The sequence below is a fragment of the Acetomicrobium sp. genome (genome assembly GCF_059026225.1).
In genome coordinates, this window is sequence record NZ_JBWQOQ010000005.1 from 1 (window position 1) to 43,094 (window position 43,094).

At 47.2% G+C, this 43,094-nt stretch carries 36 protein-coding genes and 1 pseudogene; 28 read left to right on the top strand and 9 right to left on the bottom strand.

The genetic code is table 11. From position 1 onward, the window contains the following. From AC5SXE_RS03735 to pheA, 13 genes and pseudogenes are all read left to right on the top strand, one after another. Nucleotides 1-511 (top strand): annotated as a pseudogene (locus tag AC5SXE_RS03735) (pilin); the annotation flags it as partial. Then, nucleotides 511-1,137: a hypothetical protein gene (locus AC5SXE_RS03740; RefSeq protein ID WP_493916520.1), complete on the top strand. Its 627-nt coding sequence runs from the start codon at nucleotides 511-513 to the stop codon at nucleotides 1,135-1,137. The pseudogene AC5SXE_RS03735 and the gene AC5SXE_RS03740, both read left to right, overlap by 1 nt. A 24-nt stretch (nucleotides 1,138-1,161) precedes the next feature. Next, entirely contained in the window at nucleotides 1,162-4,464 is a 3,303-nt protein-coding gene (locus AC5SXE_RS03745; protein ID WP_493916662.1) for a pilus assembly protein, read from the top strand. Further along, on the top strand, nucleotides 4,461-4,778 hold the full coding sequence (locus AC5SXE_RS03750) for a hypothetical protein (RefSeq protein ID WP_310848188.1): 318 nt from the start codon (nucleotides 4,461-4,463) through the stop codon (nucleotides 4,776-4,778). Before AC5SXE_RS03745 ends, AC5SXE_RS03750 begins: the two co-directional genes overlap by 4 nt. Nucleotides 4,779-4,790: 12 nt before the next feature. Next, a complete protein-coding gene (pilM, locus tag AC5SXE_RS03755; RefSeq protein WP_323721359.1) occupies nucleotides 4,791-5,729 on the top strand; it encodes a type IV pilus biogenesis protein PilM in 939 nt (312 codons plus the stop codon). Continuing rightward, on the top strand, nucleotides 5,726-6,340 hold the full coding sequence (locus AC5SXE_RS03760) for a PilN domain-containing protein (RefSeq protein ID WP_310848181.1): 615 nt from the start codon (nucleotides 5,726-5,728) through the stop codon (nucleotides 6,338-6,340). The genes pilM and AC5SXE_RS03760 overlap by 4 nt, the downstream gene beginning before the upstream one ends. Beyond that, nucleotides 6,324-6,830 (top strand): hypothetical protein, encoded by a 507-nt coding sequence (locus AC5SXE_RS03765; RefSeq protein WP_493916663.1) that lies wholly within the window; start codon nucleotides 6,324-6,326, stop codon nucleotides 6,828-6,830. The genes AC5SXE_RS03760 and AC5SXE_RS03765 overlap by 17 nt, the downstream gene beginning before the upstream one ends. Before the next feature lie 7 nt (nucleotides 6,831-6,837). Beyond that, nucleotides 6,838-7,449, top strand: coding sequence for a hypothetical protein (locus tag AC5SXE_RS03770; RefSeq protein ID WP_310848178.1), 612 nt, complete (start codon nucleotides 6,838-6,840; stop codon nucleotides 7,447-7,449). Next, nucleotides 7,407-9,224, top strand: a complete 1,818-nt coding sequence (locus tag AC5SXE_RS03775; RefSeq protein WP_493916664.1) for a secretin GspD/PilQ domain-containing protein — start codon at nucleotides 7,407-7,409, stop codon at nucleotides 9,222-9,224. The genes AC5SXE_RS03770 and AC5SXE_RS03775 overlap by 43 nt, the downstream gene beginning before the upstream one ends. A 442-nt stretch (nucleotides 9,225-9,666) precedes the next feature. After that, nucleotides 9,667-10,554 (top strand): Mrp/NBP35 family ATP-binding protein, encoded by an 888-nt coding sequence (locus AC5SXE_RS03780; protein ID WP_493916665.1) that lies wholly within the window; start codon nucleotides 9,667-9,669, stop codon nucleotides 10,552-10,554. A 6-nt stretch (nucleotides 10,555-10,560) separates the two neighbouring features. Beyond that, nucleotides 10,561-10,935, top strand: coding sequence for a hypothetical protein (locus AC5SXE_RS03785; RefSeq protein ID WP_493916666.1), 375 nt, complete (start codon nucleotides 10,561-10,563; stop codon nucleotides 10,933-10,935). 1,366 nt (nucleotides 10,936-12,301) lie between these two features. Beyond that, nucleotides 12,302-13,738, top strand: a complete 1,437-nt coding sequence (locus tag AC5SXE_RS03790) for a class-III pyridoxal-phosphate-dependent aminotransferase (protein WP_310848167.1) — start codon at nucleotides 12,302-12,304, stop codon at nucleotides 13,736-13,738. 738 nt (nucleotides 13,739-14,476) lie between these two features. Beyond that, a complete protein-coding gene (pheA, locus tag AC5SXE_RS03795) occupies nucleotides 14,477-15,595 on the top strand; it encodes a prephenate dehydratase (protein WP_493916667.1) in 1,119 nt (372 codons plus the stop codon). Between the two features lie 15 nt (nucleotides 15,596-15,610). On the opposite strand, the gene aroB is transcribed toward pheA, so the two are convergent. The 7 genes from aroB to AC5SXE_RS03830 all read right to left on the bottom strand — a co-directional run bounded on the left by aroB (nucleotide 15,611) and on the right by AC5SXE_RS03830 (nucleotide 23,219). Next, nucleotides 15,611-17,254: a 3-dehydroquinate synthase gene (gene aroB / locus AC5SXE_RS03800; RefSeq protein WP_493916668.1), complete on the bottom strand. Its 1,644-nt coding sequence runs from the start codon at nucleotides 17,252-17,254 to the stop codon at nucleotides 15,611-15,613. Next, nucleotides 17,247-18,392: a chorismate synthase gene (aroC, locus tag AC5SXE_RS03805; protein ID WP_493916669.1), complete on the bottom strand. Its 1,146-nt coding sequence runs from the start codon at nucleotides 18,390-18,392 to the stop codon at nucleotides 17,247-17,249. Before aroC ends, aroB begins: the two co-directional genes overlap by 8 nt. Then, entirely contained in the window at nucleotides 18,389-19,762 is a 1,374-nt protein-coding gene (gene aroA / locus AC5SXE_RS03810) for a 3-phosphoshikimate 1-carboxyvinyltransferase (protein ID WP_493916670.1), read from the bottom strand. The genes aroC and aroA overlap by 4 nt, the downstream gene beginning before the upstream one ends. Next, nucleotides 19,759-20,619 (bottom strand): prephenate dehydrogenase, encoded by an 861-nt coding sequence (locus AC5SXE_RS03815; protein ID WP_493916671.1) that lies wholly within the window; start codon nucleotides 20,617-20,619, stop codon nucleotides 19,759-19,761. The genes aroA and AC5SXE_RS03815 overlap by 4 nt, the downstream gene beginning before the upstream one ends. Further along, nucleotides 20,601-21,644, bottom strand: coding sequence for a 3-deoxy-7-phosphoheptulonate synthase (aroF, locus tag AC5SXE_RS03820; protein ID WP_493916672.1), 1,044 nt, complete (start codon nucleotides 21,642-21,644; stop codon nucleotides 20,601-20,603). Before aroF ends, AC5SXE_RS03815 begins: the two co-directional genes overlap by 19 nt. A gap of 82 nt (nucleotides 21,645-21,726) precedes the next feature. Next, nucleotides 21,727-21,912 carry a hypothetical protein gene (locus tag AC5SXE_RS03825; protein WP_493916673.1) on the bottom strand — a complete coding sequence of 62 codons (186 nt, stop codon included), beginning with the start codon at nucleotides 21,910-21,912 and terminating at the stop codon, nucleotides 21,727-21,729. A gap of 92 nt (nucleotides 21,913-22,004) precedes the next feature. Then, nucleotides 22,005-23,219: an ISL3 family transposase gene (locus AC5SXE_RS03830; protein WP_310846065.1), complete on the bottom strand. Its 1,215-nt coding sequence runs from the start codon at nucleotides 23,217-23,219 to the stop codon at nucleotides 22,005-22,007. Between the two features lie 341 nt (nucleotides 23,220-23,560). On the opposite strand from AC5SXE_RS03830, the gene AC5SXE_RS03835 reads away from it, so the two are divergent. The 5 genes from AC5SXE_RS03835 to AC5SXE_RS03855 all read left to right on the top strand — a co-directional run bounded on the left by AC5SXE_RS03835 (nucleotide 23,561) and on the right by AC5SXE_RS03855 (nucleotide 29,035). Continuing rightward, entirely contained in the window at nucleotides 23,561-24,520 is a 960-nt protein-coding gene (locus tag AC5SXE_RS03835; RefSeq protein WP_493916674.1) for an ABC transporter ATP-binding protein, read from the top strand. A gap of 20 nt (nucleotides 24,521-24,540) precedes the next feature. Further along, nucleotides 24,541-25,506: an ABC transporter ATP-binding protein gene (locus AC5SXE_RS03840; RefSeq protein ID WP_493916675.1), complete on the top strand. Its 966-nt coding sequence runs from the start codon at nucleotides 24,541-24,543 to the stop codon at nucleotides 25,504-25,506. A 25-nt stretch (nucleotides 25,507-25,531) separates the two neighbouring features. Next, entirely contained in the window at nucleotides 25,532-27,118 is a 1,587-nt protein-coding gene (locus tag AC5SXE_RS03845) for an ABC transporter substrate-binding protein (protein ID WP_493916676.1), read from the top strand. An 88-nt stretch (nucleotides 27,119-27,206) separates the two neighbouring features. After that, a complete protein-coding gene (locus AC5SXE_RS03850; RefSeq protein ID WP_310848144.1) occupies nucleotides 27,207-28,127 on the top strand; it encodes an ABC transporter permease in 921 nt (306 codons plus the stop codon). A gap of 29 nt (nucleotides 28,128-28,156) precedes the next feature. Continuing rightward, nucleotides 28,157-29,035, top strand: a complete 879-nt coding sequence (locus AC5SXE_RS03855; RefSeq protein ID WP_332636777.1) for an ABC transporter permease — start codon at nucleotides 28,157-28,159, stop codon at nucleotides 29,033-29,035. On the opposite strand, the gene AC5SXE_RS03860 is transcribed toward AC5SXE_RS03855, so the two are convergent. Beyond that, nucleotides 29,032-30,357: a B12-binding domain-containing radical SAM protein gene (locus AC5SXE_RS03860; RefSeq protein WP_493916677.1), complete on the bottom strand. Its 1,326-nt coding sequence runs from the start codon at nucleotides 30,355-30,357 to the stop codon at nucleotides 29,032-29,034. The genes AC5SXE_RS03855 and AC5SXE_RS03860 overlap by 4 nt on opposite strands. Nucleotides 30,358-30,550: 193 nt before the next feature. Here AC5SXE_RS03860 and AC5SXE_RS03865 point away from each other — a divergent pair, with 193 nt between their 5' ends. The 9 genes from AC5SXE_RS03865 (at nucleotide 30,551) to AC5SXE_RS03905 (ending at nucleotide 40,961) form a co-directional block, all read left to right on the top strand. After that, on the top strand, nucleotides 30,551-32,113 hold the full coding sequence (locus tag AC5SXE_RS03865) for an FGGY-family carbohydrate kinase (protein WP_493916678.1): 1,563 nt from the start codon (nucleotides 30,551-30,553) through the stop codon (nucleotides 32,111-32,113). A 31-nt stretch (nucleotides 32,114-32,144) separates the two neighbouring features. Beyond that, the gene (locus AC5SXE_RS03870) at nucleotides 32,145-33,215 is read left to right on the top strand and encodes a galactitol-1-phosphate 5-dehydrogenase (protein WP_310847258.1); all 1,071 of its coding nucleotides are present in this window, start codon (nucleotides 32,145-32,147) and stop codon (nucleotides 33,213-33,215) included. 108 nt (nucleotides 33,216-33,323) lie between these two features. After that, a complete protein-coding gene (deoC, locus tag AC5SXE_RS03875; RefSeq protein WP_310847260.1) occupies nucleotides 33,324-33,983 on the top strand; it encodes a deoxyribose-phosphate aldolase in 660 nt (219 codons plus the stop codon). Nucleotides 33,984-34,019: 36 nt separating this feature from the next. Continuing rightward, a complete protein-coding gene (locus AC5SXE_RS03880) occupies nucleotides 34,020-35,549 on the top strand; it encodes an FGGY-family carbohydrate kinase (RefSeq protein WP_310847263.1) in 1,530 nt (509 codons plus the stop codon). Nucleotides 35,550-35,580: 31 nt separating this feature from the next. Continuing rightward, nucleotides 35,581-36,621, top strand: a complete 1,041-nt coding sequence (locus tag AC5SXE_RS03885) for an alcohol dehydrogenase catalytic domain-containing protein (RefSeq protein WP_310847266.1) — start codon at nucleotides 35,581-35,583, stop codon at nucleotides 36,619-36,621. A 26-nt stretch (nucleotides 36,622-36,647) separates the two neighbouring features. Continuing rightward, entirely contained in the window at nucleotides 36,648-37,406 is a 759-nt protein-coding gene (locus AC5SXE_RS03890) for an SDR family NAD(P)-dependent oxidoreductase (RefSeq protein ID WP_310847268.1), read from the top strand. 27 nt (nucleotides 37,407-37,433) lie between these two features. Then, nucleotides 37,434-38,288 (top strand): class II fructose-bisphosphate aldolase, encoded by an 855-nt coding sequence (locus tag AC5SXE_RS03895; RefSeq protein ID WP_310847270.1) that lies wholly within the window; start codon nucleotides 37,434-37,436, stop codon nucleotides 38,286-38,288. A gap of 81 nt (nucleotides 38,289-38,369) precedes the next feature. After that, on the top strand, nucleotides 38,370-39,434 hold the full coding sequence (locus AC5SXE_RS03900; protein ID WP_310847272.1) for a 2-hydroxyacid dehydrogenase: 1,065 nt from the start codon (nucleotides 38,370-38,372) through the stop codon (nucleotides 39,432-39,434). 21 nt (nucleotides 39,435-39,455) lie between these two features. Next, nucleotides 39,456-40,961, top strand: coding sequence for an FGGY-family carbohydrate kinase (locus AC5SXE_RS03905; RefSeq protein WP_310847274.1), 1,506 nt, complete (start codon nucleotides 39,456-39,458; stop codon nucleotides 40,959-40,961). A gap of 87 nt (nucleotides 40,962-41,048) precedes the next feature. Here AC5SXE_RS03905 and AC5SXE_RS03910 read toward each other — a convergent pair whose 3' ends face one another. Next, nucleotides 41,049-41,945, bottom strand: coding sequence for a radical SAM protein (locus AC5SXE_RS03910; RefSeq protein ID WP_310847276.1), 897 nt, complete (start codon nucleotides 41,943-41,945; stop codon nucleotides 41,049-41,051). 386 nt (nucleotides 41,946-42,331) lie between these two features. On the opposite strand from AC5SXE_RS03910, the gene AC5SXE_RS03915 reads away from it, so the two are divergent. Continuing rightward, nucleotides 42,332-43,042 (top strand): SagB/ThcOx family dehydrogenase, encoded by a 711-nt coding sequence (locus AC5SXE_RS03915; protein ID WP_310847279.1) that lies wholly within the window; start codon nucleotides 42,332-42,334, stop codon nucleotides 43,040-43,042. Nucleotides 43,043-43,094 lie beyond the last annotated feature (52 nt).

Consider the following 43,094-nt stretch of genomic DNA (forward strand, 5'->3'; position numbering starts at 1 on the left):
TAGCGAGGCCGTCCTGAAATTGTCGGAGGCTTGTCCGTCGGGCTGGATAGCACAGACTTCGACCGGCAGGAGGACCGACGGCTGGGTGACATTTTCGGGGTGTCAGACTCCTTTTGCAGTAACTGGCATTAATAATACAGCTGACCCGCCAACGCTGGCCGTAAAGTCGTCGCGTGTTGACCTCATTCCCTTTTTTGCCGAGCTTCAGTACGTGCGGGCTTTATGCGCCTACGTCGAATCTCCTGGCGGTACGTCACCGCACTTTTATGTGGAGGACGTGACGCGAAGTCCTGCACAGCCCGTATCCGAAGGCGTATCTCAGGTGCTTTTTTCCTTCGATGACGATAGCAATGTTTTGACGGTCCATTTGTTAGTGCGGGGAAACCGCAAGTTTCCCGGAGAGGTCACCTCGGGCGATGTGCCGGGCTGGCCGCTTACGGGCACGGTTACAAGCGAGGACAGGCATTACAGGCTCGTTGCCATGTCAGCCTCCTGGAGGGTGAGGAACTGATGAGAAAAAAAAGAAAGGCCATAGCACTGCCTCTGGTGTTGGTGATAGTGCTCGTTGGAGGTGCTCTCGTGGCGGCGGCCTTTTATATAACGGAAAATTACTATTCCAGCGCCAAGCAGACCGTGACCGGCACCCGCCTTTACAACGCCGCCGTGAGCGGCATCGAGGAAGGCAAGGGGTGGATTTATAAGAACATGAAGCTGGGACATATCCCGCGCTGGACGGATATAGACGGCGACGGCATGCTTTCGTCTGCGGACAAGCCTGACGGCGCTACATACACTTACGAGGCTCTCATTGCAAGGGTCAGCTCGACCGACAAAGGGGTTTTTGATATTACCACCGAAGACGGGATCAAATTGCACGTTGTGGTTTACGACCTGGCCTACGAGCCGCATCCCGATCTGATGGACGATTACAAAAAGGGCTTTCCTCCTGCCATTCGTCCCCAGCTTGAAGAGGGAAGCTCTGTAGTAAGGCCAAGCTACGCAGTCGTTGGCAGGGGCGGAGGTTCCACGGGCGAGGGCGCACCGGGCAGCGATATAGGCGTTTATCTCATACGATGCACCGCCACTTACAAAGACAGGACGAGCACCGCCGAACAGGCGGTCGCCATGCGGTTTTAGAAACCGCAAACGGGGGTGTAACCCATGAAAAAGTTTTTATCAAATATTGGTGTTTTAAAACGCGCCTTTGTACTGGTGGCGGTGGCCTTTGCCGTCATTGTCGCCGGCCAACTTGGGATTTTGCCTCAAGCTGCTGCCGAGCCGCCGGTCCTGCCCAGCTGCAATAAACCTCTGCCTGAGGGTTATGCTCAATCCGTCCAGCCAAACGTCCTTCTTCTTTTGGACACGAGCGGGTCGATGACGTTTAGGAGCGACAAGAACATATCGACTTACGGGGACGGCAGTAAGCCTTATAAGTACGGTAATAATGTTTACAGGTACTTCGGGTGCGATTTGGATAGTTCAAATAACGATCCCACTAAACCCTTTAACTACCATCCTAACCTTGTATATATTGATGGCGCAGATTTACCAGATGAACATCAATATTTTGATCAATACGACGATGGACGATACCTTTATCCGAACGACAGCCGCATGTATAAATTAAAATTGGTCCTGTGGGAGATCTTAAACGATCCCGGACTGGTTTCAGGATTGCGAATTGGGTTGGCCACGTACTTTCAACAAGAATATAATAATGTTCCTTCGGTGACTTCAGGTTCATGGTACAGGTGGAGTCCTACCTCAAATGGAACATTACAAGCTATTTCTTGGAAAGGTAGCACTACTGGAGATAAAGATCGTATGAAAAGAGCTTTGCTTAGAAGGTTTTTTAGATCCACTGACGAGCCAGGAAGTATAGAAGAGATAACACAGTGGATAGATGGTGTTGAAAGTTCGAATAACCCCGAACTGCGTGCCCATGGTGACACGCCGCTTGCAGCGTCCATTTACGGGGCGGACAAGTCTCAAACCAATAATGCACCTTATTATGGCGATACCAAGGATTTTTTCCTTCTTAAAAATATTAAAAATCCCTTCGATGATTCTAGTGATGATTCTAGTGATAAGAAGATAAGTGCCATAAACGCCTGGTGCCAGCAAAACTGGCTGATTGTGCTTACAGATGGGGAGGATACTTTAGGGGGTGATCCTGTAAAGGCTGTACAAGATCTTTACAATGAATACAACAAAAACGATTGGCCTGTTTTTAAAGACAGCAAAGGAAAGGAACACAAGGCCCAGCCGGTCAAGACCATGGTAATTGGTCTTATAGACCCCGAGGACATGTCGAGCTTAGCGAAGACTTTGAACCGCATGGCCGACATGGGAGACGACGGCATCGAAAACAACGACGAAACCGAGAACAAGAACCCAAGCTATGCCTATTTTGCCACCAATGTGGAGGAACTCATGAAGGCCTTCAAGGACATATTTAAGAAAATTCAGAGCTTCAATTCGACCGGGAACGCTCCACTCGTGAGCCCGCCCATAGGAGGCCAGGAAGGCGGGGTTTACGTGCCTAACTTCGTGCCTCGTGTGGAAAGACAATGGGCCGGCCATCTGTATAAATATACACTCGATACGAATGGAGCCATGTCCGAATCTTACGAATGGGATGCCGCAGACAAGCTAAATGCCAAACCCTACAGCGCTCGAAACGTTTTTACCGTGAACTGGAAGGACGGAAATTGGAAGCTTGACTTCAAGGAAGGCAATGCTTCGACTTTGGCCCCGATGCTCGGGCTTACCCAACAAGATCAGGCTTCTAAGTTCATAAAATGGGTCCTGGGCAGCGACGAGTGGGACGAAGTCCCAGGATCTGAGAGATCTGAGAGATACAAGCTCGGAGACATATACCACAGCGGTATAGCGGAAATAGGACCCCCGAGGGGAAGCAACCCTCACGAGCTTTACATGCAGTTTAAGGCGGACAACGCCAACAGGGAAAAGCTGGTCTATGTTCAGGCGAACGACGGAATGCTTCATGCCTTTAGCGCCGACACTGGAGAGGAAAAGTGGGCCTTCATTCCTCCAAACGTGCTGGCAGAGGGGCGAATGGCGGGCATGAAGCAGGACATTTCACAAGACGGGACAGTAACGTGGTTGAATAAGGAAAAATCAAACCCGCGGTATCTGCTCGACGGCACGATGACGGCAGAAGACGTCTTGCTTAGCGATGGCGACTACCACACTGTCTTGCTTGGGCTTTTGGGCTACGCCGGGCCGGGCCTTTATGCCCTGGACGTCACCGACCCCGATAAACCTGAGTTTATGTGGGCTGTGGAAAACGCCATATACAATCGCAAGGGAGACGAAGTGCTTCCGAGCGCAGATAAAAATTTCTTTGTTTCCTATTGGGCGAGAAGCGGTGATGCCGTTACACGCACGAATACTCAACGCGAGAATATAGAAGATTCAAGCGACTTGAACTACAAAAGCCTGCGCTTTACCCAGAGCACGCCCGCAATTGGTTATGTACCGGTCCCGAATGGAACACTGCCAAATACGTGGGTGGCAATCATGGGAAACGGCTCCCAGATGCGCATCAACGAGGGCTTTTCCATTGCAAGCGTTTACGTCATAAACGTAGAAAATGGCAAATTGCTCAGGGTCTTTGAAAAAGAGGGTTCTATGAAGCAAATGATCACACCTGCTGCAATAATCTGGACCGGTTCTACCCGCCTGGCCAAGTATTTTTACATCGGAGACGATAACGGCATCATATACGAAGGAAATTTGACGAGTTCGACCCCTAGTGACTGGTTGTTGGAGCCGGTCTTCGATTTAGAGGGCTCCGTAGGACCCTCCTACATACTGGATACTGCTTATATTGACCGCAATAAGTGGATTTTCATCCTCACCGGTGATTATGAAAATCTGATGAAGGACGATCCCGAAAAAAAGGCCGACTACATGGTAGCTGCCAACATTTCTTCGGGTGCAAGTGAAGAGAACAAGCTTATGAAAATGAACGAGCTTATGAAATTGGACCCTGAAGATGTAAAAAGTGTCAGCACAAGCGCCAAAGGGTGGTATACGGAGATACCCAAAGGAGAAGGTGCTACGACACCCCCGGTTTACTACAACGGCCACATCTTCTTTTCCACCTATATACCATCCAAGGATCCCTGCAGCGTTGGAACAAGCCGAATTTACGTCTTAAACGCCACTACCGGCAAAGGTGCCTGGTCTGGAGGTAAAAAATACGTGGAGCTGGAGGGCGTCAAGGTCTCGGGCATAGTTATTTCCGAAGGGCGCGTTTACGCAGGCGTCACGGATTATCCACAGGTTGATGCTGAACTTCCAGAGGAATTGGGCGAAGGGGTTGAGATCCAGAGTGGATTATTGGCCTTTGACGTTCCGCCCGAGGTTGCAAGCTGGGATTCTGCATACCCAAGCGGCGTCATGGTGCCCTCTTACTGGAGGAGGTGGATACCATGAAGATAATTAAGCTCTTTATGATCTTTTCTGTCCTCTTTCTTTTTATCGCTGTCCCCATTGCAAATGCCGGTCCTTCCGAACCGGACGTTTACTACGGCATGCTGTCAAAGCTTCAATTGGACCCGCCATACCTTTTCTTATCCACCGTGGAAGGGCTTAAAAAATTTATATGGGTGGTTGACGAGACGCTTTTCATTGGAGCAGACGACCAAGAGATGACGCCCAGACAGTTTGCCCAGGCTTACCAGGGGGAAAGCGTAGAAGTTACAGCAGAAGGCTCTAAAGTTAAATTCGTAAAACGGGTTTTTTTCTAAGGAGGGGGTGTGATGTTTGGAAGAAAACGGCACTACGCTGGTCTTTCCATAGAGGGAGGGGCGATCAGGTATCTTGAGCTTAGGCCCTCGTCACGTGGGTTTAGGATCGCAAGAAGCGCGAAGGTTTCGGTGGAAGAGGGCACGATAGCACAGGACAGGATCGTGAACATGGATCGTCTTTCGACGGCGCTCGGCAGTTTGAGGACCAAGCTGGGCGGCAAGTTTGCGCCCTCGGTGGTGGTGGGATTGCCGCCGCAGGACGCCATCATCAGGGTGGTCGAGATGCCCAAGATGAACATGGAGGATGCCAGAAGCGCTTTTGGGTGGGATTTTGAACATTACTTCTCTTTTCCTTTAAAGGATGCCTCCTTCGACATTGTGCCCGTTGATGTCCCTTCGCCGCTTTCCGACGAAAATATGAGCGTCATGATTGTCGCATCGCGTCTTACCGTTGTAAACGGAATATTGGATATGGTGGCAAAGGAGGACGCGAGGGTCACGGCGATTGAGCCTGCAGGCATCGCGATCGTTAGAGGGGTTGTGGGTTCTCGTGGCGAAAGCTCGAGCGGCAGTTTGATTTTATCTGTCGGCGACAGAAGCTCGCAGATCATTTTGGAGTACAAGGGCAACGGCTTGGTCTATAGGACGGTCTATGTTGGGGCACGCAGCGAGTTTCAAGGAGGAGCGTCTGTGTATGAGGTGTTGATGCAAGAGGTAAGAAATTCCATTGTTTTCGGAAGCTCCCAATTTAGGGGGTGGAACGTGAAGGAAATTATTCTTTGCGGTGAATACGGTGGTGATGAGGGTCTTCAAGCTGAGATACAGGCGGCCTCCGACGCGTACATGTGTCATGTGGCCGATCCCTGGATGGCGTGGTCCATCGAGGGAGAATTGCCTGAAGAATACGGGTGGGAAGCCGCAATAGGGCTGGCTGTGAGGGATAAATCATGACTGTCAAAATAGATTTAAGGCCACTGGGTGTAAAGATAGCCGAGAGGAAAAAGGTCGACCTTCCGAGAGTGATCGCCATAGCGCTCATCCTTGTCTTTATTGTAGCGTCATGTTTTACTTCCGCTTACGGTATATTCGTTTTAAGGGAACTTACGGCTAGAAGACAGGCTTTAGAGGCGAGCGTGGAAAAATTGACGCTTGAGGGCAAAAGGCTCGATGGTTACATCGCACAGAACAAGGAGAAACTTGACCTGTACGAAAAAGTGCTGTCTTTGCTGAGGGAAGACATCCCTTCGGTCGAGTTTTTTTCTGCCGTTATGGCATCCCTGCCCAACGAAGTCTGGCTTTCCCAAGTTCGGCTGGTCCCGGGCAGAGCTGACGTCGAAGGTTATGCCTTCGCGGAAAACGATGTCGCCGCCTTTGCTTTAAAACTGCTTAACGCCAGCGTCACTAGCTCCATTAGCCCTTTGGTGACGTCTAAAGAAACCAAAAAGGGCAAAGATGAATATGAAAGAACCCTTGTGAAGTTCAGCTTCACCTGCGACATTAAAGACTTCCTGGGGACCTTTGAAGTGGCCAAAGGAGCTGAAAAGGATGAAGTTGAGCGTTAAGAAAGCACTCATAATTTTTTGTTTTTGCCTTGTGATGGGGGGATTTCTGTGGTTTCAGCACGCCTTGAGCGCAAGCATCTTGCAGGAAAGGGATGCCATAGAGGGCCTTGCCAAACAGGAGGTGAGCTTGAAGGGCGCCATTGCGCAAAAGTATGCGTTGCTCGAAGTTTACCGCGATGCCTTGAGCAAAATGGAGCAATCTCGCGTTGAATTTCCGGCGGACAACGTGGCGTTTTTCGCGGCCATAGAAAAGGTCATGGCGGGGAATAAACTTAAGATCAACAAGGTTAATCCTGTCAAATCGACTACCCCGGACAGGACGGCCGTGTCGGTGTCTTGTGAAGGCGATTACCTCAATTTCCTTTCGGCCATCTCCGATATGCGGGGCAATAAACCGGCCGTGCGCTTATTTTCCTTGACAGTTAAAGGGCAAGAAAAAGGGCTGGTAAGTGCCGATATGTCGATAGAGACCATCATGAAAGGGGAGTGATTTGGGCGTGGGTGAAACGTGGAAAGATGCTTTTGCTTCATTGTGGAATGGCCTTCTTTACGGAAGGGGCTCCCTACGGTTTTTGCGCATACTGCTAGCCCTGTTGCTCGTCTTGAGCATTGGATGGTCGATCTATCTTTACAGACAGATAATAGCCTTATCGCAAATAACTCCGTTAGAAACTCCTCCGATAAAGCGGGGCGTGGAAGAGGAGAAGAAATTTGCCGAGATGGCCAAGGGGTTTGAGGAAATCGTTCAGGCGAGGTCAACCAGCGGGGAGTTTGTCTACATCGCCTCTACATTGGACAGGTACCCCTTTAACGAACCTCCCATGCCTGTGGTGTTGGCTGAATTAGCCAAGACTGCGGCAAGAGAAGGGGAAGTTTCTCCGGCATACGAAGAAGTATATCTGCCGCCCTATATGGAGGTCCGTGCCGTCATGATATTGGACGGGAAGCCCATGGCGCTAATGTACATCGAGGGAGAAGGCGACGGACTGATCGTTTCTCCGGGATATAAATTCGACAACGGAAAAGGCAAGGTGGTCAGCATTACCCCGACGAAGGTGGTGGTATTATGGGCAGGAACGAAAATGGAATTGGGGATGGATGTGCTATGAGAAGCACAAAGAGAATGGCAGGTTTTATGTTGGTCATTGTGTTTTTATGCTTTGTCTTTGGCGTTTATTCGTGCGAAAAAGCACTGGCTCAAACGAGCGTCAGTACGACTGCCGGAGAAGTAGTACAGGATATGCCTATATTTGGAGGAGTATTGGTACACCAGGCCGGTTCGTCCCTTTTGCTGGTGGAGGTAAAGGGCACAAAATTGCCCAGTCCCAAACTTTTGCATTCCGATCCCGGAAATATGGTCTTCTTTTTTGCCGGGACCTCAATGCCGGCTCAACAGTGGTCCAGAAGCTACAGCTTTCCCCTTTTGAGGGGGATCGAAGTGGTAAACGTCGAAGGCGGCCTTGAGCTGCGCCTTTTTACGAATGAGCTCCTTGAAGTTAAGGAAATAAAGGGAACGGAACCGGCGCCGGTTTACAGGCTGCACCTTGGGCCCGTCGTTTCTAAGCCTGTCGAAGAACCCGCGAAAAAGCCTGAGGAGCGCTTGCCCTTATCGCTTAAAACGGGGCCTAAAGACCCGATGTCTGTCGCTTCGCCGGTTACACTTGAGCTCAGAGACACAGAGCTAAAGGACGTCTTGAGGATGCTTGCCAAGTTCATGGGCATAAACGTCATAGTGGATCCTTCGGTGCCTCCAACCACTATAACATTAAGCGTAAAGGACGCACCCTTGAGGGAAGTTTTGGCCTATATAATGCGGATGAACAACTTAAACTATGCCATGATGGGAAACACCATACTGTTTGGCACTCCGGAAAGCCTCGCTAAATCCCTTGGGATGGAACAGACGAAGTCCTTCAAGATAGCTTACGCCGATCCCAAACAAATTCCCGCCATCCTTCAAAGCCTTGTGGGGGTAACTACTGTGGCTGTGGACGAGAGGCTTCGGACGGTTTACGTGACGGGAAGGCCCGACAATTTGCATGACGTGGAACAACTTCTTCAAAGGATCGACCACCCGGGACGTCAGGTTATGCTTCAGGCGCGCCTCATCGAAGTGAGGGACACGGGCAGGAAGGAGCTTGAAAGTATTGTAGATGCCGTCTACAAACACTGGTGGTTTTCCTACGGAGCCGGCGGCGGTTCTATAGGTTACGTGCATTCCAGCGAGCCGGAAACTTTTGACCCTGACGATGACAGGCCTACCTCGCCCCTCGATGTGGATCTCGTAGACATCACCAACGGGACGCTTCGAATGCTCGATGTGGGCATAAGAAACTTGGTCGAATCCAACAAGGCAGATATCCTGGCCAGCCCGTCGGTCGTCACGGTGGACGGACAAAAGGCGTCGATCGCCCTGACCACGAACATCAAGTACATCTCCGAACGTGACGAAGCGGGAAATCCCGTATATACGGAGGAACGGATCGGACCGACACTGGAATTTACGCCCATTGTAGGCAGGGATAACACCGTCACCATAAACGTAGCGATTTCGACGGGTGAAGTCGTCGAATGGAGGGCCGGAGGTATGGGAGAAGAAGTTCCCGTCACCAGCTCCCGAGACGTCAGCACCATGGTCCGAGTCAGAAATGGCGAACCCTTCGTCATAGGCGGACTTTTTGACAGGAGAAAGACCGATACCGTTTCCAAAGTTCCGGTGTTGGCCGATATTCCTTTGTTGGGCGAGATCTTTAAAACCCGCACGAAGCGCGAAGAGGAGTCCGAAGTTGTCACCGTGGTCGTGCCTTACATTTTGGATGTTCCCGATACCTCCATAGAGGTGAGCGAACTCGGGACTTTAAACACAAATGTGACCGCTAAATGACAACGGCTAATTTAAGATATCGGTAGGTTGATCTTCATAAAAGGCCCCCGCCCACATGGGAGGGCCTTTTTTGCATGTATCTTACTGCGTGCCCGATTTTTTCTTCTTATAAAGGATTATACCTTTCTTTGATTGTTTATCCTGTTTACCTCAATGTAAATCAATGCTAGAATCAATGAACAGAAATTACTTTTTATACCTTTTCTAAGTTCTGAGGGGATCGGAGAAAGGCGAGCTTCATGATCTTTTTTCGCAGGACGAGAAAACCGCTTTAGGTTACGTTAGGCCTCGATCGTAAAGGCAATGGTTGATGCAACTTATTCCCGCGACGGTTAATTTGTACTTTGTCTTGGTTGATATTTGTCCCTATTCTGACGTCCCTGTTGTTGTCGATCAGGGAATAAAGTGACTTATTTAACGTAAAGGGTGGGGTGGAAAGTCCATGGATGCCGATATCGATTGCGAACAATTTGAGGAGATGAAGTCAAAAATTAGGGAAGAGGCGTTGATGACCAAGGGTCCCCTGGCCTTAGCTCTCAAGGATGTCCGCCATAAGATCGCTATTTTAAGCGGCAAAGGCGGTGTTGGAAAGACGGTCGTTACCGTCAACCTGGCCGCGGCGTTGAAAAAGAGAGGTTACGAAGTTTGTATTTTCGATGCTGACATCCACGGTCCTGCCGTTCCCAGGTCGTTGGGTTTGTCCGGCAGGATGGACGTGGTAAACGAACATGACCACCCTGGTCACCATGGCCTTTGTTTCAACCCGCTCGTTACCTCAAAGGGCATAAAAGTTGTGTCCGTTGCCTCCATGTGGGCAACGCAGGATCAACCCATAATGTGGAAGGGCGCCCATAAGATGCGTGCTATAAGACAGTTGATTGCGTCTGTCAACTGGGGGAGCGCAGATTTTCTGCTTGTAGACCTTCCCCCGGGCACGGGCGACGAGGTTCAGGCCGTGATGAGATCGATCCCTAAGCTCGACGGCATGCTAGTGGTGACGACCCCTCAAGGGCTTTCCACCATGGTCTGCACTCGGGCCATAAGCGCCACAAAAGAGTTAGAGGTGCCTTTATTGGGTTTGGTGGAAAACATGAGTTCGCTCGAATGTCCTTCTTGTGGCATGGAAATGTTTCCCTTCGGCAAAGGACAGGGCGAAAAGCTCGCCCGTCTGATGCAAATTCCCTTTTGGGGAAGCATACCCATCGAGCTTGACATGGGAGAATGCATCGATGAAGGAACCCCTCTCGTTGACAAAAAACCGGATTCCGCCTTTAGCCGGATTTTTGACGAGATCGTTTCGAAGTTAATAGCTTCACTTAGCGAGAAGTGATGTGTCATGACAGATGCTAAAGGTGTAGCCGAGAGTAAGGGAAAATACGATGATGACTTCATCCGAAGCGTCATGAGCATCGGCAAGAAAGCGCTTAAGTTGCTTTATCGCCTGAACACCGACGAGATTACCCTGGACGAGTTCGTCGAAGGTCTGACATCCCTTAATGCCACGGATATGTTGGCTGAATATTGGGAATACGATGAAGGTGAGGGCTACGCCTTAGACGTAGGCCGACAAATTCTGTGGCTAATAAGCTCCCTCGAGAAGGATGCTTACCATCAGTTTGAACGTTACGGGATTACCGCCTTCTACGAGGATTTCCGCGAACTGAGGGATTACCTCCTGTCTTTAGAAAAGCATTGTGGTATGAAATTATAATTCCCGCATTTTTCGTCAGCAATTTGCCCGGGAATGATATTACGCAAAGCGGGTGGCAGCTCCCTTGTAAAAGGCGTATCTTATAATGCTTATTCCGCTATCTTCCACCTGTTGGGGAAATATCAGACTAAGCTTGTTTTGCTTGAGGAACAATGAGAAGAGCCTGGGCAAACCAGCAGGGCTTAACCTTAAAGGTTTATCGCTTTCTTTAGCGGTGTCATTGTCATTATCAGTATTATATATACAATATTTGATCGAAACCGATAATGTTAGAATTTATTAAAATAATGGTTATCTTTAGTTCATCGACATAGTGTCAAGAAGTTCGTGTATAGCTTACCATGCATAGCTCTTGAGAGCCGGTCTCAACCGGATCTTATTTCTCCCTCTTAATGCGCAGTAGCTTCTCTGGCACTATTTCAAATAGTTCTGAAAATTCTGGTGGTAAGAAATCCAACATCGTCTTTCTAATATGAACTTTTACTTTTCTAATTGACACTCAAACTACAGGTTCGATATAATAAAAGCGTTAAAAAATCAAAAAGGTTGGCAAACGATAGTTAATCACCTTCACCCTTGGGCGTAGATCGACGCAAATAGCAATTTTCGATCCCGACGTAGGGAACGCCCCCAAAATTGTCCTATAAGATTAACTAGTGTATTGACTGGTATCCGATAGAAAAGATGATAGGAATCCTATACGATTCTTTTTGTGAATACATTGCGTATTCTTTTTTGCCTCATTAAAAACCTTTCTTTGGCATCTTTAGTTTAACCCCTCAGACAGAGGCTCAATAGAACCAGAAGCCAGTGTGAATCAGATGATCCTTTCATAGACTTCCGAATATTAACTATATATGTACTTTAAATATTTAAGCCGTTATTACCTGGAAACAAAACTTATAGAAAAGTTGTATTCCTTCAATGTAAGTTTTCTGCGTAAAAATAAAAAGACAGCATTTGCTTTAAAGCCTTAAACAGAGAAAAGTGTTTAATATTTTTGAAAGGCGCAAGGCAATCTGCTTTCGGCCGATCTGTTATGAAATCTAAGAGATTAGTGTGTTATCACCAGGGTAAGGATGCAAATAATCTAAAAATTTGCACTCAAAGCCTTTAATAGCAAAATACCAAAGGCATATCTCAAAACAAAATTTTGAATCTCTTTAAGCTTAAGTGTAAATAGAATGGCAAATGTTAAGTGATTTTTTTAGCAATCTCGCAGAACCTGGTAAGGAGGTGAAATGTAAGGTCAGTTTTAAGGGCGGTACGAAAATGGCATAAAGTTGTGAAGCGAAGAAAATTGGTAGTTTAATGACGAGTGCTTCTCGGAAAGAGATTCAAAAAGATCAGGAGGAGTGAATAAAAAATGAAAAAACCTTTTAATTGGGAGCAACTTATGGAATGGGAAAAAAAGTACTTCTTAAACCCTCTTCTAACAGCGGAAGAAGTGCCAATCGCCCGAAAAATTGCTGAAAAGGTTGATCAGCATTTCATTTATTTATCCGATGGTACTAAGCTATTAGACATGGTAAGCGGGTATTACAGCTGTAATGTCGGGCTAAAACACCCGAAGATATCCCAGGCAATAAGAGAGGCAACCGAGGACTTTGGTTTTGTGGGTGAAGTCTGTTTTGCTAACCCATATACGCCAATAGCTGCAAAGATCTTAGTAGAAGATATTCTTGGCCCTGATAAATGGTGTGGTGGCGTGCGTTTTGTTTCTACAGGAAGTGAAGCAGTTGAAATGGCCTTACAAGTAGCAAAATTATATACTAATCGCCCAAACATCATTACCAGGCAGTGGGCTTATCATGGTTGGACTTTGGGATCGGGTGCGTGCTCTCGCCTTCGCTCCGTGGCTCGCTATCTTAGCTCGGCAACTGAACCTGGGTATCAGCCTTTACCAGGAGCAGATGTGCCCGGGGTTTTTGTAGTTCCGGGACATAATTGTTATAGATGTAGCTTAGGACACAAATATCCGGATTGCAAGAATAAAGGCGATGGTACTCTCCCTTGTGTTTCTCTTACCGAGAGCATGATTCTAAGTATCGGTGCAGAAACTGTAGCCGCTATGATTACTGAAATAGCTTATGGTGCTAGCAATATCGCACCGGCCCCGGAGTATTATCCTCAGCTAGTGAAGATGCTTAAAAAATATGGAATACTATGGATCGATGATGAGGTAATTTGCGGATTCGGCAGACTTGGTGCGTGGTTCGGTTATCAGAAATACGGAGGGGGTGCAAAGCCTGACATAATGACAATGGCTAAAGGTTTGATAAGTTCACAGCTTCCCGCCGGCGGTGTTGCGGTAAGCAAAGAGATAGCCCAATTACTTAATACACATCGGTGGACATCAGTTCCCACCTTCTCAGAACATCCAGTTGTGATGGCAGCAGTTATAGCTAATCTAGAAGTACTCATTGAAGAAAAGGTCATCGAAAATTCTGCCAAGATCGGTGAGTACATAGGTAAAAAGTTGGCAGAACTCCAAGAAAAACATAAATGCATTGGCTACTTTTCTGGCAGTGGATGTCTGTGGAATGTAGAGCTGGTCAAAAATAAGGCAAAACAGGAGCCTTTTGTCGCAGAAGACAGGGGTGCAATTTTAGGTCATAATATTGCAAATTGGCCTGTCAATATAGTCGGAGCCAAAGCTTTAGAGAAAGGTGTGCTGTTTGAAGGATTCCAACCCAACTGCATGAATATTTCTCCTAATTGTACTATCACTCCCGAGTTGGTAGATATTGCTATGGATGCTTTAGATTACGGGCTGACAGAACTTGATAAAATGTGCGATTAATGGTGGTTTAAATTATAAGACATTGTTCAGCCCATCGAAAAATACGCTAGGCGCTGAGAAACAACTCTTGAAAAAACTTGTTAGTTGATCTTCAATCGCGATGATAAGAAAATCATGGGCAGGGTGATTGATCGGAAAATAAGGGCCTGCTACATCGGAAAGACTTGAAAAGTCTGTTTTGTAGTATGAATATAAAAAAGTCATCAAGTTTGGAAGCAGAACTGCTGAAAAAATCACTTAATATTTGCCGTTTTGTTTAAGTTTAAAGAGATTTAAGAGTTTTATTTTGGATCAAGTCTATATTTTTCAGTAAAATCGCCCTTGGTTAAAAAGGATTAGGTTTAAATCCCTTTTATCAGGGGCGTTATTTTGGTTATGAATTGCCCCTGTTCTTGTTTTTTTCGCTCCCAATATTTCTCCATTCTCAAATCCCAAGATCTCCTTGGCTTAAAAAATTTCGGACGATGAATGATGAAGCCTGGGGCGACATTCCTTATCTGCTGTTATCATCAATCCAGCATCTTCGAACAGGAGTGATTTTATGAGGGGCAACATTCATCGCGGCATATCCTATCCGAGGAAGGGCTTCGTTAAAATGTAATTCTAGTGCAAAAGTTTATCTTTCTGAAAAGATCATACAAAGGGAAAGCATTGTCGGTGCGGAATTATCGTACTTAGCGCTTTAGGGGCAGCAGTTGGGAGGCGTCTCTGGTCCTGACGCTGAGGGATATTGTATAATTGCTAGAAATACAGAAAGAGGGGACGCTAGTCGTGTCAAGCCAGGAACTTTATCATTTGAGAAAGCAAATAGAGTCCGTCGATGAAGAATTGCTTCACCTTCTTGAAAGACGGGTCGATTTGGCCAAGAAGATAGGCGAAGTCAAAGGCGATGCCTCGGTTTATGATCCTTCCAGGGAAATGGAGGTCATAGAGCGGCTTTGTAATTTGACCGATGAATTAGATCCGAAGTTCGTCAGCTTGCTTTTTCGAGAGGTCATATCCTTTTGCAGGGCCGTTCAAGGGCCGATAAAAGCAGCCTGCATGGGACCTGAAGGTTCCTTTTCCCATGAAGCCGTCGTTTCTTTTTTAGGAAGGTTCGTAGATGTAGTTTTCGTCGAAAACCCTGCAGAAGTGTTTGATCATGTATCGAAGGAAAAAGCCGGGATAGGGGTCGTGCCTGTTGAAAATACCACAGAGGGCACCGTTTACTCCACCCTGGATGCCTTTGCTACTGCCGAGCAAAGCATATCGGTGATCGGCGAGGGACAGCTGCCCATAAGGTTGGCCTTGGCGAGCGAAGAAAAGACGATGGCTGACATCGAGGAGGTTTACTCTCACCCCCAGCCCTTCGGCCAATGTAGGAACTGGCTTCATAAAAACTTGCCCGGGGCACGGCAAATACCTACATCAAGCACGAGCTACGCCGCAAAGATCGCAAAGACGAAAAAGAAAAGCGCCGCCATCTGCGGAAGGCTTGCGGCAGAGCTTAACGGGCTTAATATTTTAGACGAAGGCATAGAAGATCACCCCTATAACGCTACCAGGTTTTGGCTCATCGGCCGTGCCTTCGCAAGGTCATCCGAGAGGTGCAAGACCTCGATATTGTTTAACGTAGCCCATAAGCCGGGGACTTTGTTTAAAGCCCTAGAGCCATTGTACAAAGCAGGGCTCAATCTCACCTTGATCCAATCGCGTCCCCTACCCGGAAATCCCTTCGAGTATTTCTTTTTCGTGGATTTCGAGGGCGATGTTGGGGAAGAAAGGGTAGAGGAGGCGCTTGCGGCGATGAGATCCAGGGTCGAGCGCTTGCGCGTCTTAGGTTCCTACCCCCGGATAAAGTTTACCGAGTCGCGATAATGCCTTTGGGCCCCTTTAGCGCACTGCCGCTTGGTAAGCATTTTTGAGCAGCTCTATCGAGATTTCTTTCACTTCGCACTTTTTGCCTTCCCTTGGCAGCACCATTGTGGGCTTTCCGCTTATGAACTTTTTATCTCTTTGCATGAAGGGGAGGGCCTCGTCAAAGACTTTATATGGTCTGGTGGGCAGGCCAAAGTATTCGAGCAGATCTTTAAGCTCGGCCAAGCTATCCCGTTGGCAGGTTCCAAGCATGACTGCGAGGTTAGCCGCCACGACCAATCCGACGGCAACGGCGTCTCCGTGTTTTATCTCGCTGTAATTAGAGCAGGCTTCCAGGCCGTGAGCTACGGTGTGTCCCAGGTTTAGGCGGGTCCTCGCGCCCGAAGTTTCTCTTTCGTCTTCTCCCACAACTGAGGCCTTAAGCTCGATACAGCGTTTTACCATTTTAAGCAAGGCTTCGGGGTCTCTTTCAAGGATGGATTTTCTGTTCTCCGAAAGCCAGCGGAAAAATTCGCGGTCTTCGCCCAGGCCGTATTTGATGACCTCCGCCATTCCTTGCCTGAACTCCTCGTCGGGCAAGCTGAGAAGACAGTTTACGTCCACGATCACACAGCAGGGTTGGTGAAAGGCCCCCACCAGGTTTTTGCCATGAGGCAAGTCCACGGCGGTCTTCCCGCCGATGGAGCTGTCAACTTGAGCTATTAAAGTTGTCGGTATTTGTACGATGTCTATGCCCCGCATCCAGGTGGAAGCCGCAAAGCCCGCCGCATCACCCACGCATCCTCCGCCTATGGCAAGGATCAAGCCTTTTCTGTCGATATTGTGCTTAGCAAGTTTTTCGTAGATGAGCGAAACCTGATCCAAGGTCTTTCCCTCCTCGCCCCGTGGTAGCAGGTGTGAACCGGATATTTTTTTGATTTGCCTCGAAAACAGAGTAAATGACAGCGGATCGCTTATCACGAAGGGTGCACCGCTGTGCTTTTCTGCGATGGCTCCTAAGATATCGTTAATATCGTCGCAGGAGGTCAATATGCCTCTGCCTATCACTATGGGATAGCTGCTGCCCTTCTTTGTCTTGACCTGCATTATTTCATAGCTTCCGCCGGATATCCTTTCGGGCTGTATTATGTCTTTGCCCAGATTATCGATGATGATGGAAGCAACCTGATCAATGAAGATGTCGTCGGTCGAGACGCGCAGGTGGGCGTCCTTGTAAGCTTCGCGTCGTTTATTTAACAGCTCTGCAACGTTGTCTTCTTTAAGAAGCGGCCTTTTCCCCGGCTGGCGGGATGCGCGCTCCATTATGGTCTTTACGGCCGCGTCTAACATTATCAGCGTCCCGTTGGCGAAAATCTTTGCCTTGTGCTCGGGGTTTACCAGGACGCCGCCGCCCAGGCCAACTATGACGTTTTTCAGTTTAAAGGTTTCGTCGAGGGCACGTTTCTCAAGTAGCCGAAAGTGGGGTTCGCCGTAATTTGCGAATATTTCGGCAACGCTCATCCCTGCCATGGCTTCTACAAGGTCATCGGTATCGAGAAAGGGCAGTCCCGTCATTTCGGACAGTTTGCTTCCCACCGAGGTTTTGCCGGCCGCCATGAAACCTCCCAGATACAACCTCAAGGATGACTCCTTTGCTATTACTTGCATGGCACTAGACATGAAACATCCTCCTCGTCCTGTTTACGTGTTCTTCAAAGCGGTGCTTTAAGTCTTCTACTCTATCGCCGCCGAACTGCTCAGATATGACTTGGGCCAATAGGAGCGACGTCATGGCTTCGCCAACGATGCAGGCGGCTGGGACGACGCAAACGTCGCTTCTTTCCACGTGGGCGAGCGCTTCTTTTTTTGTCTTGATGTCAAAGGTGCGAAGGGGTTTCCTTAAGGTCGGGATGGGTTTTAAGGCCACGTGGACAAATATATCTCCTCCGTTGGTAACGCCGCCTTCGATTCCACCCGCGTTGTTGGTACCTCGTCCCCACTGGTCGGAGGAAAGGACGAATTCGTCGTGTACCTCGCTCCCGCACATTTCAGAAAGCGAAAAACCTCCTCCTATCTCGACGCCTTTGGCCGAGGGTATGGACATCAAAGCCTGGGCTAATCGGCCGTCTAATCGTCTGTCCCATTCGCTGTAAGACCCTATGCCGGGCGGCATGCCTTTTACGGCAACTGCAAAGGTGCCGCCGAGGGAGTCGCCTTCTTCCTTTGCCCTGTCTATTGCCCTTTGCAGGCGCGGTTCGTCTTCTTTTCTTGGGATTCCCATGTCCGAAGAGCATGCCCTCGCCCATTCTTCGTCGCTTTCGGGCAGATCGACTTTTTCTTTTCCTATGGACGTGACGGCGCTTTTTACGGTAACTCCGAGCTCCTTTAAGAGCATCTGACAAAGCGTCCCTGCTATGGTCCAGGCAGCAGTGCACCTGGCGCTGGCCCTTTCTAAGACGTTTCTTGCGTCTTCAAGGCCAAACTTTGCCATGCCCGATGCATCGGCATGCCCCGGCCTGGGCCGCGTGATGGCCTTTTGCCCGGCGTCCATGACGTCTTTCCACTTATCCCATTCGCTGTTGTGAAGGACGACCCCGATGGGGTTTCCCGTGGTGACGCCTCCTCTGAGGCCGCTGTAAAACTCAAATTCATCTTTTTCAAGCTTCATTCGGTCGCCCCGGCCGTAGCCGCGCCTTCTTCGAGCCAATTGGTTTTCTATGTCGTCTTTTGAGATCGCAAGCCCGGAAGGCATGCCCTCGATGATGATCAAAAGACCCTTCCCGTGAGATTCGCCGCTGGATAAAAAACGTATGGTCATGGTTGAATCCCCTCCCTGACCTCTGTGTTTTGGGTCAGTTTTCTCAAGGTTTCGAAAAAACTGGGATAGGATATGCGGACGCAGCTTTCTCCCTCCAAATGCAAGGGGCTTGTCGCGGCAAGGCCCGCCACGGCCAGGGCCATGGCTATGCGGTGATCTCCGTAGCTTTTTGTCTTACCGCCTGCAAGGGGGGTCTTGCCTTTGATGATCCAACCGTCCTTTGTTTCTTTTATTTGTGCTCCCATCTTTTTTAAGCCCACCGCCATAGTGTGAATCCTGTCGCTTTCTTTGACCCTTAATTCTTGAGCTCCCGTGACTTCGGTGATCCCTTCTGCCTGGGTGGCGGCCACCGCCAAAAGGGGAAGCTCGTCGATCAAGGAAGGTATCTCTTCGGGCATCACCTTTGTTCCCCTAAGTGACGAGGACTTGACAGCGATCGTTGCCGTTTTTTCGCCTCCGCTAAGGCTTTCGTCCTCGACGGAGTAAGCTAACCCCATTCTTTTTAGTACTTTGAGCAACCCGGTCCTCGTGGGATTTACGTTTACGTTTTTAATTCGCAGCTCGCTTTCCCTCGTTATGGCCGCCGCCACTATCCAAAATGCAGCCGAGGAAAAATCACCAGGTATGGTCCAACTTCCACCGTTTATGAGAGAAGTCGGATAGACCGTCGTCTTGAGATCGCTTTTGAAGACGGGAACGCCAAGAAATTCAAGCATGATTTCCGTATGATCCCTGGTGGGCGAGGGTTCTATCACGGTGGTGGCCCCTTGTGCTCCGAGGCCTGCCAAAAGAATCGCCGTTTTCACCTGGGCGCTCGCCACCTGAAGTACGTGGATGCCGCCATTTAGTTTTTTGCCCCTGACCGCTAAGGGCAGCTTTTCGCCAAATTCCCTGCCGTCTATTTTTGCTCCCATGGAAATTAACGGTCCCGTGACCCTTCCCATGGGCCGCCCTTTAAGGCTTTCGTCGCCGTTGATGACGGCGAATAAATTTGGGATCCCCGATATTAGTCCCAACAAAAGCCTGGCCGTGGTCCCCGAATTTCCTGCGTCCAGTATGTTTTTCGGTTCCCTTAAGCCTTGGGGTGCCTTTATCGTTACTTTGTTTTCAAAACCTGCCGTGCCGGATCTGAGATGATCGGGATCCCTTAAATCTTTCGCCCCGGTTTTGTCGTCTGGCTTTGTTATCTCGCAGCCCAATGCTTTAAGGCATGCCAACGTGGTCTCGCAATCTTCTCCGGTTGAGAAGTTGCCGACAGTTATCCCCTCTTTTGAGAGGGCGCCTAAAATTGCTGCCCTGTGCGATATCGATTTGTCTCCAGGAACGTTTATCTCGCCCCTTATTCCCTCTACCGGTCTTATTTCAATCATTTGCTTTCACCTCGTCCTGCAAGCAGAGATTCTCTGGCCCTTTTGGCCTCGGTTGCCATCTCTGCGAGGCTTTTTGAGTCCTTTGAGGACATTTCGGATAAAATATTTATGAAGTCCTTTAATGCCTCTTTTATAAAGCCTTCGTTTGTTTCCCATACTTCGGATATCAGCCAGGGTTGACAGGAAGCCACTCTGGTCGTATCCCTAAAGCCTCCGGCGACGAATTTGGGAAGTTTGGGATTTTCTGAAGCTCTTTGCGAGGCCAACGTCACCAGCGCCGTGGCCAAAAACATGGGAAGGTGGCTTGTCACGGCCACGATGGCGTCGTGTTCTTCGGGGGTTAGGATGATCGGGACCGAATGCAGTACGCAAACCAGATCTGTTGCCATTTCGACTGCTTCCTTGCTCGAAATAGCGCTCGGGACGACGGCCCATGCGGCGCCCTCAAATAAATCTGCCGAAGAGTTATCGATGCCCGCCCTTTCTTTGCCGGCCATTGGATGAAGCCCCACGTACTTTTCCTTCCAGATTGCCGATAATTGCTTTACTATTGCAGATTTGGTGCTCGCCGTATCCGTTACGGCTTTTAACCCTTTGCCGGCAAAGGGCGCTACTTTTTCGCTTAGCAGTTCCATTTGGCTTGGGGGCACCGCCAGTATGAGCAGTTCGGCTTCGCCCGCCATCTTTTCGGGTTCGCAGGCGTGCGTGACGGCGCCTGACGCGAGCGCGACGTCTATCGCGTCTTCATTTACGTCCCAGCCGAGCACCCTGTGAGACGCCTCGTTTTTTAGCAGGCTCTTGCCTATGGAGCCTCCTATGAGCCCCAGTCCTATGATGCCTATGCTGCTACACTGCACTTTGATCCCTCCAGGACTTTGCCGGGCATTATGGAAAGCAGCCTGCTTACGGATTTCATGAGATCGCCAAATTGTTCGAAATCGAGCGACTGGTCTCCATCGCTTGTCGCTTCTTTGGGATTCGGATGCACCTCGACGATCAAGCCGTCGGCACCGGCCGCCAAAGCCGCAAGGCTCATGCTGGGGACGAGCTCGCTCTTTCCCGTTCCGTGGCTGGGGTCTACGATTACGGGGAGGTGGCTCAAGCTCTTGACCAGGGGTACGGCGTTTAGATCCAGGGTGTTGCGGGTCCTTTTTTCGAAGCTCCTTATTCCACGCTCGCACAAGATGACGTTGAAGTTGCCGCCTGCCATGATGTATTCTGCGGCTTGAAGCCACTCGTCTATGGTGGCCATCATGCCCCGTTTGAGCAAGACGGGTTTGTCCACCTTCCCTAAAGCCTTGAGAAGCGAGAAATTTTGCATGTTGCGGGAACCGACCTGCAGGATGTCTGCGTGAGGCAGCATGAAGTCGATGTCTTCAGGCGTCATTACCTCTGTAACTATGGGAAGGCCTGTAGCTTTTTTTGCCTCCGACAGCAAGGCCAGCCCTTCGGCCCCAAGGCCTTGGAAGGAGTAGGGACTGGTCCTTGGCTTATAGGCACCTCCCCGAAGGGCAGTGGCGCCCGAGTTTTTTATCGCCTTTGCTGTCTTTACGATCTGTTCTTCCCCTTCAACTGCGCAAGGGCCGGCTATGATTAGAACGTTTCCTCCTCCTACTGCGACGCCGGGGGCTATCTCTACTATGCTGTCTTTTTGACTCCATTCCCTGCTGACCAAGGGAAAAGGTGCCTTTACTTCGGTCAGTTGGGCGACTTCAGGCATGGTTTTTATCTTGCCTTCATCGATCTGTCCTTCTGCCAGCACGATTGCCTCCGGCTCGTTTTTTGTGATGCGAGCCGTTATCCCCATTTGATCCAGTTTCATGAGCAGCTTGCCTGCCGATTCGTCTCTTTTTGTCTTTATAATTGCTCTTGTCGCTTCCATTTTTCTTTCCTCCTTTTAAAATAAAAAAATCCGGGGTTCGGCTTGAGACCGAACCCCGGATTTAACTTGCTACTATGATACTTTACTTTATGGTGTTACAGTAAATACTCCCGCCCGGCGGCCGGTCTCCATAAGAAAATTGGCCAGAAGCGTAATAATAACGCCACTGGCCGTTGCTAAAATAATAACCGCCGGATATGGAGGCGCACATCGTGCTGATAATACTAACGCATTGTCCAGATGTAGCCAAAACGCGTTCACCTATCACCACTTAGCGCCTCCTTCTTTCCGCAGATTTTTTTAATTAAAGATAATCATATATGACTTATTGTAGTTTGTCAACATAGGAGGGGCTCTATTTCAAATAGTGTGGAAAAATTTCTGTGGCAAGAACCCTAGCATCATCTTTCTGACGTAGACCTCTATGTTTCTAAGGCCAAAAGAGATTCGTTTTAGCATCTTCACCTTCGTATTGCATCCTTCGGTATAGGCGTTGGTAGTATTGTTGTCGAAGTAATTTAAGATGGGCTCACGCCATCTTTTAAGCGTATTTGCCCACCTTCGGGCTTCAGCGTCGTCAGAGGCCTTTAAGTTTATGATGACTAGCTCCAACTGCCTTAAAGCTTCTTTTTTGTCCCTTGCACTGTAAAGTTTCCTCAAAGCTTCCTTAGCCCAGTAAAAGTCCTTGAGGTTTGGGTATTGGCTTAAAAGCTCGTCTAGCTTTTCTTTTCCGCCTTCGCTTAACCGCTCAAATCCCACGAGGAATATCTTTTTGGGTATCCTTACTTTTCTTTTGTTACGTACGTCTTGTTCTATCCTCCTTGCCTCGTCCATGCGTCTGTTTCCGTCTGCTATGATGTGGAAATGGTCTACGACTACATTGGCTTTGGGGAAAAGCCTTTGAGCCAACTTTCTAAAGCCCTCCTTCATGTCTATGCATACTTCCTTGACCCTTTGGCTTGGGATCTTCTTTAAAAACTCCTCCAGGGTAGAAAGGCGATCGTCCTTTAGTATTCCAAGCACCCTCTTTGCCATTACGTCTGTCACCACTATCACCATGTCCTGATGCCTGAAACTGTGTTCATCTATCCCTAGGTGAAGTTCTTCTAAGTCGTCTATCATTGATCCCGGTAAGTCAGCCATCCTCACGAAGTCCATCAACACCTTTTTAATTTTGCCGTAGGATATGTGAAGAAGCTTTGCCACCTCTTTGAAGCTCATGAACTTTAGCAACCACAGTACCCACATCTCGGCCATATTGGTAAGCCTGCTCCTTGGCCTTAGGATTTCAAGCCTCCAAGTGAAGGTGCGACCACAGGACCTGCACTTCCACCTCTGCAGTCCCCATATTTCAAGATATACCCTCTTGCCACAGATAAAAGCATGCAGCACCCTTCTTGGTCTTGCATGGCCGTGTCTGTAAAGGTGCTTTGAGCCGCAATGAGGACAAAACGCCCTTTCCCCTTTGGCCTGAACTTTAATTACTACAAAATCTTCCTCTTTAACTACTTGTATGACCCTTAGACCTTCCAACCCAAGCAAATTAGTGATATCATTTAAATGGCCTTTGGCCATGGTGGTAGGAGCCTCCTTTCTTAATGGGTTTGGTTGGTTCTTACCACCATTATATTTTTAAGTCAAATTTTCCACACTAAAGATTATAGAGCCCATAGGAGGGGCAGAAAAATAATTGAAAATATTTAGCCACAGCACTTGTCAATTGACTCAATCGCCTTATAGGGCTTTATGACTACTGTTTCTTTAGCTTCTTGAAATCTATTTTTGGCTTTTCTCAGATAAAACTACAGGCAAGTACTAATTCACTTGCATCTTGACATTGAGAATATTCAAATATATCATTTAAAACAATGGACATATATGCATACCTACAATCCGGAGAGTGCCAACTTGCGGGAATGCCGCTATTAGAAGTGAAAGATCTGAGAACCTACTTCTATATTGAAGGTACAGCTGTTCCGGCGGTAGATTCCGTGAGCTTTGCCCTTCAAGCGGGTGAAACGTTGGGAATCGTCGGAGAGTCAGGTTCCGGCAAGAGCGTGACAGCACTTTCAATAATGCGTTTAATTCCTTACCCTCCTGCGAAGATTGTCGGCGGCAAAGTATTATTTAAAGGCGAAGACCTTTTGCTCAAGGACGAGGATGAGATGAGGCGAGTTCGCGGAAAGGAGATTTCCATGGTTTTTCAAGAACCAATGACCTCATTGAACCCGGTTCTCACCATTGGCACTCAGATTTCCGAGGCAATAATGCTCCATCAAGGAGCGTCTAAAAAGGAAGCTTTGAAAAAGAGCGAGCACCTGCTACACCTTTGTAAGGTTTCCCTTCCAAGAAAACGTTTACGTCAGTACCCACACGAGCTAAGTGGCGGCATGAGGCAGCGCGCTATGATTGCCATGGCCTTAGCCTGTAATCCGAGCCTTCTGATAGCTGATGAACCTACAACTGCGTTAGATGTAACGGTACAAGCTCAAATCCTTGAGCTAATGCTGGAACTTCAAGAAAAAATGGGCACTGCTGTGTTGTTTATCACTCACGACCTTGGGGTCATTAGCGAAGTGGCCGATCGCGTAGCCGTAATGTACTGCGGACGCATCGTAGAATACGGCCTGACGAAGGATGTGCTCAGGGCCCCGCTTCATCCCTATACAAAAGGGCTTTTGGCATCTTTGCCGTCCATAAATGGACCCAAAAAACCATTGAAACCTATCAAAGGCACTGTGCCATCGCCACAAGATATTACTACGGGGTGCAGGTTTGCTCCTCGTTGTGATTGCACAAAAGCTTACTGCAAGCATATAGAGCCGGTCATCACAAGGCTGGATGGTCGTCTCGTGCGATGCCATAACGTCTCATAAGACGAGAGAGGAATGATCATATGCCGGATCATTTGCTCGAGGTGCGGGATTTATGCGTTAACTTCTCCGTGCCAAGTAAATTTTTTGGCAAAAAACAATATATAAGAGCTGTCGATGGCATCGATTTTGATGTGAAGGCGGGCGAGGTCCTTGGCCTAGTGGGAGAGAGCGGATGTGGCAAGTCTACTCTCGGCAGAGTCATTGTAGGGCTTGCGGATGCTCAAAAGAATAGCAAGATCTATTATCGTGGAGTTAACGTACTAACGCTTGATAAAAAACAACTTAAAGAATATAGAAAAAAGGTTCAAATGGTCTTTCAGGATCCCTTTGGTTCGCTTAATCCAAGGCTTACGGTGGGCGATGCGATTGAAGAAGTGCTCATTGTTCACGAAAAGGCAACGAAATTAGAAAGAAGGAACAAAGCAGAAAGGCTGATGGATGCAGTTGGTTTGACGAGGCATTATCAAACTCGATATCCACACGAATTAAGCGGAGGGCAAAGACAGCGTGCGGTCATTGCAAGGGCGTTAGCTATTAATCCTGAGTTCTTGATTTGTGACGAGCCTGTCTCAGCTCTGGACGTATCCATTAGAGCTCAAATAATCAACTTGTTCGAGGAGCTTCAAAAAAGGTTTAATTTGACCTATTTGTTCATATCTCACGATATGAGCGCGGTAAGGCACATAAGCACTCGGGTTGCCGTGATGTATTTGGGAAAAATCGTGGAAATTGCGGAGACCGATGTGTTATTTGAAAACCCCCTTCACCCATATACAGAAGCGTTGTTGGAGGCAATACCGGATGTATCATCGGACAAGAAGGGAAGGCGCAAACTCCTTGAAGGAGATGTACCAAGTCCTTTATCTCCTCCAAGCGGATGCAGATTTCATCCTCGGTGCTTCAGGGCCAAAGAAAAATGCGTAATTGACGAGCCGGCTCTAATAAAAAAAGGGGCAAATCATTTCGTGGCGTGTCATTATGCTTGATCAGAAAGAGAAGGAGGCAGGGATTATGAAGGAACTTAAAGGGTTTTCAAAAGTACGACTTTTTGTAGCCTGCATTCTGATCGCGCTATGCGTTTTTTTGGGGATTCTTGGCATGGTGTTTATGGAGTCGCCTTCAGTAGCTGCCGAAAGAAAGGTGATCGTTCAAGCCATGGATAGGGATCCCGATATTTTAGACACAATGAAATCAGCATGGTATTCCGACGCTTTGATTTATTTGCACGATCGTCTGATATCGAGGGATTATGATTTTAGATATCGCCCGGGCCTTGCCACAGGTTGGGATGTATCGGAAGACGGATTAACATGGATCTTTCACCTGCGAAAGGGCGTTACTTTCCATGACGGGACTCCCTTTACGGCAAAGGACGTAAAATGGACCATCGATACAATAAAAGACCCGAAGACCGCGTCCCCTTATGCCGGTGATCTGAAGGCAATCGATGAGGTCAAAATTATTGACGATCACACGGTTCAAATGGAGCTAAAATATCCTTTTCCTAATTTGCTCTTTAATCTATCTAACACAGCTTCAGGAATACAAAAGGCCGGTTGTTATGAAGAATATGGAGAATATTATGGAATTAAGACGGTGATAGGAACGGGCCCGTTTATGTTTAAGCAATGGGTACGTGGAGACAGAATAGTGCTCGTCAAAAACCCTGATTACAATTGGGGTCCTGAATGGATGTCCAATCGGGGGCCGGCCCTTTTCGACGAGCTGGTCATTCGGACTATACCCGAGGAAAGTTCCCGCATTATGGAGCTCGTCACCGGCGGGATTCACGTACTACGCGATGTGCCTCCTTTGCAAGCTGACAAACTAAAAGAAAACCCTGACATTAATATATTTATCGATCAGTCGACGAAGTTGGGGTACCTTGCTTATGCTTGCGATAAAAAACCATTTGATGACGTACTTGTCAGGCGGGCAATTAATCATGCCGTCGATAGGGAAACGATAGTGAAATACATCTTTAGTGGCTATGCTACCCCGGCGTACGGCTATCTTCCCCCGGCGCTGAAAGACGAATATCTGGAGGAGAGCGAGGAGTTGGGCTACAAGTACGATCCGGCAAGGGCGAAGGCTTTGCTTGCCGAGGCGGGATTTCCTAACGGCTTTGAAACGACCCTTTCTGCCGAAAACGACTCTACATCGAAAAGGCTTGCAGAGGTCCTTCAGGCGCAACTCGCTGAAGTTGGCATCAAGGCCAAGATTCAACTTTACGATAGTGCAAGCTATGTAGCCATGCTAAAAGCGGGTCAACAAGACCTTTTCGTCCGCCTCTATAGCTGGCCCAATGCGGATATTCTCGATTGGTTCTTGTTGTCAGCGCAGTTTCCTTACCCGAATCACTCTCGCTGGTGTGATCCCAAAACTGACGAATTGATCAACTCAGCGGCAACTGCCCCCACGTGGGAAATTAGAGCAGAAAGATATAAAGAAGTGCAGCGGTATCTTATAGAACAGGCGGTGTGGTGTCCGATCTACATTCCCGATAAGATGCTTGCTGTGCGCAAAGAAGTAATAAACTTTAAAAACCATCCGTGGATGATTCAATATAGCGATGGAATTGACATCGTAACGAAATAAGGTTTGTTTTTTAGTTAAACTCACATTTTTGGAGAAAGGGGATTTCGCAAGGGTCTCCTTTCTCCAAAAAGTAACAGGAGTGGTTATAATGCTTCGCTATTTCGTTAGACGAATGGCATTTCTTGTTTTAACTTTACTCGGTGCGACGATTGTCATATTCTCCATGCTCCACCTGGCGCCTGGAGACCCGATAGATTTGATCGTCGGTCCCAATGTTATTCCGGAAGTGAGGGAAAATATACGTCATCAATACGGTTTAGATCGACCGCTGGCAGTCCAATATCTTAGCTTTATGAAATCGTTATTACACGGCGATCTCGGTAATTCGATAATTCAACACAAACCAGTTTCAGAGCTGATAGTGGAGAGGTTTTTTGTAACTCTTGAGCTAAGTTTGACGGCTCTGGTCATATCTTTCTTGATATCAATTCCCATCGGCATAAAGGCCGCGCTAAAGAGAAATACGGTCACAGATTATGCGCTCATGGCTCTTTCTTTAATCGGCATCTCAATGCCAACCTTTTGGTTTGGCCTCATGCTTCTTTATATTGTTGCCTTTAAGCTGAGGCTTTTCCCCGTCTCGGGTTATGGAACGTGGAGGCATCTATTTCTGCCTGCATTGACGATTGGGATAACCGATGCAGCTTTGCTTGCTCGAATGGTGCGCTCAAGCATGCTCGAAGTCATTCGTCAGGACTACATACGCACTGCCCGAAGCAAGGGCTTGCCGGAGCGAGTCGTGATTAATCGCCATGCCCTGAGAAATGCCCTGATTCCAATAATTACGCTGTTGGGATTGCGCATAGGATGGGTGGTGGGCGGTTCTGTCGTCGTGGAGATCGTCTTCGCCAGGCCAGGCCTGGGAAGGCTCATGGTAGATTCCATTTTGGCCCGCGATTACCCCGTCGTCCAGGGGGTCATGGTAGTCTTGACGACGTGCATCATACTGGGAAACCTCGTTGCGGATATTTTGTATGCGGTTGTCGATCCGCGAATAAAGCTGAAATGAGATTTGTCGGGTGAAAAGGTGGCGATTATATGGCTGAGGGGATCGCAAGCACGGAACTTACTAAGAGCGGTAACGCTTTTTACGGGTTAATGAGACGGTTGCTTCGCAGCAAGGCCGCGGTTTTCGGGTTAGTCATTATAAGCTTGATGCTCCTATGTGCCTTATTTGCGCCGTTAATAGCTACCCATGACTATGCTAAACAGGATCTGCCGTCCATGTTGCAACCACCCTCGAAAGCACATTTGTTTGGCACTGACGAGTTTGGTCGCGATATTTTCAGCAGGGTAGTTTATGGTTCCAGGGTATCCATGAAAGTTGGTTTTCTCGCGGTCGGCATTTCCTTGCTGACGGGTTTGTTCTTTGGGTGCATTGCCGGTTATTACGGTCGCCTTTTGGATAGCGTCATATGTGCACTGATCGATATTGCCTTGGCCTTTCCCATGACATTGCTGGCAATCGCTATCATAGCTGTCTTAGGCCCCGGGCTATTCAACGTATGTTTAGCAATAGCACTTTCGTCTTGGGGGTCATTTGCCCGCATTTCACGAGGTCAGTTTCTTTCTTTAAAAAACCAGGAGTTCGTAGAAGCAGCCAGGATTCTTGGATACTCAGATGCACGTATTATATTTCGTCATATCTTGCCCAATTCATTGGCGCCCCTGGTTGTTTTAACGACACTTGAAGTGCCTAAAGCCATAATTGTGGAGGCAACGCTGAGCTTTCTCGGGCTGGGCATACAGCCTCCTTTGCCCAGCTGGGGCTCAATCATGAGCTCGGGTCGTTCCTTTCTGTTTCATGCGCCTTGGATTACCATATTCCCCGGGATAATGATCATTTTAATCGTTATGGGTTTTAATCTGCTTGGGGATGCTTTGCGAGACTCCTTGGATCCAAGGCTTCGAAATTAGTGCTTCTCAATCGATGCTTTGGCCATTTTGCTCTCGAAATCAAGGGCCCTCTTAAAACTCAGGTTTAAGGTCAAAAGCGGCGCGAAATTAAGAAGATGTTGCAGTAAATTAAAATTCACGCTAAATAACCTCTTTAGGATTGAACCGTAGGAATAAAATTCCCTCCAAGCCCAGCTCATGCCCTTTTGCAATTCTTCAGGCGTCATTTGCGCCGGCATGAAAACTGCGTTGCCCATGTCATACTTCGACCAGTCTGTATCGATGATGCGGTTTTCAGAAGATAGCTTTTCGTGCAACCTCGTTCCGGGCAAGGGGGTTAGAATGCTGAATTGCGCTAAGTCTAACCTCGATTCCATCGCAAAATCTAAGGTCCTTTTAAAAACGTCCTTGTCGTCATTATCAAAACCGAAGACGAAAGCTCCCAACACGACGATGCCATGATCGTGCAAACGCTTTATTCCAACTTTAAACTCCTTGATATCATTTTGCACTTTGCCAATTTCTTGCATGCTTTCTTCCGAGATGGTTTCAAGGCCTATGAACAACCCCGCGCAGCCGCTTTTTCTAGCAGCTTTTAACAAGTCCGGGTCTCGAATTATGTTGAATGAACTTTGCCCAACCCATCGGATTTTATAGGGAATAAGGGCTTTGAATAATTCTTTGCTGTATTTTGGATTGCCCACGATATTGTCATCGATGAAGGCTACGAATTTGCCTTCGAGGTGCTCTATTTCCCTGATGACATCGGCAATGGGCCTGTGTCTGTACGTTTTGCCGAAAAAATTTGATACGGAGCAGAAGGAGCAATCAAAGGGACAGCCTCTGCTTACTTGAAGGCTATTAACAAAGTAATATGCTTCCTTTTTGTATAGATCCCTTCGAGGCTCGGGTAAATTGACCAGGCTCGGGAGTTTTTCGTTGAAATAAAATTGCTTTAAATCGCCGTTCTTAAAGTCCTCCAATAGCTTTTCCCATGTACCTTCAGCTTCTCCGATGACCACGGCATCGCAATGTCCTATGGCTTCTTTGGGGAGAGCGGAAGGGTGGGGACCGCCCAGCACAACCTTTGCGCCTCTTTTCCTGAACTTGTCTGCGATCCTGTATGCCCTCGGTGCGACTGAGGTCATAACCGTGATACCTACCAGGTCAGGTACGTCGTCATAATTGATGGGTTCTACATGTTCGTCTAAAATAGCGACTTCTACGTCCGGTTTTGTCAAAGCCGCGATCGTGCTCAGGGTGAGAGGTGGCATTTTAAGCGCCAGCTTTAGCCTTTTCTTGTAGTATTCGTCCTTGCCTGGCGATATCAATAAAACTTTCACTTTGGATGACCGCCTTTCTTAACCTTCTTATTTATATCTGACCTTTTGGCCCCGCAAGTAAGTTGCTTGCTCATCGTTTTCCCTGATGTTAAGATAGCATAAAATGATCGAAAAAGCATGTTAGCAAGTTCGCAGATTGTAAAAACGAGTTGACCTGATCAAGGTAAGTTTATCAAAAAGGAGCGTGATGATTTTGGGCAAGAAAAAACCACCGTATGTAATTGGAGTTGATTGCGGGACTCAGAGTTTAAGAACGGGGATTTTTGACTTAGAGGGTCGCCCTATTGTGTTTGCTACCAAGGATTATCCTACATATTTTCCAAGGCCTGGTTGGGCGGAACAAGATGCCGAGGATTGGTGGGATGCGGCCGTCACGACGGTGAGGGAGTGTTTAGAAAAGAGCGGCGTTTCTAAAGAAGAAATTATTGGAATAGCTGTCGACGGGACTTCCTCGACCGTCGTTCCGGTGGATGAAAAAGGCAACCCCATAAGGCGTGCAATACTTTGGATGGATTCTCGAGCACATAGGCAAGTGAAGACCATAGCCGATACACAACATCCTGTACTTAAATACGTTGGAGGTCAAGATGCCGTCGAATGGATGGTGCCTAAGTGTCTTTGGCTTAAAGAAAACGAGCCTGATATTTATAAAAAGGCTCACATGATTGTAGAGTGTACCGACTGGCTTACATGGAAGTTGACAAATAAATGGACTGCTTCAATCTGCAATACAACCTGCAAGTGGAATTATGTGCGCCCCATGGGGGGATGGGTTAAAGAGTTTTTTGAGGCCATTGGATTGGAAGAGATACTCGACAAATGGCCGAAAGAAGTGCTTTTTATGGGAGACAAAGCCGGCGAACTCACACCGGAGGCTGCAAAGGAGCTTGGATTGCTTCCAAATATTGCCGTAGGAGAAAGCGGCATTGACGCACATGCAGGGATGCTTGGCTTGGGAGTCGTAAAACCGGGTAGATTGGCGATGATAATGGGAAGTTCAACGGTTCATCTGGGTTTATCTGAACAGCCTGTCTTTGATCCAGGCATATGGGGTCCCTATCCTGAAGCTGTGGTTAGGGGAGCATGGTTGATCGAAGGGGGGCAAATTTCATCAGGATCCATTATAAATTGGCTTCGAGAGAATATCGCATATCGAGAGGAATGCGAAGCTAAAGAAAAAGGTGTTAATGTGTTCACGATATTGGATCAAAAGGCAGAGTCATTGCCTCCCGGTTCTGAAGGATTGATATTGCTCGACTATTGGCAAGGAAATAGGACGCCGGTGCGTGATCCATTGGCAAGAGGTTGCATTTGGGGTTTAACGTTGAGCCATCAGGTTAGTCATTTACTGCGGGCTGCTTATGAGGGCACTGCTTATGGTACTCGTCACATTCTCGATACATTTGCCCGATCAGGCTTTAATGTGTCCGAAGTTTATGCTTGTGGCGGAGGTACCCGTAGTGCCTTGTGGCTTCAAATCCACGCCGATGTTTGTAATGTTCCAATATTCCTGACGGAAGTTGAAGAAGCATCAACATTGGGAACTGCAATTTGCGCAGCAGTAGCTGCAGGCGCATATAAAACTGTTGAAGAAGCGGCACAAAACATGGTGCACGTTCGCGAAAAAATTTGTCCGGATGCGAAAAAACATGAGTTATACAATTTCTTCTACGAAAAATATCTTGAAACATATCCTAGACTTGCCGATCTAATGCACCAAATGGTCGCCAAAGTAGAAGAGATGTATAAGGATTAAGTTAAGTAATAAAAATAGAGGAGGCTTTTCGATGCCAAACGATATAAATGTTAAGACTATGAAAGCAGCAAACCTTTATGCCCCGGGTGATATACGTATTGAAGAGGTTCCAATTCCAACCCCCCTAGAGGGAGAAGTTTTAATTAAGGTTAAAGCTTGCGGGGTTTGCGGCTCCGACATACCACGCTTGATGGAAACTGGCACATATCGATATCCTACCATACCCGGACACGAGTTCTCCGGAGAAGTATTCGCCTTAGGAGAAGCAGTGAAGGAGTTCAACATAGGAGATAGGGTCACGGTCATTCCATTGATACCATGTGGAAACTGTGAATTTTGTAAAGTAGGGGAATACCAGTTATGTGATCATTATAACTATTTGGGATCTCGTACTAATGGTGCTTACGCCGAATACGTGGTAGCTCCTGCCGCAAATCTACTTAAACTGGCTGATAATGTTCCCTTTGAAGCCGGAGCGATGACAGATCCTGCCTCCGTTGCGTTACACGCTGTAAGGAAGTTGGGCATTCTGCCGGGCGATAAAGTGGCAGTATTTGGCCTTGGCCCGATAGGACTACTGGCTTTAGAGTGGTGTACGATTATGGGGGCCGGTCACATAGTAGCCATAGATATATTTGAAGAAAAGCTGCAATTGGCCCGTGAATTGGGAGCGGATGATTGCGTAAATGGAAAGGTTGACGATCCCGTGGAGGTGATTAAAGATATAACCAAAGGTAAAGGGGTCGAAAGAGCCGTTGAATTTGCCGGCAACAAGATCACCCAGGAGCAATGCATAAAATCTACCGGTAAACTCGGCTGTTGCGTTTTTGGCGGCATATCGCATACAGATCTCCCCCTTTCAGAAAAAGCTGTGGATGGAATACTCCGTAAAGAGTTAATAATTAAGGGATCGTGGAATTCCTCCTTTTCGCCTTCCTTTAATGATTGGGAGCGGTCTTTGTATTTTATGGCAAATGGAAAACTCAGGTGCCAACCCTTAATTTCCCATCGATTGCCGCTGAACAAGCTTCCGGAAGCATTCAAAATGATGTATGAAAGAAAGGAATACTTTAGCAAAGTAATGTTTTTGCCAGAAATGTAAATGCATCGCTCAAAGGTTCTTTCAGGTGTGCCAGAAAGAACCTTTGATGCGTACTTGCTCGTGCTAAAAATAGCAAAAAAAATAATAAAAAGGAGGCGTCGTTTATACATGACTTCAATAAATATTGCCCAATATATTGATCATACAAATTTAAAGCCAATGGCAACCGAGCGCGATATTGAACTTTTATGTGAGGAGGCATTGCAATTTCGTTTTGCTGCGGTATGCGTCAATCCCTACAGAGTCCGCTTAGCAGCACAATTGCTCAAGGGCTCGGACGTAAAGGTTGCTTCGGTGATTGGATTCCCCCTAGGAGCTACGCTGCCAGAGGTAAAGGCGCTAGAAGCTAAAAGTGTCCTTGAAAAGGGAGCAGAGGAAATAGACATGGTGATCAACATTGGAGCGCTTAAGGATGGGGACGATGACCTGGTCTTAAAGGACGTTAAGGCTGTGGTGGATGCCTCCTCTGGAGCTATCGTGAAGGTCATTTTGGAATGTTGCTATCTCACCGATGAGGAAAAAGTGAGGGCTTGCCGTCTGTCGACCGAAGCAGGCGCCAAGTTCGTCAAAACGTCAACTGGTTTTGGGAGCGGCGGAGCTACCCTTGAAGACGTAAAACTTCTTAGGTCCAACGTGCCCTCGAGTGTAGGAGTAAAAGCTGCCGGAGGAATTCGTGATTTCGAAACTGCTTACGCCTTAATACAAGCGGGAGCCACGAGGATAGGAACGAGTAGCGGACCTAAAATAGTAAAGACGAGCAATAGCTAGTTAATCGATGTCTATTTTAAAAAAGGGGTGAGAGATGTGGGTAATTATTTGATGGGATTTGATGTTGGAACTTCTGGAAGCAAGGGTGTAATAATTTCCACAGATGGGCAAGTGGTTGCCACAGGTGAAGTTGAGCATGGTGTTGACTTTCCGAAACCGGCGTGGGCAGAACAGGATCCCGAAGCCGTTTATTGGGGGGATTTTATCAAGATAACCAGGAATATGCTGGCGGCAAGCCAAATTAACCCTAAGGATATTAAGGGTATAGGAGTTAGTGGCCTTACTCCGGATGTCGCTCCCGTCGACAAATCAGGCAGGCCCGTTCGTCCGTGCATTATTTACATGGATCGTCGAGGCACTGAAGAGTGCGACTGGGTGAAGAAGAACATAGGCGAGGATAAAGTATTTGAGGTTTCAGGGAATGCGATTGATCCCTATTTTGCCGGCTATGAGATGATCTGGTATGCACGCAATGAAAAGGAGAATTACGCCAAGACTTGGAAGATGCTTAACTCCCACGCCTACGTAATTCTCAAGTTAACGGGCAAGGCAACCATTGACGTTGGTGTAGCTGGCTTAACAGCTCCTCTCTTCGACATACGTGCTTTGAAATGGTCTGAAGAGATGTGTGAACTGTGCGGTATCGATATGGATAAACTCCCTGAAATATACCAGGCCCACGAAGTGGTCGGAACAGTGACAAAAAGCGCGGCTGAGGAAACGGGTTTAGCTGAAGGGACTCCTGTGGTTGCGGGTGGTGGCTGTGATGCCTCATGTTCGGCTTTAAGCGTGGGCATGATTGAACCGGGAACTTCTGCGTGCATGTACGGTACAACTCATTGTTGGCAAATTGCCTTGGGAGAACCTAAATTTGACCCTCGCTTGATTAACTTTCCCCACGTAGTCCCTAATGTGTATGTTGCACTTGCTGGTATGGGGACGACGGGAGGAATAATTCGTTGGTTTAGAGATGAATTTTCAATGTATGAACGGGACATGGCCAATAGACTAAATGTTTCTGCATATAAGATACTGGATTTGGAAGCAACAAATATTAAACCTGGGTCGGAGGGGCTTGTATTGCTGCCGTATTTTATGGGTGAACGGACTCCGATATGGGATCCCCATGCCAGAGGGGTGATATTTGGTCTAAGCTTGTATCACGGTCGTGGCCACGTCTTTAGGTCGATTTTGGAGGGCATAGGTTACGGCCTGGAGCACCACGCTGAAGTTGCCAGAGAGTTGGGGATAATGCCTGAGCGAATTGTTGCTGTCGATGGAGGAGCCTCCAGTCCTCTCTTTAGGCAAATAGTTACAGATATCATGAATACTCCGCAAGATTATATGGCAAAGGTATCTGGAGCACCTGTTACGGATGCTTACTTAAGTGGTATGGGCGTAGGAATTTACAAAGATTTTTCGACCCTCAAGAGTTGGATCGAATTTTCTGATCACAATGAGCCAATTCCTGAAAACGTGGAGGTATACAAAAAGTTGTATAAAGTTTATCGAAAAATCTATGAAAAGACCGTTGAAGAAATGCATTATTTGGCCAAGCTCCAATAGAAGCTCTTGATCGAAAGGAGTGAGGTTTGTTATGAAAGCATTAAAGCTTTACGGTCCAAATGATTTAAGATTAGAGGAAGTTCCTAAGCCATCCATTTCGGATGAAGAGATTTTGGTGCGCGTGAAAGCGTGTGCTATATGTGGCAGTGACGTAAGAAATGTTGCTGCAGGAGGTTCAGGCCATGGGTTTTCTCTCCCCAGGGTCATTGGCCATGAAATATCGGGTGTAATTGAAGAGGTAGGTTCTAAAGTGGTTGATTATGCTCCGGGTGTGAAAGTAATACTCGGGGTGGTTATCTCTTGCGGAAGGTGTATCTATTGCATGAAAGGGCATCCGAATATATGCATACATAAGGAAGCACTATCGTACCAATACGATGGTGGGTTTGCAGAATTTGTCGTTGTTCCAAGCGCATTAGTTAAACAGGGTGGGGTCATGCTCATCCCTGAAGGTATAAGTTTTGAGGAAGCTTCTATTACCGAGCCCTTTTCCTGTGCGCTAAACGGGCAAGAGCTGTCAGATGTCAGTATGGGTGACGTTGTCGTCGTGATTGGAGCGGGACCTGTCGGCAACATGCATGTTATGTTGGCAAAGGCCAGGGGCGCGTGTAGCGTGATTTTGTCTGAGGTAAACCCCGAGCGTCTTAAGATGTCGAAGGACATCGGACTCGCTGACCACTATACTGAGCCCTCTGAATTAAAGAATTTGGTTATGCAGGTTACCGGAGGCATTGGTGCCGACGTAGTAATAGTTGCAGCTCCATCGGGTGAAGCGCAAGTTCAAGCTTTGGATATAGTTGCACCCAGGGGACGAGTAAATTTCTTTGGCGGATTGCCGCGTGGCAAATCTCAAATTCAGATTGATAGCAATACAATCCATTATCGTGAGATTTTCGTTCATGGTACTTCTGATTCTACCTTCTTGCAAATGAAAAAGATTTTAAATTTGATGGCCACAAAAAGGATTGATGCTAAAAAACTAATCACTGATATAGTCCCGTTAGATAAATATGAAGAGGGATTTGCAAAAGCAAGAAGCGGTAGCGCCCTGAAAGTGTTGTTAGTTCCTTAAGGTTATACTTGGGAGGTGCTGTGTGATTGGAATTGGGAATTAGAGGCAAAGTTGCTGTTGTAATTGGCGGATCCAGGGGAATGGGAGCGGCTGTGGCAAAAGGATTGAGTCGTGAAGGAGCCAACGTTGCAGTAAACTATATGGCTAATTCGAAAGCTGCAGATGAAGTAGTGGAATACATATCATCTCAGGGAAGCAAGGGCATTGCAGTCCAGGCCGATGTTTCCAAGTATGAAAATGTTAATGAGCTTTTTGAGAAGGTTACTGCCGAACTCGGGCCTGTTGATATTTTGGTCCACGCTGCAGGGATATGGCCTCGTGCTAAAGTCGTAGAGATGTCACCTGATGATTGGCGGCGTACCATAGAAGTAAACCTAAATGCCGTTTTTTATACTAATCAATGGGTTGTCAGACAATTATTGGAGAGAAAAGCACCCGGAAAGATAGTTAATTTCTCGTCTCAAGCTGCTTTTCGTGGCTCTACAACAGGACATGCACATTATGCAGCATCGAAAGCCGGAGTTGTTACCTTTACCATATCCCTCGCCAGGGAAGTTGCGAAACATGGAATATTGGTTAACGCCGTTGCGCCTGGCATGGTACTGACGGACATGGCGAGAGAAGCTTTGGAAGAAAACTCTTCTTACTACCTGTCCCGCATACCCTTAGGAAGGTTCACAGAACCTGAAGAAGTAGCTGATGCAGTCTTGTTTTTGGTCTCAGAGCGCAACAATTGTATCGTCGGCGCCACCATAGATGTTTCCGGTGGCATGTTAATGAGATAATTTCTTGGATAAAATGGAGGAATGATAATGCCGATGTATAGTATAAAAGAGATGCTTTATAAAGCACAAGCCGAACGGTATGCCGTGCCTGCTTTTGATGTAAGCAACCTCGAATTCGTCCGTTCGGTGGTTGAAGTAGCCGAGGAGGAGCGATCTCCTGTAATTTTGATGGTAGTTCCGCCTGACGCGGAGGCAGCTCTTCCGTATTTGGTAAGTTTAGCCAAGGCAGCCTCCGAAAACGTATCTGTTCCTTTAGCTCTGCACTTGGATCATAGCCCTTCATTTGAATTGTGCCAGAAGGCCATTGAAGCGGGCTTTACCTCTGTAATGTTTGACGGTTCATCGCTTCCATTTGATGAGAATGTAGCCATTACTAAACGAGTAGTTGAGTATGCTCATGCCCGTGGCGTTTCTGTCGAGGCCGAGCTGGGTCATGTTGGCAAAGCAGAAACTGCGGAAGGAGAACAAGCGGATGTAACCCAACTGACAGGGCCTGAGGATGTCAAACGCTTCGTAGAGCTCGCTAATGTCGATGCATTGGCCGTGTCAATAGGAACTGCCCATGGTATCTATACATCTTTGCCACAGTTAGATATTCCGCGCCTGAAAAAAATAAGATCCATTACGTCCGTGCCTTTGGTCCTTCATGGAGGATCTGACACTCCGGATGATCAAGTCAAAGAAGCGATCGCCAATGGCATAACTAAATTGAATATCTTTTCCGAGTTATGCGTTGCGATGGTAGAAGGGCTCCAAGAATTTCTCGCTACTAATAAGAAAAAAGCGCCATGGCCAATCGAAATTTTTGAAAAGCCAATGACAAAAATGAGAGAAGTTGTTCGTCGAAAAATACACTTATGTGGTTCTTCGGGGAAAATCTAAATAACGAAAAGGCTCCTTATCCAGGAGCCTTTTCGTTATGAATGCAGTCTTAAAAAGTGCATTTCTGAGAGGTGTATATACGTGAAAGTTCTCCTTGTGGGTGATGATTATATCGGTTCAGATTTAATAGAGAGTGCTTTTGCTAGTTGGCGTGAGAAGGGATGCGAGTTAGTTTCCTACGACTGGCTTTTGGGAAGTGTGGAAAAATTGCAGAATGTAAATCGAATACTCGAAGAAAAAGGGCCAGAAGCTATAATGCCCCCTGCGGATTTATTTACGTTAATTGAAGATGCGGATATCCTGATTATTCAATTTCTCCCTTTAGGTCGAAGCTTAATTGATTCAGCTAAGAAACTAAAAGTGGTAGGAATATTGCGGGCAGGTTATGAGAATGTTGACGTCGATTACCTTTCAAGTAAAGGTATCATGTTTTTCAATAATCCAGGACGGAATGCAGATGCGGTTTCTGACTATGCCATTGGCATGATGTTGGCAGAGGCACGAAACATCGCTCGGGGACATATGTCCTTAAAACAAGGAGAGTGGCGTCGAGAGTACGTTAATTCCTCCTATATTCCAGATCTGCCCGGAAGAGTGGTTGGCATAGTTGGTTTTGGGCAAATAGGTCAGTTGGTAGCGAAAAAACTATCCGGTTTTGAAATGCGTATATTGGCTTATGACCCGTACGTAAGCAATGGTGTTGCCGATACCTTGAATGTCCAGCTTACAGATTTAGCTACGCTTTTGGAAGAGTCAGATTTCGTTACATTACATGCGCGCTTAACAGAGGACAACAGACATATGATTGGTGCCGACGAATTGGCGCTAATGAAGCCTACAGCTTTTTTAATTAATACGGCACGCTCTGGGCTCATTGATGAAAAAGCATTATATGAAGCCTTGCGAGAACGAAAGATTGGGGGAGCCGCTCTGGATGTTTTTGACCAAGAACCTACAGGGAAAGATTATCCATTAGTCACGCTAGATAATTGCACGGTTACTCCTCACATTGCCGGAACAACCAATGATGCCTTGGTCAAAGCGCCATATAAGTTAGCCCGAGAGCTGGAGAAATTGTTTTATGGAGATGAACCAAGATCCTGGGTTAACAAAGGAAAGGTACAGCTAATTAAGCTTAATTCCTGAGTTTGAAGGAGGGGATTGCTAATGAAGTACTTGGTAGGGATTGATAACGGGCTAACCAATTCAAAGGCAGCGCTTTTCGACCTCGAAGGGAGTGAAATTGCTGTTGCTTCGCGACGTTATCAAGTACTGAGTCCGGAGCCTACTTGGATAGAGGGCGATGCGGAGGCATTATGGGAAAATACTGCCGAGTGTATACAAGAGATAATTACTAAATCTAATGTGAATCCTAAAGACATACTTGCAGTGGGCGTAACTGGTCATGGAAATGGCTTATATGTAGTGGATGAAAAAGGAATTGCAGTTAGAAATGGCATTGGTTCACAAGATGCTCGGGCGGTAGATATTATCGAGGATTACAAAAGAAGTGGAAATTATGACGAGATAAGTTCCATAACCTTCGGTCAACCTTACCCTGGCCAACCAGGTCCTCTTTTAAGGTGGATTAAAGAAAAGGAGCCCCAAAACTACGAGCTAATAGCCCATGTCTTGTTATGTAAAGATTTAATTCGTATGAAACTCACGGGAGAATGTGTTTCAGAAAGAAACGATATAAGCGGCAGTGGATTGCTTGATTTCTCGAATGGCATCTATTCTGAACGCTTAATGGAGCTCTATGGTGTTCCTGAAATGTACGATAAACTGCCACGTTTAGCAATGGTGTCTCATGAAGTGGTTGGATATGTATCATCGTCTGCTGCAGCTAGCACAGGGTTACTATTAGGTACCCCTTGTGTGGCTGGAATGATGGATGTAGCATCTTGTGCTATAGGTTCTGGTGTCGTAGATCCCAAAATAGCGGCAATTGTCGTTGGAACCTGGTCAATTAATGAAGCAGTTGTTGATCATCCTATTCCAAATATTACTTTAAATATGCATTACTTACCCGGTAAAGTTTTAGCATTAGATGGAGGCGCTACATCAGCAATAAATCTCGACTGGTTTATTGCTAATCTTGGAAGTAAGGCAATGTTTGAGGCCCAAAAACAAGGCGTTTCCATTTTTGATGTTATAAATGAGGCCGTTGCTTCCTTGCCTCCTGGCGGAACAGAGGTGATTTATCATCCTTTCATTGGAAGCCCAAATGTGCATCCTCGCGGTAGAGCAGGTTTCTACAACATTGCATTAGGTCATACGTTTGCGGATATAGCTCGTGCTGTGTATGAGGGTGTAACTTTTATCCACAAGTGGCACATCGATCGTTTACGCGCTGCCGGATGTGAAATGGATTTTGCACGACTTTCGGGGGGAGGAGCTAAAAGTCCCGTTTGGAGCCAGATGTTTGCCGATGTGCTTGATATGCCGGTTGAAGTAGTGTCAGCAAATGAAGTTGGTGCTTTAGGAGCAGCTTTAATGGCGGGTGTGGGCATTGGAATTTTCCAAAATTACTCCGAAGCTTTTGGGAAGGCTGTAAAAATTTATAAATGTTTTTACCCTGGCCCTGTTGCTACCGGTGCTTATATAAAGCAATACGAAGAGTGGCTTAGCTTGGTCAATCATATGATTGAATACTGGGATCGCTTATTATAATTAAAATTTTTATTAAAAACCTCTTCGTGAAAGCAAATTAAGGTTGCTAAAAGGATCGCCTAATACTATTTCTATATCTGTCTATATCTATCTACTGCATATTCGTAGCAGGCCATGTCTTAGTGCTATTTCGATGGCCCTTTTGAATTCCATCCGCGTAATGGGCCTTGAAAGCTCCGGATATTGAAATGCTTTATGAAGAGGGCGGTACTGGTCCATTATGTTTACGAAGGTTTCCGTCGAAATTTCCGTGGCTAAAAACTCCATTACTTTTTCTGTCCCGGCAAGGTCGTTTGGAAGTACCAAGTGCCTGATCAAAAGCCCTTTAACGGCGATGCCTCTGTCGTCCGTCTTTAAATCTCCTACCTGTCTGTGCATTTCCCTGACTGCACTTTTTGCCACAGAAAAGTAATTAGGAGCCGAAGAATAACGAATGCCCCTTTCGTCGTTGCCGTACTTTATGTCCGGCATGTATATGTCTACGATGCCTTCAAGGAGCTTTAGCGTGTCAACGGAGTCGTACCCGCCGGTGTTGTACACGATTGGAACCTTGAGGCCTCCTTCGAAGGCATACAAAAGAGCTTCCATGATTTGGGGAACGCAATGAGTAGGGGAGACCAAATTTATGTTATGACAACCCATCTTTTGAAGTTCGAGCATCGTGTTCGCTAATTCTTGAGCGGAGACTTCCTTGCCCCTGCCAAGTTGACTGATGTCGTAATTTTGGCAAAAGACGCATGCCATGTTGCAATGGGTGAAAAATATCGTGCCCGAGCCATGTCTTCCTACCAGAACTTTTTCTTCCCCGAAGTGAGGTCCGAAGCTGCTTACAACGGCATTCCTTCCCGTCTTGCAAAAGCCTTTTTCGCCTTTAAGGCGATTTACGTGACACTTCCTCGGACACAGTTCGCAATCCGACGAAATTTCTAAAGCCTTTTCTAGGCGTTCTGATAGCTCTTTTAAGAATTCTTTGTCCTCTTTCATGATGAGCACCTCAAGTAAAAAGGAGCTAAATTTACGCCCCTTGTTTGCTGTAGTTGGTAAAATTCCAGTCTAGACTGACGCGAGATGGTTTTCAATAAAACTTCGATACCTGCATTGCAAATTTGCTGCCCGATCATTGACGCCTCTTGTCTTGTAAAAAGTGAAGTTATCTTATTATTTGCATGAAAGTAACGCTACTCGTATTATAACAGACGCATTGTTAGGCCATCCGGCTCCTTGGCGAATCTGGCGAACATCTTTTGCTAAAATGATATAGCAATATATGCTTGGAAGATAGCGAGTGAAGTCACAAAAAAATCTCGACAGCAGCACGGCCATATCGAAAATAGGTGTGAACCATTATTTGCCGAAAAAGTGGTGATTTTATGAATAAAACAAAGTTAATAATCATGCTTGTGGCATTAATATGTTTAGGAACGGGAGGGTTTTCCATGATGACAGGAGCAGGATACGGAAGTGAACCGGGGAAGCGTGTCAATGGAAAAATAAAACTGCCTGAACCCAAATACGAGAGCGACACCTCTGTTGAAAAAGCTTTGCTTGAACGAAGATCTGTTCGCAGGTACAAAGATGAACCGCTGACTCTTAGCGAGGTTTCACAACTTCTTTGGGCTGCGCAGGGAATCACCGGCCAAAGATGGGGCTTTAAAACGGCACCTTCCGCAGGCGCGCTTTACCCGCTTGAATTGTACGTCCTGGTGGGCAATGTAGATGGCATCGCAAAAGGCGTATATAAGTATGTGCCTCGTGGACATGAACTCTCGAAAGTCATGGACGAAGATTTGCGAGGCGGTCTGGCTGCCGCCGCTCTCAGGCAATCTTGCGTCAGGGACGGCGCTATTGCCATGGTATTTACCGCAGTTTACGAAAGAACAACCGGGAAATACGGCGATAGGGGCATCAGATATGTGCACATGGAAGTCGGGCACGCCGCTCAAAATGTTTGTCTGCAAGCCGTTTCTTTGGGCCTCGGCACAGTGGTCGTTGGAGCCTTTAGGGATGAGGAGGTAAAAAAAGTTTTAAGCCTTCCAAAGGATGAACGTCCATTGTATATAATGCCCATAGGAAGGATATAAGTGTTTACACGGAGGTTGTTATCGGGATGAGCGACGAGATTTTGCCGGAGAA

Coding starts and splice junctions, on each gene's coding strand:
- AC5SXE_RS03740 (WP_493916520.1), top strand. CDS start 511: ATGAGAAAAAAAAGAAAGGCCATAGCACTGCCTCTGGTGTTGGTGATA.
- aroF (WP_493916672.1), bottom strand. CDS start 21,644: ATGGAAGCGACAAGAGCAATTATAAAGACAAAAAGAGACGAATCGGCA.
- AC5SXE_RS03845 (WP_493916676.1), top strand. CDS start 25,532: ATGAAGGAACTTAAAGGGTTTTCAAAAGTACGACTTTTTGTAGCCTGC.
- AC5SXE_RS03760 (WP_310848181.1), top strand. CDS start 5,726: ATGACTGTCAAAATAGATTTAAGGCCACTGGGTGTAAAGATAGCCGAG.
- aroA (WP_493916670.1), bottom strand. CDS start 19,762: ATGATTGAAATAAGACCGGTAGAGGGAATAAGGGGCGAGATAAACGTT.
- AC5SXE_RS03790 (WP_310848167.1), top strand. CDS start 12,302: ATGAAAAAACCTTTTAATTGGGAGCAACTTATGGAATGGGAAAAAAAG.
- AC5SXE_RS03750 (WP_310848188.1), top strand. CDS start 4,461: ATGAAGATAATTAAGCTCTTTATGATCTTTTCTGTCCTCTTTCTTTTT.
- AC5SXE_RS03915 (WP_310847279.1), top strand. CDS start 42,332: ATGAATAAAACAAAGTTAATAATCATGCTTGTGGCATTAATATGTTTA.
- AC5SXE_RS03835 (WP_493916674.1), top strand. CDS start 23,561: ATGCCGCTATTAGAAGTGAAAGATCTGAGAACCTACTTCTATATTGAA.
- AC5SXE_RS03830 (WP_310846065.1), bottom strand. CDS start 23,219: ATGGCCAAAGGCCATTTAAATGATATCACTAATTTGCTTGGGTTGGAA.
- deoC (WP_310847260.1), top strand. CDS start 33,324: ATGACTTCAATAAATATTGCCCAATATATTGATCATACAAATTTAAAG.
- AC5SXE_RS03870 (WP_310847258.1), top strand. CDS start 32,145: ATGCCAAACGATATAAATGTTAAGACTATGAAAGCAGCAAACCTTTAT.
- aroB (WP_493916668.1), bottom strand. CDS start 17,254: ATGTCTAGTGCCATGCAAGTAATAGCAAAGGAGTCATCCTTGAGGTTG.
- aroC (WP_493916669.1), bottom strand. CDS start 18,392: ATGACCATACGTTTTTTATCCAGCGGCGAATCTCACGGGAAGGGTCTT.
- AC5SXE_RS03905 (WP_310847274.1), top strand. CDS start 39,456: ATGAAGTACTTGGTAGGGATTGATAACGGGCTAACCAATTCAAAGGCA.
- AC5SXE_RS03745 (WP_493916662.1), top strand. CDS start 1,162: ATGAAAAAGTTTTTATCAAATATTGGTGTTTTAAAACGCGCCTTTGTA.
- AC5SXE_RS03855 (WP_332636777.1), top strand. CDS start 28,157: ATGGCTGAGGGGATCGCAAGCACGGAACTTACTAAGAGCGGTAACGCT.
- AC5SXE_RS03850 (WP_310848144.1), top strand. CDS start 27,207: ATGCTTCGCTATTTCGTTAGACGAATGGCATTTCTTGTTTTAACTTTA.
- AC5SXE_RS03895 (WP_310847270.1), top strand. CDS start 37,434: ATGCCGATGTATAGTATAAAAGAGATGCTTTATAAAGCACAAGCCGAA.
- AC5SXE_RS03765 (WP_493916663.1), top strand. CDS start 6,324: ATGAAGTTGAGCGTTAAGAAAGCACTCATAATTTTTTGTTTTTGCCTT.
- AC5SXE_RS03910 (WP_310847276.1), bottom strand. CDS start 41,945: ATGAAAGAGGACAAAGAATTCTTAAAAGAGCTATCAGAACGCCTAGAA.
- AC5SXE_RS03785 (WP_493916666.1), top strand. CDS start 10,561: ATGACAGATGCTAAAGGTGTAGCCGAGAGTAAGGGAAAATACGATGAT.
- AC5SXE_RS03885 (WP_310847266.1), top strand. CDS start 35,581: ATGAAAGCATTAAAGCTTTACGGTCCAAATGATTTAAGATTAGAGGAA.
- pilM (WP_323721359.1), top strand. CDS start 4,791: ATGTTTGGAAGAAAACGGCACTACGCTGGTCTTTCCATAGAGGGAGGG.
- AC5SXE_RS03775 (WP_493916664.1), top strand. CDS start 7,407: ATGGGCAGGAACGAAAATGGAATTGGGGATGGATGTGCTATGAGAAGC.
- AC5SXE_RS03840 (WP_493916675.1), top strand. CDS start 24,541: ATGCCGGATCATTTGCTCGAGGTGCGGGATTTATGCGTTAACTTCTCC.
- AC5SXE_RS03780 (WP_493916665.1), top strand. CDS start 9,667: ATGGATGCCGATATCGATTGCGAACAATTTGAGGAGATGAAGTCAAAA.